This window comes from Rhodococcus sp. NPDC054953 (assembly GCF_053609225.1).
The window spans coordinates 1-57,671 of sequence record NZ_JBSGXD010000019.1 but is presented as its reverse complement, the minus strand read 5'-3'; the positions used below and the strand labels follow the sequence as shown (position 1 = coordinate 57,671).

The window sequence follows — 57,671 nt, the reverse complement described above, 5'->3', positions numbered from 1 at the left end:
TCGCGGCCGAGGGCGCCGCAGCCGGCGCACAGATGCCGGATCGTCGTCTCCTGCGCGGTGTCCTTCTCCTGGGTGAGGGTCGCCTCGTCCTCGTCGATCACGTCGTCACCGGCGGTGTCGGTGACCACCAGCCAGCGTGCCTTCTCCTCGGACTTGACCGGCCGGAAGTACTCCCGCCCCTTGAGGGTTTCGGGGTTCCCGGCGAGGTGGACGGCGCCGCACCGCTGGCAGGTGCCGAACTCGAACACCGCCCGCCCGGTGTCGGGGTCCACCTCGTGGCGGCCGAGCAGCACCTTCGGCCCGGCGTCGGTGTACGCGACGTAGGCACCCTCGGTGGCCCGCACGAACATGTGATAGCGCGCGGAGAGGACCGGGTTGCCCGCGCTGTCGTGCACCTTCGAGCCGAGCGCGACGAGCGCTTCGAGCTTGCCGGCGGCGGCGGGGTCGTCGGGCCACAGCCGCGCTTCCAGGGAACGCACGTCGACGGGCCCGCGGGACAGGACGGACTGCAGCTCGACGATGTGCCGTTCGGCGTGCAGCCCGTCGGCGGGGTCACCGTTCGTTCCGTGTTCGGCGAGCACGCCGAGGTCGGCGGCGGGGTCCGCGAGGGCCAGCAGCCGATCGTCACCGAGGACCCAGGTGGGTTCGGTGCGGCGGGTCTGCCTGGTCGCGGTCACCAGGTCCTGCCGCGCGCCGTCGTCGTCGACGTACTCGAACGGCACGTCGAACAGGTTGTGCGCGAACGTGGTTGCCTCCCCGCCCTGGGACTGCGGGGTGCGGCCGGTGAGCGAGGCGGAGGTGGCGATGCACTGCAGCGGCCGGCTGCCACCGACCCGCTGCCGCAGGCGGCGCAGCAGCAGCGCCACCTCGGCGCCCTGCGCGCCGTCGTAGACGTGCGCCTCGTCGAGTGCGATGAACCGCCAGGTTCCGGTGTGCTCGCCGTCGAACAGGTCGAGGTCGGCGGGGCGCAGCAGCAGGTATTCGAGCATCGCGTAGTTGGTGAGCAGGATGTGCGGCGGATTCGCGCGCATCTCCTCGCGGCTGAGCAGTTCGTTCGGCAGCCGCTGCTGTCCCGGGTGGGCGGCCCGGAACGCGGATTCCGCGTCGCGGGTGAGCTCCTCGGTTTCCCCGGTGTAGCGGCCGAAGGTGAGGTCCGGCATGCCCTTCAACAGGCCGCGCAGGCGTTTGAGCTGATCGTTGGCGAGGGCGTTCATCGGGTACAGCAGCAGCGCCCGCACGCCGGGGCCGAGGGTGCCGTTGGCGCGTTCGTCGATGAGCGCGTTGAGGATCGGCAGCATGAAGCTCTCGGTCTTGCCGGAGCCGGTACCGGTGCTGACCACCAGGTTCCGGCCGGAGACGACCTTGCGGATCGCGGTCTCCTGGTGCCGGTACAGCGGCCGGTTCATCGGCAGGGTGTCGCTGTGCAGGAGCCGGAAGTCGGGGTGCAGGGTGCCGTCGTCGATCAGGTCGGACAGCGACGCGCCGGGCGCGTAGGGCGGAGTGAGTTCGAGCAGCGGCCCCTTGGTGAGCAGGGTCGACTCGTCGACCGCCCGGTCGAACGCCTCGGTCAGCTCCGGGTCACGCGGCGCCAGCAGCGTTTTCAGGTAGCGGCGATAGCTCGCGTCGATGCCGGCCGCGGCGGCGAGGGGGTCGAGGCGCTCGGTCATGCGGTCTCTCCGATCAGGTCTCCGTGCGTGAGGTGCGCGGCGAGCGCCTCCGCGATCAGCAGGTCACCGGCGACCATCGCCGGGAAGTATTCGGCCATCGTCGCCCAGGCGGCGCGCATGTCGGCGGTCATCGGCGCGTACCGGAATTCGCCGCGGGCCTCGAGGCGGGCGACGGCCGCGAGCGTCAGCGACTGCACGGACAGCAGCATCCACGGGTGCTGCTCGACGTCCACCCCGCTCAGCACCTCGCTGCGGGCGGCGACCAGGTCGTACAGCGCCGGGGACACCTTCTTCACCTCCCGCAGCGCCCTGTTGACGTGGCCGGGAAGGGTGCGGCACACCGGTTCGTCCATCCAGTCGGCGCGGCGGTGGAAGGCGTCGGCGGTGGCGGTGGTGCGGGTGTCGATGTCGAGCAGGGCGCCGGGGACGAGCCGGACCTGTTCGAACAGTTCCTCAAGCCGTTCAGGCGCCATGACGTGCAGGTTGAGAACGGTCGGATCGAACACGCCCGTGCGCGGGTCGCCCATCTTGCCGCCGCGCAGCAGGTCGATCAGGACCCCGCCGCCCTGGGTTTCCAGGTAGGCGAGGGTTTCGGCCCGCTCCCCGGCCACCGCGCGGCCGCGGTCCCGCAGCGACGGCAGGTCGGAGATCTCGATCATGCAGCCCACCCAGGCGTTCTGGTGCAGGTCGTTGAGGGTGTCGTTGGCCGAGTACGGGCGGTCGACGAGCTGGGTGCGGATTAGGAGCGACATCATCTCGTCCTGCGGAATGGTGCTGGCGCCCAGCGCGTCCAACGCGGCACGCGGGTGGCGGCCGAGGATCCGGATCAGGCCGCCGCGGAGGCGCTCGGAGTCGGCGTCGGCGCGGTCCCAGGGCAGCAGGGCCAGCGCGGACCAGGAACCTGCGGCCGCGTCCGGCACCATCGGCGGCTGCCCGACACCGGACAGGAACCGTGCCAGGTCGTCGAGGGCCGGTTTGTCGTCGCGGACCCAGCCGGGCTGGGCCACCCGAAGGGCGTCCCGGTCGGGCCGGGCCGGTCGGGTGACGATGGCGAACGGGTCGTCCGCGAACACCTGGGCGATGAGGTCACCGGCGCCGCGCAGCTCGTCGGGTAGCGGCGCGCGGCCTCCGGTGATGGCGAGGCGGACGAGCGGGCGCCACGGCGCGGTCGCCGCCCACACCCACACGGCCGGGTCCTCGATGTCGGCGAGCCGCTCGAACACCAGGTCCGTGCCGTCCACGGACACGGCTTCGCACAGCCGGGCCGGCCGCACGTCCGCGATCGTGATCCGGTGTCCGACACCGGAGTCGTCGTCGACGACGGCGACGAGCTGGCACACGCCGACCCGGCCGGCGGTGTCCGCGAACCGTCTCGTGGACAGCTGGAAGACGTTCTCCGACGGCCGGTCCGGGTGCTCCAGCTGGAGCTGGCGGTCCTGTTCGTCGACGAGCAGGAACCGGGCGGAGGCACATCCGGGGGCCCGAACCCCGATGACCGCGTGCTCGCCGAGGTCGGCGGGGCTCACCGAGAGCGGTGCGGTGCGCCACTGCGCGGGGGTGCCGACGGCATCGACGCGCAGTTCGAGGTGTGGCGGCCGCAGCACCAGCTTGTTGGCTCGGCCCTCGACGGCGACCCGGATCTCGTTCTCCCGGTCCGCGATCCCGAACGGTACGGACGTCCGGTCGACGGTGAGCGCGTACTCGGAGGTGACGGCGCTGGTGCTGGCGGCGAGGCCGCCGGGCACGGGCTGTCGGAATGCGCACCCGTGGTCGACGGCGAGGCCTTCGGCGAGGAACAGGGTGTGCCGCTGGCCGACGCCGCCGACACCGGTGATCTCGATCTCGTACAGGCCGAGTAGCACGTCCTCGACCCCGTCGAACGGGTCGAGGCTCGTCTCGACGGTGTCGGATTCCCACTCGCAGTCGACGAGCCACTTTCGGTCCCCGGATCGGCGGGCCCGCACCGTCCACGCCACCGGCTCGCCGCCGAGGTGCGGCGGCAGGTCCACGCTGGGCAGCTCGCCGTACACCCGCAACCCGTTCGGGGTGTAGAGGCCCGGGATCGGTTCGGCGGGCACGAAGGTGGGCGAGCCGAGCGCACGGACGCCCCGCACCGGCCCGTCCTCCCGACCCGCACGGCGCAACAGGATCGAGTCGTGGCCCTTGAGGTCGATGGTCCCGACGCGCCAGCCCGTCCATCCGGAGGGCACCCGCGGGTCGTCGGACGCCCGCACCGGGGTGTTTGTCGCGGCGTCGATCACCGCGGCGTCCTTCGGGTGCATCGCGAGCACCAGCCCGCGCGGCAGGACGCTGGACCGGCGAATCAGCTTGCCGTCGAGGGTGAACAGCAGCAGCGGGTCGGCGCTGTCGAACACCGACACGGTGTGGTTGGCGCGGGACGCCTCGTGGACGACGGACAGCTCCCGGGCCGGTGCGGTGACCGCGACCGGCGTCGGCGGGTGCTCACCGTCGTCGACGCCCCAGCCCGCCTCCGCGTACACCTCGCGGGTGTTGCCCGCGACGGTCACCTTCCACGGCGCGTCGGCCGCGTTCTCCGGGTACGGCACCGCGACGACCAGCTCGTCGTCCGGCACGGAGTAGCCGATCTCCGGGTTGCGGCGGCGGCGAATGCCCCGGGCGGTGGACGGCCCGGTGTCGGTGGACAGGAACGGCCGCTGGTGCAGTTGCTCGATGAGCCCGTTGAGCAGCACGGTCGGCAGCCCGGTGGTGGAAGTGTCGAGTTCGAGGTTGTTCCAGACCTCGGGCTCGTCGAGGGTGAACGCGAGGAACTCGATGATCCGGTCGAGGATGTCGACGGCGATGTCGCCGCCGTACCGGAGGAAGTTGCGGACCGGCATGTCGAGGGTGTTCATCCGGTTGTGCACGCCGGGGGCGGTGAGCCATTCGAGCAGGGCGGCACCGTTGGGGTCGCGGCCCTGCCGGACGTGGCCCTCGATGACGGCGACGAGGTCGGCGAGGCAGTGCACGGGGATCCCGGCGTGCATGGCCATCGCCATGACGTAGTTGGGGCCGCGGAACTCGGGGAACTCGCGCAGGCCCACCTTGCGGAGCAGGTCGCCGAGGTTGCGCCGCAGGGTGTTCTCGAAGTCCGGGTCACGCTCGAGGGAGAGTTCGTCCCAGAAGCTGTCCCAGTAGCGGCCCTGCTGGTAGGCGAGGCCGGCGTGACCGACAAGGGTGGCGAGGGTCAGCGCCGGGTATCGCGTGATCAGCATCGAGTAGGCGCCGACCCGGCCGTCGTGGCCGGCGATCTGGCCGAACAGTTCCTGCGCGCGGTGCAGCTCGTCCTCGTCGAGGTTGAGCTCGAAGAACAGCCCGACCTTCTCGAGACCCTGCCTGATCCGGAACTCCTCGTCCCCGGCCCGGTCCTTCAGAAACGAACCCACGGCGATCCTTCCCCTGGTCAACGCGATGTACTGTGCCACAGCCCACAGACACACTTCGGACCAACCGGACGCGCCGTCAGTCGTTCGACCGACACGACGGCAGCGGCGGCGCCCACCACGCGCACCCCGCCCGGAGGGCACGCTAACGTCATCGCACATCTGTCACGACACGGAGGGCCGCACCATTTCCGCACCGACCACCACGCTGAACGTCGCCCCCGGCTCGATCGTGGTGGTCCGCGACGAGGAGTGGCTGGTCACCTCCGCCGAGCAGGGCTCGGACGGCTGGCTGGTGAAGGCGCGCGGGCTGACTGAGTTGGTGAAGGACACCACGGCGACGTTCTATTCGAGTCTCGACGAGATCGCGGTGCAGGACCCGCGGAACGCGGAGGTGGTCGCCGACGGCTCGTCGGGCTACCGCGACTCCCGGCTGTGGCTCGAGGCGCTGCTGCGCAAGACCCCGTTCCCGTACGGCGACCAGACGTTGACGGTGTCGACGCAGATGTTGGCGGATTCGCTGGGCTACCAGCGGGCGGCGGTCGCGAAGGCCCTGGACCCGCAGCACATCCGGCCGCGGATCCTGATCGCGGACGCGGTGGGCCTGGGCAAGACCCTCGAAATCGGCATGATCCTCTCGGAGCTGGTGCGGCGCGGGCGCGGTGAGCGGATCCTGATCGTCACCCCGAAGCACGTGCTCGAGCAGATGCAGCACGAGCTGTGGTGCCGGTTCGCGTTGCCGTTCGTCCGGCTGGATTCGGCGGGCATCCAGAAGGTGCGCCAGAAGCTGCCGGCCACCCGGAACCCGTTCACCTACTTCAAGCGGGCGATCATCTCGATCGACACCCTCAAGAGCCCCCGATACAAGGCGCACCTGCAGCGGCAGCACTGGGACGCGGTGGTGATCGACGAGTCGCACAACCTCACCAATGTCGGCACCCAGAACAACGAGCTGGCCCGCGTCCTCGCCCCGAACACCGAGGCGCTGATCCTCGCGTCGGCGACCCCGCACAACGGCAAGGAGGAGTCGTTCGCGGAGCTGCTGCGGCTCCTCGACCCGACGGCCGTCGCCGCCGACGGCACCTTCACCAAGGACGACGTCGCCTCGCTGCTGATCCGCAGGCATCGGCACCACCCGGAGGTGGCCGCGGAGGTGGGCAGCGACTGGGCCGAACGCGCCGAACCGGTCCACAAGTTGGTCAAGCCGTCCCCCGCGGAAGACGCCGTCGCGCAGGAACTCTCGCAGACCTGGCTGCACCCCGACACCGGCCGCTCCCCCTACTCCGGCCAGACGACCGCGCTGTTCCCGTGGACCCTCGCCAAGGCGTTCCTGTCCTCCCCCGCCGCGCTTGCGGAATCCCTCAAGCAGCGGCGCGGCAAGCTCGACCCGACGGTCCCCGAGCAGGCCGCCGAGCTGGCCGCGCTGACCACCCTCGACGAGCTGAACACGCACGCCCTGAACGACTCGGCGGGCAAGCAGGCCGCGTTGGTGCAGCGCCTCAAGGAGATCGGAGTCGGCGCGAAATCCTCCACCCGCGCGGTGGTGTTCGCCGAACGGGTCGCCACCCTGCGCTGGCTCACCGAGCACCTGCCGAAGCAGTTGGGCCTCAAGGCCGAGAACGTCGCGATGCTGCACGGCGGGCTCTCCGACGTCGAGCAGCAGGAGATCGTGGACAGCTTCAAGCTGGAGACCTCCCCGATCCGGGTGCTCGTCACCGGCGACGTCGCCTCGGAGGGCGTGAACCTGCACGCGCAGTGCCACCACCTGATCCACTTCGACATCCCGTGGTCGCTGATCCGGATCGAGCAGCGCAACGGCCGCATCGACCGGTACGGGCAGCAGCACCCGCCGGTGATCTCGTCGCTGATCCTCGAACCGTCGGACCCGGACTTCTCCGGCGACCTGCGGGTGCTCTCCCGGCTGCTGGAGCGGGAGAACCAGGCGCACGGCACCCTCGGCGACGTCGCCTCCCTGATGGGCAGGCACTCGGTGACGGACGAGGAGAACGCGATCCGCGACGTCCTGGTCGGCAAGGCCACCCTCGACGAGCAGATCCGCGACGTCGACGACGTGGCCGCCGGGGACGACCTGGACGCGTTCTTCGCCCAGTTCGACCTCGACGAGACCTCCGACGACGCAGCGGAGAACACGCTGCCGCAGGCGCCGCGGCAGAGCCTCTACCCCGACGACCTCACCTTCCTCGACGAGGCGCTCAAGGCCGCGTTCCACGATGTGCCGCACGCGAAGCTGGACGCCGGCGGTGTCGGCTGGACGGTGCACACCAACCACGCGGTCGCGGAGCTGACGCCGCCGCGGGACCTGCGCCAGCGACTCGGGCAGCTGCCGCAGAACTACCTGCAGCACGGCAAGGTCCTCGAACGCCTCACCCTCGCCACCTCCCCGGAGGTCGGCACCGCGCAGCTCGCCGCCGCCAAGGAGGGCAAGGGCGTCGCGGGCACGACGTGGCCGGAGGCCCACTACCTGGGGCCGCTGCACCCGGTGCTGGACTGGGCCAGCGACCGCGCGTTGAGCGCGTTGGGTCGGGGCCAGATCTTCGTGATCCGCGGCGATGTGGACGCCCCGACGGTGCTGCTGATGGGGACGCTGATGAACCGGCGCGGGCAGCTGATCTCGCGGGTGTTCTCCACCGCCGAATTCCCCAATCCGAACAACCCCTCGTTCTGCGTGGTGGAGACGCTCGCGGACCTGGGCTTCCTCACCACCGACACCGGGCTGCGGCCGGGCTCGGCGAACCCCGGCCCGGTCGCCGACGCCGACCGGTATCGCGCGCTGGTCCCGATCGCGGTGGACGAGGCGACGGCGGCGATGCACCTCGTCCTCGGCGAGCAGGAGCGCACCGCCACCGAGCGGCTCGCCAGCTGGCGACGCCGCGCGGACCGCTGGCACGCGGGCGCCGAGCAGTTGGAGCTGGTTGCCGGGCAGCGCAAGAAGGTGGACACCCTGTCCCGCCGGATCGCGGAGGAGCAGCGCCTCGCCGAATCCCTCGCCCCCACCCAGCAGTTGGTGCGTCCGCTGCTGGTGATCGTCCCCACCGATCATGCCGGCTGAATTCGTGGCGAGCGCTCGACGCTCACCTCACCCGCGATATTGTGTACACATCGTTACGCAACGGGAGGTTGGCGATGAGCGTGACCGTAGGGGTCCGGGAGTTCCGGCAAGACCTCGCCGACTACATCGATCAGACCGAGCCGGTGACGGTGACTCGGCACGGACGCACGGTGGGCGTGTTCATCCCCGTTCACCAGGACCGCAGAGCCGAGCTCACCGCTTACATCGAGGCGGCGAAGAAGGCCGGCGCGTTGCTGGCCGAGTTGGGGGCCACCGAGGATGAGGTCGTCGCCGAGTTCGAGGCACTGCGGAAGGTGGAGCGGAGTACGTGACATGGACAACCGCCCATGTTGAGATCTATCTGCGCGGTGACTGAACACCGCCACGGCACACTTGCGCCCGGACGGGCTGACTAAGCACCAATCTGGGGTCCGAACCCCGCGAGCCGACAGGAGAGCCAAGCAGTCGTGGCGTCTTTCGATTCCATCGTCATCGGCGAGGACTGGATCAGCGAGCACTACTTCACCATCGACTCGGCGAAGGAGTCGTTCCACGGCAAGGTGCTCGAACTCCGCAAGCTGTGGGATGCGGAGAAGAAGGACGGCCGGGCGACGGTCCGCGACCACCTGCTCGCCGCCGCCGGGGAACTGCAGACCGCGCTCGCCGGGCTGGCGGAGAACCCGGATGCCGCCGCGGACGCGCACGCCCTGACCCGGACCACGTTCGGCTACCCGACCGCGCTGTCGACGTTCACCGCCGAGCGCGCCGGCTCCGAGCTGGAGATCCCCGACGCCCAACTCGACGGGGACGCGAGTGTGCTGTTCCTGCAGTCGGTTCCGGTCGCGTCGGTCGAGGACCTGCTCGACCCGGAGACGGGGCTGCTGATCACCCCGGCCGTCGAGGACGGCAAGCCCATCGAGTCGGCGTCGAAGGCGGTGTCGGCAGCGTTCCGCTCGGATGCGCCGCCGGCGTTCGTTGTGGTGCAGGCCGGGCAGTGGCTGCTGCTCACCGAGGCCGAACGGTGGGCGGAGGGCCGCTACCTGGCCGTCGACCTGCTGGTGGTCGCCGAGCGCCGACACGAGGCGAAGGGCGGCGAGATCGACCGCGTCGCCGCCATGTTCGGCAGGCAGGCGTTGCTCCCGGACGCGGACGGCAACATCTGGTGGACGGGGGTCCTGGAGGACTCGGTCAAGCACACCGTCGGTGTGTCGAAGGACCTGCGCGAGGGCATCCGACTGTCCATCGAGATCATCGCCAACGAGGTCGTCAAGCGCCGCAGCGCGACGGGCCTGCCCCTGGACGGGATCGATGGCCAGGACCTGGCGAAGCATTCGCTGCGGTTCCTGTACCGGATCCTGTTCCTGCTGTACGCGGAGGCGTCCCCGGAGATGCGGGTGCTGCCGACCGGCGCCGCCGAGTACGAGGAGGGCTACGGCCTGGACCGGCTGCGGGAGCTGACGCTCACCGAGCTGGTGTCCGAGCAGGCCCGCACCGGCACCCACCTGTACGAGTCCCTCGCGACGCTGTTCCGGCTCGTCGACAGGGGCCACACCCCCGCCGTCCGGGAGGGCGTCGCCGACGATCCGGCGCCGGGCCTGGAGTTCCAGCCGCTGCGCGCGGACCTGTTCTCCCCCGCGTCGACGGCGCTGATCGACGAGGTGGGCCTGGGCAACGAGGCGACGCAGCGGGTGCTCGAACACCTGCTGCTGTCGAAGGAATCCAAGGGCCGCCGCGGCGGGGACCGCGGTTTCATCTCCTATGCGGAGCTGGGCATCAACCAGCTGGGCGCGGTGTACGAGGGCCTGATGTCCTACACCGGTTTCTTTGCCGAGGAGGACCTGTACGAGGTAGCGAAGAACGGTGATCCGGAGAAGGGGTCGTGGGTGGTCCCGGTGGACCGCTCCGACCATCTCGACGAGAAGGACTTCGTCCGGACGGTCGACGAGGCGACCGGCGAGGAGAAGCCGGTGCTGCACCGCAAGGGCACCTTCGTGTTCCGTCTCGCCGGCCGCGAACGCCAGCAGTCGGCCTCCTACTACACCCCGGAGGTGCTGACGAAGTTCGTGGTGTCGCAGGCCCTCGAGGAGCTGCTGGATCAGAACGACGAACGGACGACGCCGGAGCAGATCCTGCAGCTGAGCATCTGCGAGCCCGCGTTGGGGTCGGGCGCGTTCGCGATCGAGGCGGTCCGGCAGCTCGCCGCCGAGTACCTCAAGCGCAAGCAGGAGGATCTGGGCGAGCTGATCGACGCCGACCGGTACCCGGTGGAGCTGCAGAAGGTGAAGGCGCACATCGCGCTGCACCAGGTGTACGGGGTGGACCTCAACGCCACCGCCGTCGAGCTGGCGGAGATCTCGCTGTGGCTCGACACTATGGTCGCCGGGCTGCAGGCCCCGTGGTTCGGCCTGCACCTGCGCCGCGGCAACTCACTCATCGGTGCGCGCCGGTCGGTGTACGCGCCGAGCCTGCTGGCCAAGAAGCAGTGGCTCAAGACCCCGGCGAAGGACGTGCCTCTCGGCGAGGAGATCGGCAGCGGCATCCACCACTTCCTCCTGCCGTCCGAGGGCTGGGGCGCGGTGATCGACACCGCTGAGGCCAAGACGTACGCGCCGGAGAAGCGCGAGGAGTTGCGGCTGTGGCGCAACGAGATCCGCAAGTCGCCGAGCAAGACCATCGTAAAGAGACTCGCCGCGCTGGCGCAGCGGGTGGAGACGCTGTGGGAGTTCACGCTCCGCCGGTTGACGATCGCGGAGTCGGAGATCCGCCGCGGCATTCACCTGTGGGGATCGGACCCGGTTGACCACACCCCGGCGGTGACACGGGAGGAAATCGAGACCGTCCTGAGCGACCCGAATGGCGCCTACCAGCGCCTGCGTCGGGTCATGGACGCGTGGTGCGCGAACTGGTCATGGCCGCTGACGACGGACATCGAGCCGCCGGACTGGGATCAGTGGGTCTGCGGACTCGAAGCTGTACTAGGTGTTCCGGTGAAGGAGACCGCCGCAGAGCGCCGAGGCCAGATGAGCATCGGCCGAGACACCAGCTGGCAGGAGCTCGGTTTCGCCGAGGAGAACGACCTGCTGCTGTCGCGCGCGATGGCGGTCGGGCATGCGTATCACCAGTTCCCGTGGCTGAATGTTTCACAGGAAATCGCCGACCGGCAGGGGTTTTTCCACTGGGAGCTGGACTTCGCGCCGGTCTTCGCGCGCGGCGGGTTCGATCTGCAGGTCGGTAACCCGCCGTGGGTACGACCGGATTGGGACGAGGCAGCGGTTCTCGCCGAGTTCGATCCGTGGTGGCAGTTGGCAGACAAGCCGGCCGAGCCAGCAAAGCAACAGAAGCGCGATCACGCGTTCGCCGCGCCAGAAATACTCCCAGCATTCCTAGACGAACGTGCGGAACAGGCTGGATCGAATGAACATTTCAGCTCGAGCGTCGACCGCCCCATCCTGAGCGGACTGCAACCTGACCTCTACCGCTGCTTCATGGACAGAACCTGGCGCGCGATGGCCCCCTATGGGGCAATCGGGTTGATCCATCCCGAGAGTCACTTCACGGAACTACGTGCCCAGGTGTTTCGGCACGAGACCTACCGTCGGCTTCGACGTCATGCACAGTTCCGGAACGAGCTTCGCCTTTTCGAGATCGGCAACCGGCGCACGTTCGGCACGCACATATATGGCCGACGTTCTGACGTGAACTTCATTCACTTTGGCTCGGTATGCCATCCCGACACCGTGGCCCGCTCTCTGCTGCACGATGGATCCGGCGCGGCCCCCGGAGTTAAGGACGACGACGGAAACTGGGACCAGCGACCACACCTTGAAAGAGTCATCTCTGTCGACGATGGCACGCTGAGGGCGTGGGCTACGCTGATCGACGAACCTGGAACGCCCGCGTCTCAGGCACGCATGCTGTATCCCGTCAACCGGGCAAGTTCTGAGGTTCTTGCCAAGATCGCGTCAGCGCCACGCCTCGGCAACGCAATTGAATGGACCGCTGGCTGGCACGAGTCAGCAGACCGAAAGCTGAGCTTCTTCGAGTCGAGATCTGCAATACCCTCCTTGTGGCGCGACGCAATCTTCCAAGGTCCGCACATCACAGTGGCCACACCGCTATATCAGCAGCCGTTCCCCAACTATCGGAGCTTCAAGGACTACTCGCCGATCGAGCTCAACTCGATCGATGAAGACTTCGTCCCTCGCACCAACTACCAAGTCGCCAAGCCCTACGACGAGTACATCGCTGCATACCCGAAGTGGTACGGCAAACCCAGTTCGTCGTTCTTCCGCCTCGCCTGGCGTGAGATGTGTGACTCCGCGACGGTGCGTACGCTCCACTCTGCGCTCCTGCCACCAGGACCCATGCACGTGGGTGGAATCCTCTCGCTTACCACGGATGATCTGACTGATCTGGCTGTCATGAGCGCCTTTACCAGCTCCCTGACCGCTGACTTTCTCATCAAGGTGATGGGCGTGGGTCACATAAAGACTTCAGCCCTCGGCAAGGTGCCTCACATCCGAAATCATCGCCTTGAATCCCAGCTCATCCTCCGAACCCTTCGTCTGAACTGCCTCGTCCACCCGTTTGCTCCACTCTGGGAGGAGCTGTATGACGAAGCCTGGCAAGATGATTCGTGGGTTCCAAATCTTGGAGTCGAGCACGCAGACCGCAGCGGACTCGGCGATATCGGCCCGAAGTGGGAGTGGGCAACCCCCCTGCGCCGTGCCGCCGACCGCCGCCAGGCCCTCGTCGAGATCGATGCGATTGTCGCAATCATGCTCGGAATCACGGCGGAGGAGCTACTGACGATCTACCGCACCCAGTTCCCGGTCCTGCAGAAGTACGAGCGCGAGGCCTTGTACGACGCCACCGGCCGCCAGCTCCCAACGAAGCTCGCGTCCGAGTACCGCAAGAAGGGCTCCCTCAAGCCGGCCGACCTCACCGTCGAAGGCATCACTTACCAGGAGCCCTTCACCGGCGTCGACCGCGCACGCGATATGAAACGTGCACATCAATATTTCAAGCAACTTGCAGCGAGCACCAGGCCACAAGCAGAGGATTCAGAAGCAGGACGCCAATGAAATTCACAAGTTCTGAGCGCGAACTCGGACTTGAGCCACACGATCGGCAGCCGATAATCGGAACTGCAGGGGAACGGCGATGAGTTCGATGCCCGGAGGTGCTGCCGATAAATTCGGGAACAGATACGAGCACTGGTGGACCGCTTATAGGATCGCCGACATTCTTGAGGGTCGCGCCTCCCGAATTAGGTTTGAACCGCCCGGTTCCACGGGCGTTGGCATAGAGTTTGAGATAGAAGAAAACGGAACGATTTGGGCCGAGCAGGTGAAAGAAGCCTCATCGGGCGGGAATTGGACCGTGAATCGACTAAAGAATGAAAACGTCCTCGGTGCAGCGAAGATTCAAGTAGAGTCCGGACGCAACTTTCGACTTGTCGCGTCAACGGCAGCCCCCGACCTTGCCGATCTCTCTACAAGGGCACGCAGTACCGTAACGCTCGCTGAGTTCATCGAGTCTCTGAGCAAAGAGCTCGTCGTTCAGCTCGATAATGTTTGCGCAGCGTGGTCAACCACACGCGAACCCACGTGGGTGATACTAAAGAAAATCTACATCACTCATCACACTGTCGATTCACTTCAACAGCTCACTCGAAACCCATACAAGCTACTCCTCTCCAACGATCCCGATTCCACTATCGCAGAGTTGCGCAACTTCTGCGATGAAAAGATTCATCAGAGCGCAAATGCGGCAGCGATCTGGTCTTACTTGGAATCGAAGGGGTTCAAGCGGCGGCACCTCGTCGGCGACCAGGGAACTATCAGCTCTCTACGCGCCACCACCGATCGCCAGGAACGGCGTATCAATGGGCATGTAGCGAACGTCGGTCTAGTCCCACGGCACGACTCCCGGCAGGTGCTTGGGCTTTTGCAGGCACCAAACGCCAAGCAAGTACTGCTTCTCGACGGACCTGCTGGCCACGGCAAGTCAACGATCGCTACCGATGTCGCCAGGAATCTTGAGGGCCTTGGATGGTTCGTCGCTGTCGCCCGCATGGACAGTGTCACCGCGACGACGAATACGTCCGACAAACTAGGCGTCGCCATCGGTCTGGCGGAGTCACCGGCGGTAGTCCTCGCTGGAGTGGCCGCCGGATCACCGGCCGCGATCGTGATCGATCAACTCGACGCGGTCAGTACATACAGCGGCCGGATGGCCGACTCCTTCGATGCTATCGACGAGCTTCTGGACGAAGTGGCCAGCACCCCGAATGTGAAGGTGGTGCTGGTTGTTCGAACAGTCGACTTGGAATCGGACCCTCGACTGCGCCGACTTATCGCTAACCCATCATCGGTTGACCGCCACACCGTTAGACGGCTCGATATCTCCGATGTCAAGACGCTGCTCGAGTCTTCCGAGATAACCATCCCCACGTCTGCGTCAACACTTGAACTACTGCGAATCCCCCTCCACCTCGCTGTATTCTGCCGACTATCTGAAACTGCCCGCGAGCAAGAATACCGCACCCTGCAGAGCTTGTATGACCAGTACACGGATGAAGCAAGGCTACGAATCGAGAATCGAATCGGTCAGCTTGACTGGCTTGGAATCACCACCGCACTCGTTGGCTACATGAGCGAACATGAGGTTTTGACCGCGCCGGCCACGATTCTGGACAGTGCAACCCGTACAGAAGTACACGCACTCGAATCCGAAGAGATTGTCGGCCGGTACGGCGCAAAATTCTCCTTCTTCCATGAGTCCTATTTCGACTATCTCTTCGCTAGAACATTCATCGCTTCGGGCAATGACTTACACACATTCTTGGCGACGTCGGGCCAGTTCTTGTTTCGACGTGCCCAGACCCGTCAGGTCCTTGAGCACCTCGCAGCGACCGACAGGAACCGCTTCCGGGTCACCTTCTCCGAACTGCTCCGCTCAACGGATATTCGTGCTCACCTCAAGACCGTTGTCGTCACAGTTCTCACACAGCTCGACCCCGGCACCGAAGACTGGGCAGCAATCGACGATTTGGCCTGGAGCGGAACCCCCATAGGCCTGCGGCTCCTCTCGTTGTTGAGCATTCCCGGATGGTTCGATGCTGCAGATGATCATGGTCGGTGGGCTACTTGGCTCGGCGACTCCGATCGAGTGGATCTCGCGTTCCACCAGCTCGCGTTTGCCGCCCGTGAGCGCCCCGACCGGGCAGAGGCCCTTGTCAGGCCGTACCTGGGGACTTCCGAAGAGTGGCGTCTTCGGCTTCGGTTCATGATCGAGTGGTCGCTCAGCCCCGGCCTCACGGGACTTGCGATAGAACTCATTGATCGAGGTCTACTCGATGATGCACGCGGCCCGATCGCAACCAACAGTGATTTCTGGTCAATCGTTTTCGGACTGGAACGTGTAGACCCTCCATCAGCAGCACGCCTCATCGGCGCGTACCTGTGTCGGGGCCTCACCCGCGCCAAAGCCGATGGATTCTCTGACCCCTTCGCATCGGGGCACCTGCAGGTTCAATCACAAGGCAGTCAAGTCGTCATCGATACTGCCGAGGCAGCACCGTCAGAGTTCGTCGACAACATGCTTCCCTTCATCATTGATATTGCACTCGCTGAGGCGCGACCAAGACAACAATTGCTGCCCGCCGGCGTGCGGTGGTTTGTCCGATACCAGAACGCTCACCACGGCGTGGACTCCGCAGTATTTGCAGGAGTCGAACTCGCCCTTATGAAGGTCGCAGCTGAGCACCCAACCGCACTTGAGAAGCAGCTACGACAAATCCGGGATGCTGAAAGCGATGAGCTGCGATTCCTTGCATGCCGTGCACTAACCGCAGGTCAGTCGGCGGACACATCCATCGAATGGTTGCTTTCAGATCTTCGGAACCTCTCGATCGGATGGTCGGACAGTCCGCGATGGGCAAGTCGCGAGCTCCTCGAAGCCAGTTCGCCGAATTGCTCCAACGAGCTCTTCGAACAGCTGGAAGCGACTTTGCTGAGGCCGGTAGAGTCCACGGACTCCAGTCCGTGGACAGAGTTCGGTCAGTTCGAGTTGCTTTCCGCGATAGATCGAAGTCGAATGTCCGATGAGGCTCGTCGTCGTATATGCGAACTTCAACGACGATTTCCCGAATCGGCCCCACAGGCACCCCGTGGGATCATGGTGAGCCGCGTGGGCTCACCCATTGACGACGAGGCTTCAACAAAGATGAAGGATTCTGACTGGCTTCGCGCGCTATCGAAGCACTCCGGGGACAGGACAGACTGGAGCGGGCATGTTCCAGTTGGCGGCGCTGGAGAGCTTGCCCAAGTCGTAGGTCGCCGGGCAAACGAAGATCCTGACCGATTCGCACGTCTTGCATTGAGGATCGACATCAGCGTCCCTGCGACGGCAATCCAGAGCATCATTTCGAATGTGGCCGGAAAGGTTGATGTCGACCTCCTCACCGAGGTGTGTAGGCACGCAACTGATCTCTATGGGTCCGCGGTCGGGCGAACGGTTTGTAGCGCAATTCGGGATGCCACGAGCTTCAATGCTGACCTCACCGAACTCATCCGGGTCCACTCGCTCAGCCCGGACCCCGACCGCGAATTGGCCCGGACAGAGGCGAGCCCAGAGCAGTTCTACTACGGCGGTGACTTGTACTTCGCAGGCATCAACTCCACACGCGGTCAGGCAGCCCATGCAGCTGCGTCAACGCTCTTCGCTTCGGACGAGCACATGGCGGCCCTGCTGCCGGTCGTTGAGCGACTCGCGACTGACGCTGTCCTGGCGGTCCGCGTTTGCGCCGCTGAAGGTGTCATCGCGGTCATGAATCATGATTCAACCCAAGCGTTCTCGATTATCGAACGCCTGTTTGATGCGCCAATCGAGGTTCTCGACACCCGGCCAACCGAACGGCTACTTACCTACGCGGTGCTATGGGCACCCGAGCGATTTGGAATCGTACTTGCACTGGCGCTTGATGGCCCAGACGAAGTCGCGCAACGAGCCGGACATGTTTGGGCCGTGGCCGCACGCCATGATTCGATCCCCTCAGCTGTTCCAGGGTCGATCCATGACCTACCCATCCCAGCCAGATCTGGTGCCGCGGAGGTATTCGCGGCTGACCCGAGCGGCTCGATCGACGTCCTAATGGAGCTGTTTGAGGACGATGATGCAGGTGTGCGCTCGAGTGCAGCCGGGGTGTTGCGTGAGCTGAAGGCGCTCCCGCCGCACGAGATAGACAAACTCGTAGAGGCATTCGTCTCGAGTGCTGCGTTTGTCGAGCACGTTGACGACTTGGTCGGCGAATTGAGCAGAATGACGACCACCTTGCCATCCGAAACGATCACCGTGTGCGAACGTGCAGTGGCGATCGCGGGCGGCGATCTCGCGAACATCGGCTCTGCACGTGCACTCACCGGCCGACAGCTCGTCACGGTGGTGCTCCGTCTCTATCGCCAGGGGAACGAGGCCACCCGCGGCAGGTGCCTCGACCTTGTCGATCGCCTTTCCGAGCTGAACGCGTATGGCACCGCCGAAGCATTAGAGCAGGAGCGATGAGATTTCACTCTCCTGTCGTCGATCGACATGGCGCTAGAGACAGACGGAATGGCAGGTAGCGACATGGGACCACTCTTACCAACCCTCCAGGCTAACCACCTGCGTGACGGCCTAACTGACTACCTCGCAACGACATTCGCCCTGACTGACCCCGACGCCCAGGCTGCCCTGTCGGACTTCGTCGGCCACCCCGACACCGGCATGTTCAAGGGGCCCTACGTCCGTCTCCGTCTGCCGTTCGCGCCGGCCGGCGGCAACTGGGGGATGCACCTGGACTGGTGGCCAACAGGGTTCGTCCCCTACGGCCACCAGGCCACTGCATTCGAGCGCCTCTCCACCAAGTTCCACGACCGCCCGCAGCCGACTCTGGTGACCACCGGCACCGGCTCCGGTAAGACCGAGGCGTTCCTCTACCCGATCCTCGACCACGTCCTGCGCGCCAAAGCCGCCGGCGTCACCGGGATGAAGGCGCTCATCCTCTATCCGATGAACGCGCTCGCCAACGACCAGGCCGAGCGCCTCGCCCGCCTCATCACGCAGCATCCCGAACTGTCCGGCGTCACCGCCGGCCTCTACACCGGCGAGCAGTCCACCGGCGGACGCACCAAGGTCACCGAGGACGGCCTCGTCACCGACCGCTCCCTCATGCACTCCGCTCCCCCGGACATCCTGCTCACCAACTACAAGATGCTCGACCACCTGCTGCTGCATCCCGACCGCGCCGACATCTGGCGCCTCTCCGCCGACTCGCTGCAGTACGTCGTCCTCGACGAATTCCACACCTACGACGGCGCGCAGGGCACCGACGTCGCGATGCTGCTGCGCCGCCTCGGCCTCACCGTCAAGGCGCACTGGGCCGACTCCTCCCCCGCCACCGACGCGGATCGGGCCCGCCCGCTCGGCCGCATCACACCTGTCGCCACCTCCGCCACCCTCGGCTCCAAGGCCGAACCCACCGCGATGCTCGACTTCGCGCACACCGTCTTCGGCGAAAAAATCGACGCGGGCGCCGTCATCGGCGAGACCCGGCTCACCGCCGCCGACTGGCTCGCCGACCGCGACGCCGCCCTCGACCGGTTGTACCGGCCCGTCGCGCCCGCCGTCACCGACGCCGCGCAGCGCCTCGACGAGGTTGCGGCGCACTTGCCCGGCAACGCGGCGCTGACCGCGGCCGTGCTCGCCGAACTGTTCGAGCGGGCGGAGATGTTCGAACGCACCGAACTGTTCGCGGCCACCGACGACCTCGACACCGACCGCCGCCTCACCCCCACCGACCTGCGCCACCTCGACCCCGTCGAACAGCTGCACCTGCTCAAGGGGCACCCGCTGCTGGCCCGGCTCCTCGGCCGCGCCGTCGACGCGGTCTCCGTCGCCGACCTCGCCGACGCGCTCTTCGACGCCCCCGCCGCCGACCGCGACGCCCGCCGCGTCCACGCCGCGCGAGGGCGCTTCCTCGACCACCTGTTCGCGGCGCTCTCGCACCTACGTGCCGAGATCGGCCGCGCCGCCCTGAACGTCGATGTGCACCTGTGGATCCGGGAGCTGTCCCGCATCGACCGGGCCGTCGCCGCCGGCACCTCCTACCGCTGGTCCGACGACGGCGTCCACGAGGACGGCGACGTCCTGCACCTGCCGGCGCTGTACTGCCGGCACTGCGGCCGCTCCGGGTGGGGCGCCCGCCTCGCCCCCACCGGCGCCACCCTCGACGTCACCGACGAGTCCATCCGCGCCGACCACGCCTCCGGCGCCTCCCGGTTCCGGGCGCTGATCTCCGCGCCCGCCGAGGCCCTGCTGGCCGCCACCCGCCCCGACGCGGTGGAGGGGCTTCGCTGGTTCCGCATCGACGACCGCGAGATCGCCGACACCGCGCCCGATCCCGACGGCACCGACCAGTTGGAGGGCAAGGTGCTGCCCGTGCTGGTCCTCACCGGCGAGAACGTGGAGGAGGAGTCCAAGAACGACATGTGCCCGGCGTGCGGGGCCGCCGACGGCATCCGGTTCCTCGGCAGCGCCGTCGCCACCCAACTCTCGGTGACGCTGTCGAACCTGTTCGGCGACGCCCGACTCGACGCCGACGAGAAGAAGGCGTTGATGTTCACCGACAGCGTGCAGGACGCCGCGCACCGCGCCGGCTTCGTGCAGGCCCGCTCCCACACCCTCAGCCTGCGCTCCACCCTGCGCAGCGCCATCGGCAGTTCCGCGCTCACGCTGCCGGAGCTGTGTGAGGCCGTCGTCGCCCGCGCCGGCGACGACCCGGCCCGCCGCTACCACCTGCTCGCCCCCGACATCGTCGACCACGACGAGTTCACCCCGTTTTGGACGGCGGACGCATCCACGGCCGCCCGCAAGAAGGCGACCGCGAAGGTCCTGCGGCGCCTCCAGTTCGACATCGACCTGGAGTTCGGGTTGCAGTCCCGGCTCGGCCGCACCCTCGAACTCACCGGCAGCGCCGTCGCCGAGGTCGACCTCGGCGGACCGGAGCGTCCCGTCCGGCTCGGCCGCGCCGCCCTCAACGCCGCCGAACACCAGCTGTCCCTCACCCCACCGGACGCCGCGGCGATCACCCGCTGGGTCCGCGGCACCGTCGAACGGGTCCGCACCCGCGGCGCCATCGGCCACCCGTGGCTGCGCACCTACATCGAGAAGGACGCCAACCGGCGCTGGGTGTGGGGCGCCCGCCCCAAGGGCGAGGGCATGCCCGCCTTTCCGAAGGGCCGTCCCGCGCCCGCGTTCCCCGCCGTCGGATCACGTTCCGTCCCCGAGGGATTCGACGCGATCACCGCCCAGTCGTCGTGGTATGCCCGGTGGGCGTCGCAGTGCCTGAACGTCTCCCCCTTCGACGGCAGCTTCCTGGCCCGTTCCCTGTTCTCCGTCCTCGCCGAGCAGCGGGTACTCACCGCCGTCCTCACCGAGGCCGGGCTCACCGCCTACTCGCTGCCCGCCGCCGCGGTCACCGTCACCGCCCCCACCGACGAGGACCTCGCCGCGGGCAGGCACCTGCTGGTCTGCAGCATCTGCCAGACCCCCACCCCCGGCAGCGGCACCGTCGTCGACGAACTCGACGGCGCCCCCTGCCTTCTCGTCCGCTGCCCCGGCACCCTCGCCCGCGCCGCCAAGCCGCAGAACTTCTACCGTCGCCTCTATGACGGCGCCGAGATGAAGCGCGTCGTCGCCCGCGAACACACCTCCCTGCTGCCGACGGCGACCCGGCTCGGCTACGAGACCGCGTTCAAACGCGGCGGCGCCGACCCGCAAGCCCCCAACGTCCTTGTCGCCACCCCCACCCTGGAGATGGGCATCGACATCGGCGACCTGTCCACCGTGATACTCGGCTCGCTGCCGCGCACCGTCTCCTCCTACCTGCAGCGCGTCGGCCGCGCCGGGCGCCTCACCGGCAACTCGCTAGTGCTCGCGTTCGTCCGCGGCCGCGGCGAGCACCTGCCCAAGCTGTACGACCCGACGTCGGTGATCCAGGGCGACGTCCGCCCGCCCGCCACCTTCCTCACCGCCGAGGAGATCCTGCAGCGCCAGTACGTCGCGCACGTCATCGACCGGCTCGCCCGCGACCCGAACACCGTCGCGCCCCGCGGCGCCCGCGCGGTGCTCGGCAGCTTCGACGAGGGCTCCTGGATGGCCCGCGTCCTCACCGCGGTGGACGCCGACGCGGCCGCTCTCGTCGACGGCTTCCTCGCCCAGTTCGACGGCGTCCTCGACGAGCACTCCCGGGACTCGTTGCGCGCCTGGGCAACCCCCGGCGGCGACGAGCCGAGCGGCCTGGTAGCAGACCTGCGGGAGGCCGTGCACCGCTGGAACCGGGACCTCACCGAGCTCACCGCCCGCCGCGCCGCCGTCGACGCCGAGATGCCGGAGTTCGAACGCCGCGCGTCGTCGCCGGCCGCCACCGACGACGACCTGCGAGACCTGCGCGCCGCCAAGGGCTCGCTGCGGCTCCTCGGCGGGCAGATCCACGACCTCACCGACGACTACTGGATCAGCGTCCTCGAACGCTACGGCGTGCTGCCCAACTACACCCTCCTCGACGACTCGGTGACCCTCGACGTCGGCGTCACCTGGATCGACCCCGACACCCACCAGTACATGGGCGAGGCCACCAGCTACCAGCGCGGCTCCCGGGTCGCGCTCACCGAACTCGCGCCCGGCGCCACCTTCTACGCGCAGGGCCTCGCCGCCCGCATCGACGCCGTCGACCTCGGCGCCGGCGAGTCCAACATCCACACCTGGCGGCTGTGCCCGCAGTGCGGGTGGGCCGGCATCACCCTCAACGGGGAGGAGCCGCCGACGGTCACCGCGTGCCCACGCTGCGGGACCGGCGCCATCGCCGACGTCAGCCAGCAACTGCAGGTCGTCGAGATGGCGCGGGTGTCCGCGGAGGTCCGCCGCGACGAGGCGTCCATCACCGACTCCCGCGACGAACGGCACAAGGAGTCGTTCACCGTCGTCACCGCCGCCGACATCGACCCCGTCAACGTGGACCGGGCCTGGTTCGTCGGTGACCTCGAGTTCGGTGCGGAGTACCTGCGCCGCATGGACGTTCGCTGGCTGAACATGGGCCGACGCACCTCGCAGGGCGGTACCCGCACCATCGCCGGGCAGGAGACCACCACCGGCCTGTTCCGGGTGTGCTCCTCCTGCGGGCAGCTCGACAAGGCGGCCGGCCGCAACAGCCGGTACGAGCACCGCAGCTGGTGCCGACACCGCAACTCGACCACCGAGCACGTCCGGGAGATCGCCCTGGCCCGCACCCTGCGCACCCAGGGGGTGCTGCTGCACCTGCCGCGCGCGTTGGAGTACGACCTGTTCGCGCACCCCAGCCTGTCCGCGGCAATCCTGCTGGGCCTGCGGCAGGTGATCGGCGGCTCCCCCGAACACCTCGACGTCGCGACCATCACCGACGCCCTGCACGCCCCCAGCCAGCGGGCGCTGCTGATCCACGACACCGTCCCCGGCGGCACCGGCTACCTCGCCGAGTTCGCCGACCCGGGCAAGGTGTGGGCGGTGCTCGACGCCGCCCGCACCGTGGTGCGCGGCTGCGACTGCGCCGACCACGACCGGCTCGCCTGCCACAAGTGCCTGCTGCCGTTCGCGCCGCCGCACGAGCTCGACAGGGTGTCCCGCACGGTCGCCGCCCGGGTGCTCGACCAGCTGCTCGGGGTGGACGGCGACGCCGAACCGGACCGGGGCGTGTGGCTCGGCGCCGTCACCGAGGAGGCGCCCGCCGCACCCGTCGGCAGCGAGGAGTCGCCGCTGGAGAAGGAGTTCTACGTCGCCGTCGTGGAGCGGCTGCGCAGCATGGGCGCGACGGTGAAGCAGACCCCCGGTACCTACGGCCCGTCCGCGACGATCACGCTGCCCGGCAAGAAGATTCGCACCTGGAAGCTCACCCCGCAGGTGCACATGGCGAACTCGAAACCCGACTTCGAGCTGGCCACCAACGATTCGACGATCCCCCGGATCGCGATCTTCGCGGACGGCCGCCGGTTCCACGCGACTCCCGCCTGCAACCGGGTCGCCGACGACGCCGCCAAGCGGGCGGTCCTGCGCGAGAGCGGTCACCTGGTGTGGTCGTTCGGGCACGAGGACCTGCAACGGTTCATGGCGAACGAGACGGTGACGCCGCCCTGGCACACCGAACGGGCCGCGTCGCAGACGATGGGGGCCGGGAACCTGCGTCCGGCACTGGTCAAGCTGCTCACCGCGGACCCGATCACCCAGCTGCTGTCGTTCCTGGTGGACCCGGACCTCGAGGCGTGGGAGGCGGCCGCGCGGTGGCTGCCGATGATGTTCGTCCGCGGCGACAACCGGGCCAAGGGCAGCAGCGACGCGCTCGCCGCCGGCGCCCGCGCCCTGCTGGACGACCAGCCTGCGGCGTTCGGGGACGGCGCCGACATGTGCTGGTCGTACGCGGACGGCCCACTCGTCCTCACCGCCGCGATGCTCCCCGGCAGCCGCATCATCCACGCCGTCCTCGCCCTGGACGACCGGGACGAGGCACTCGAGATCCATGACGGACGGGCGTGGAAGGAGTGGCTGCGGCTGTCGAACTGGCTCGGGCTCAGCGACCGCCACCGCGTCACGACCCGCAGACAGCTTGAATCCGGTGGCGGCGCACCGACGGTCACCCCGACCGCCGAGCTCGCCCCGCACTGGCAGGCCGTGTACGACTCCACCGTCTCCGACGCCGAGAAGCAGATGGTGCTCGCGCTCGCCGCCGCCGACCTGCCCGTCCCCACCGTCGGCTACGAGACCGACGACGGCGAGGTGGTGGACTTCGCGTGGGGCGAGGTGCGGGTCGGCGTGCTGCTCGACGCGGACGACGACGCGGCCCATACGATGACCGAGGCCGGGTGGACGCTGTGCCCACCGGACGCCGAGATGATCGCGGCAGCGTTGACGAACGGAGTGGCGTAAGTGGCGAACCTGGTGATCGCGTCCAACACCAAGGCGATGCGCAAGCTCGACAAGGGCACCAAGGACAAGGTGTGGGCGTTCATCGAGAAGCTGTCCGCCGACCACACCGCACCCGGCCTGCACATCGAGCCGCTGCACGCCGCCGCCGACCCCCGCGTCCGCACCGGCCGGGTGGACCTGCATTTCCGGGCGATCCTGTTCAAGGTCGACGACAAGCTCGGCGACGACCCGACGTTCATCTACATGGGAACCTGGCCGCACGACGAGGCCAACAAGCTGGCGGAACGCTCACGGCTGCGGGTGAACCCGATCAACGGTGTCCTCGAAGGCATCATCGGGGACCTCGACGGCGAGGACGACCGCAAGAAGCGCACCGTCGTCCCCGACCCGCGCGGCGAGCTGGACCGCGCCCTCAAGGCACAGTCCACGTCGTACCTCGCGGAACGGTTCAGCCTCACCGACCTCACCGACCGGTTGGGCCTCGAGCCGGACGTCGCCGAACGCGCGTACGCCGCCACCGACGAGGACACCCTCCTGGACATCGCCGCGAACGCGGTCGGCTGGCAGGGCAGCGCCCTGCTCGACCTCGCGACGGGCCTGCACATCGACACGATCCGGGAGAAGCACGGCTTCACCGACAGCCCGGTCGACGACACCCTCGACGAGGACGAGCAGATCCTCGCCGCGCTGGAGCGGCCGGCGTCGAAGATGCAGTTCGCGTTCGTCGAGGACGACGAGGAGCTGCGCCGCGTCATCGAGGGCGGCGACTTCGCGGCGTGGCGGACGTTCCTGCACCCCGAGCAGCGGGCGTACGCGGAGAAGGACTTCAACGGCGCGTTCCGGCTCTCCGGCGGTGCAGGCACCGGCAAGACCGTTGTCGCGATCCACCGGGCCCGGCACCTCGCGAAGGCGAACCCCGACGCGCGGATCGTGCTGACCACCTACAACAAGACCCTCGCGATGGGCCTCGAGGCGGACCTGCGGGCGCTCGACCCGGACGTGCGGATCGCGGGCAAGCCCGGCGAGCCCGGCGTGTACGTCGCGGGCATCGACAAGCTCGGCAACGCCGTGCTGAACCTGGCCGCCGACGTCGCCGATGCGGCGGAGACGGTGCTCGGGTCCCGCAGCATCGAGGTCACGAACAATCGCACTGTGAGCGATCGGGTGTGGCGCGATGCGGCGCAGTCGGTGGACAGCGGCCTCGACGCCTGGCTCGCGACGCCAGGCTTCCTCGACAACGAGTACGTCGCGGTGATCCTCGCGAACAAGGTGACGACGCTCGAGCAGTACGCGAAGGTCGCCCGGCCCGGCCGCGGGGTGCGGCTGAGCCGCCCGCAGCGGATCGCGGTGTGGAAGCTGGTCGAGGCGTACCGGCGGCAGAGCCGGATGGACGGCAGCCTCAGCTTCGCGGAGGTCCTGGCGTTGGCGGCCGAGCACATGCGGCTGCGCGGCGAGTCCGGCGGCGGGCACGTCGCGGACCACGTCATCGTCGACGAGGCGCAGGACCTGCACGCCACCCACTGGGCGCTGCTGCGGGCCCTGGTTGCCGAGGGCCTGAACGATCTGTTCATCGCGGAGGATTCGCACCAGCGGATCTACGGGCAGCCGGTGGTGCTGTCCCGCTTCGGGATCAAGATCGTCGGCCGGTCGCGGCGGCTGACGCTGAACTACCGGACCACCGCGCAGAACCTGCACTTCGCGGTGAGCATCCTGTCCGGTGCCGAGTACAAGGACCTCGAGCAGGGCGAGGAGTCCACCGGCGGGTACCGGTCGGCCCGGCTCGGACCCGACCCCCGACTGCTCGAATGCGGTGACGCCGCAGACGAACTCGACAAGGTCGCACAGGAAGTCCGCGCCTGGCTCGACGCCGACGTCGACCCGTCCACCATCGCCGTGCTCACCCGCGGCCAGGCCGACCGCACCCAGTTCGTCCGGGCCCTCGGCGAACGCGGCATCGACGCGCGCGCACTCGACAGCAATCCCGCGACCGCCGGCCACGTCCAGGTGCTCACCATGCACCGGTCCAAGGGCATGGAGTTCTCCCGCGTCGTCCTCGCCGGCATCGACGACACCCATGTCCCGTCCGCCGCGACCCTGCGGACCGTGCCCGAGGAGGAACACGGCGAGGCGCTGCTGCGGGAGCGGTCGCTGCTGTACGTCGCGGCCAGCCGGGCGCGGGACGCGCTCGTGGTGACGTGGAGCGGGAAAAAGTCGGAACTGTTGGGTGGCACTGTATTGGAGAGCCGGTGAATCGCCGGAACCGCGGTCGGTCGATACACATCTACCTGACCGATGGGCATCCTGATGGGGTCCGAGTTGTCACACGCCCTGGATGGACCGGCTCATTAGTCGCGTTCTCCCGCGCAGACTACGCCGACGCTCGGAGTCGACCTGAACTCAACCTGACGGGCGTGTATGTCCTCATCGGCCCGTCCAGCGGCGGACCCCACAACGAAACGGCGTACATCGGCGAGGGTGATGTGGTCCTGACCAGGATCGATAGCCACCACAAGTCGAAGGATTTCTGGACACGGGGCTACGTCCTGACCAGTCAAAACGACTATCTCAACAAAGCACATGTGCGCTATCTGGAGTCACGCCTGATCGAGATCGCACACCGCACCGGAACGGTCGGCCTGGACAACGGAACCGCGCCCGAACCGGTTGGCCTCGGCGAGGCCGAGGAGTCCGACATGGAGGTGTTCCTCGACGAAGCACTTCCGCTCTTTCCGCTGCTCGGCGTCGTTGCATTCGACACTGGGCGGAGACTTACACCGATTGCAGCCCAGCCGATCTCCAAGGCGGAGCCTGATTCCTCACCGGCCGAGGCATCGGCGATACACGAGCACGACGTCGCCAGCCGACGATTCTTCCTCACTTCACGCGATGTTCAAGCTGAAGGGCAAGACGATTCACGCGGATTCATCGTTGCCGCGAACTCCCTCGCTCGACGCGCGACCGGCGAGATGACCAGTTACAGAAAGCTCCGCGAGCAGTTGACCGCCGACGGGATTCTCCGCGAGTGGTCCCCGACGCAGCTGATCCTGATGCAGGACTACGTGTTCGACAGCCCATCTGCTGCGGCCACAGTGTTGTGCGGATCCAGCCGGAACGGTCGCCTCGATTGGAGGACAGCGAGCGGCATCACGCTCAAGGCCCTGCAAGATCGGGAAGCGACATCCGAGGCCGGAGCGCGGAGACGTCCGGAGCACAGGACGCCCTCGTCAAGGTCCGCACCCCCGTCCCCAGCACCCGATCGCGTACAACCCAATGCCAGCGGACCGTCGCCTACTCGACTCGAGCGGCAACGAAGTCGAGTTGGGGCACAAGGCCGATCACGCTCAGTCAACTACGACGAGGACCTCGCACTCCTGCTCGATCTGGGGTACCTCAATCCCGGTGACACACTCAACTTCGAAGAGAGAAAGAAGGGGCTTCGTCATGTCGCAACGATCGAGCCCGACGGCGCGATACGCGTCGGGGCCGTACGATACGGGGCGCCCTCGACGGCACTCAGTGCCTGTGTGGGGTACTCGGTCAATGGCTGGACGACCTGGCGTCTCAGAGACGGCCGAAAGCTCGATGCGCTCCGCGATGAGGCTCGACGCGCTTCGAGAGCATGACGATCACTGCTCGACCATCCATCAGCGACATCCAAACCCAACCGAATAAATGATACTTCGTTGATACTTTTTGAATACTTTCAAGATAGTTGCTACATTAGTTCCATGACCGAAGTCGAAGACACCGTTGTCGTGTTCACAGCCAAGAGCCCTGAGAGGATCCTCCGCGAAGGAGGGTCCCAGGCATGGAAGCTCGACCCCGCCCGCGCTGCAAAATGCGAATGGTTGGTCTGCGCGCAGAACACCCACAATTTCGAGGACTATGCCGACGGAAGCGAGCCCCATGGCAGCGCCTTTCTCATCGGCCGAATCTCCCGCATCAGCCCGTCCACGGACACCGCTGGGCGCTGGCTGATCGAAATCGGCGATTACGCACGCATCAGTCAGCCTGATGTATGGGCTGGCGACCGCAACCCCGTCCGCTACACCAAGTTCAACGATCTCGGCATCAGCCTTGCAGATGTCGAGTTCCAGACAATCGAGCGACGTGCCACCAACACAGCGCTGCAGCCTCCGGCGGAAGCAGCCGCTCTGACGATCGCACAGGCCAAGGCCGGACTCGCAAAAACCTATGACGTCGATCCCGATTCCATCGAGATCGTCATTCGCGGGTAGCCAGCCCTGTTCGCACACCAGATGCGTCTTGGTGGTAAGCCGCCACCCAGGGGGAACCCGGTGCGGATCGGCGTTAGTTTCGTATCACGGCCTAGCTAGATTCGGGTGGACCTGCTTCAGGGACTGCCACCCGCGGGCAGCGACCGCAAGAGATGCACCGACGATCGAGCCGCCTTCAACGGCCGGGGCGGCGTACACCGCCCCTGCCGTCATCACGACACTCGAGCCATACATCGTGTCCTGTCAGGTTGGTCTCGGCCCGGTCGAAACGTACTGATCCGACGGAACCGTGACCGGCCACAGCGACTACCGAGGAATACTGCAGACTCAACACGAACTGAACCCCGGCCGGGAGCTCCGCACCTCCGCGTTACCTGAGCACGTCCCCCTTCGTCGACCGCGCCTGCACCCGCTCGACGATCCGGTCCACCAGCCGCGACGCCGTCTTCCACCGCATCGCCGCGCCGTCGTGGTTCATGCCCTGCTCCGCGACGATGTCCTTGAGCTGGTCGACGGTGAGGGTGCTCAGCCGCGCCCGCAGTCCCGGCTCCCCTGAGGTCTCGAACACTGCGAACGGGTCAAGTAGCCCTCGCGCCCGCTTCGATCGCGCGGCGGGCTTCGCCGCGGCGCGCGGCTGCACCGGGGTGGGCGCGCCGCCCAGCGCGTCGGCAAGCGCCTTCGCGAACCGGGGCGTCCGGGCCGCCTCCGCCGCGATCACGTGCACCAGCCGGGACAATGCCTCTCCCGCAGCGGGGTTCGCAGTCACCAGCGCACCGAGCGAAGTCTCTGCGTCGGTCCCCGCGCGCCGCCGACGCAGCGCCTCCGTATCCGTTCCGTTCACGCCCATGCCAGCCGTACCTTCGTCGTCGCGATAAAGTCCTGAGCCAGCGCGCGCAGCGCTGCAAACTGCTCGTCGTTGCCATACTTCTTCCGCAGGGTGCCGAAGTCCGTGAACTCAGCAGCCGCGGCGATCTGGTTCGACTCCGGGATCACCGACGGGAACACCATCGAAACCTTCCGACTCCTCACCAGATCGTCGACGGTGTTGCGGTGCACCGCAGACGATTTGCGGTACTTGGTCACCACCACCCCGAGTTCGACGATGTTGGTGCCCCATTCATCGGCGAACTGCTGGACCCGCTCCTGAACCGGACCGATGCCGTAGGTGGACATCACGTCCGGGATCGTCGGAATGATGTACCCGTCCGCCAATCGCAGTCCGTTGAGGGTCATCGCTCCGAGGTTCGGCGGGCAGTCGATGAGGACGTAGTCGTAGTAGGAGAGCACCGGCTTGAGTGCCCGCGTCAGCACCTCGGTGGGTCCGTCCCAGATGTCGGTCACCCGATCCTGCAACGCGATCAACCGCAGCGACGACGGCAGCAGATCCACTGTGGTGACCGACGAGAGCGGCGATACCCGTCGCTCGATCAGCGTCGACACGTCCACCGGTCCGGGGCGGTCGCCGAGCGCCGCCTCGAACAGGGCCGCAATGGTCCGCCCTGCGGAGTCGAGTTCACCCCACCGCCGTTCACCGATCATCATGATCGTCAGGTTGGTCTGCGGATCCAGGTCGATCAGCAGCACCCGCTTCCCGAACTCCACCGAGAGCGTCTCGGCGAGCGCCGCGGTGGTTGTTGTCTTCCCGACACCACCTTTGAGGTTGATGGTCGCCACCACGTGGGTCACACGATTCTCCCTGCTCTACCGCTACCGACTACCACTGTCACCCTGCCAGACCCGTCGAGCTGCGAAGCCGCTGGCCTCAGTCCCAGACGCCCTGCCCGGTGAGGATCCAGCGCACCGGGTCCAGCACCCGGAACGGGGAGATCCCGGACTCGTGCAGCCTGTCGCCGACCGGGGACTCCCCCAGCGCGGACACGGCGAAGAAGCGGCTGTGCAGCTCGGCGCCGGTGTGCGGCTGCTCGACGGACAGCACCATTGTCTGAGCCTCAAGCTTCGCCAGCAGGCTGCGCACCTCCTCGTGTAGGAGCTGCCCATCCCGCTCGTTGTACGGCGCCCGGACCAGGCTGGAGTCCCGGGAGAACGCCGCCCCCCGGTTGGACATGACGGCGCTCCAGTCCCCGCCCTCCACATGCTGCAGGGCGTGCAGCGCATCAAACTTCGACAGGACAACGGCCAGTGCCGGATCCCCGTCGCCGACGATCGACAGCACCGTCCGCAGCACCGCGCGGGGGTCACCGCCGACCCGGTCCTGCGTTGGCACCAGGTCCTGGAGCTGCCACCGCACCGAGTCGACCTTCAGCGGGTCGAACAGGAACACCACCCCGTCGGCGTGCGCGAAGAACCGCATCGACGGTGCGGTGACGTTCTTCGGGTCCTCCAGGTCCTCGCCCGCAACGTCACGGATGACCAGGTACCGCCGCACCCCCTTCCACGTCCCGAGGCTGAACACCAGCGGTTCCCGCTGGTACGGGTTTCCGGTGTGCGCGGCGGGCGTGGACTCGAGGATGCCGCGTTCCCGATACAGCGGCTTCTCGTAGTGCTCGGAGTAGTTGACCTCGGTTTCGGGCGTCGCCGGTTCCACCACGAATCCGAGGCGTTCCCCGAGCAGCTGCAGCGACTTCACCAGCACCGCAATGTAAACGGTCTTGCCGGTGGCCCGGGCCCCCGCCATCGCGATGCACGTCGCCTGCGCCTCGCGCCATCCCGCGGGCAGCCGGTATCGGCAGACCGGGCACACCTCGACGGCCGGCCCGCCGACCTTCCCGTCCGCGTATCCGGCGGGCGGCGCCCAGTCGTCGTCCGCGTCGGCCGGGCGCTCGAGTTCGACGATCTTGCCGGACCGGACGGTACCGCCGTGGTACGCGGAGGCAACCTCGTCCGTCTCGGTTTCCGTCGGCTCGGCGGCTACCCACGCATACCGTGCGTCGGTGATGTCCACGAAGCAGTGTGGGCACTTGGTCATCGCGTGACACCTTCCGCATCCTGCTGCGCCACAATGTCGGATAGCAGGGATTTGACGATCCGGGACAGTTCGGTCGGCGTTGCCAACAGCATCGACGACGGGTCCCCGACTCCGAGCATCTCCGCCACCACCGTCACTCCCGGTGCCGCCTCCTCGCACGCCGGGGAGAGAACCACGACGCGAGCCTCGGTGCGGTCCGCGGGCGGCAGGTCCGTTACGCAGAACACCTGGTGCGACCCTCCCGCATCCGTGCGGTCGACGGACGCTGGCCGGAAGCCGACCCCGAGCGAGGCGACATCCAACGCCGCCTGCACCCGGTCCGCGACATCACGGAGCTCGCACGACGGGAGCGTCGTGACGGTCCGCCCGATCAGGTTCACCCGCAAGGACTCCCCGGCTCCGATGACGGTAGTGATCCCCGCGACGATCTCGACCATTGCCCGGATGCTGCCGTCGTCGATGCGGGGCAGCATCGAATAGGTGGTGTCGATGTCGAGTTCGACGGATACCTGCAGCCGGGGAGGGAGCCGATCCAGGCGCAGCGCTCCCCGCGCGGCGGACCTCGCCCGCATCGCCAACTCACCGAGCGGCACATCCGCGGCGGTCTTCCGTGCGGTGACCTCCAGTCGGTCCCCCGCAGGCCGAATCGTCGCGAGCTCGACGTGGTGCAGGCCCGACACGTCGATCGGGGTGAGTTCGGCCCGCTCGGGATCCGCCCGCAGCGCGCTGTCCTCCCCGATGACGACATGCAGGATCGTCCCCTCGGGGAAGGGCTCCCCGGTGTCACCGGGTCGTGCCGCGACCATCGTGGTGGCCTCGATCCGGGGCAGCACCATGAATCCCTCACGCGGATACACCGCCGCTGCGAGGGCGGTCCCGTCGTCGGCGAGCGCCCGCACCTGCACGGGGGATCCGACGGCATCCACCGTCACGGCGAGCGTTCGCCGCGGGAGGTCGACGCGCCCGGCACCATCCAGAACATAGCCCGGCATCAGTGCTTCCCCTTCCTACCGCGGCTCACACCGTCACCTGATTCCACCGTCGATTCACATCCGTTCACCTCACGACACCGCCGCACACCGTCACCTGCCACCGTCAATCCAGCTCCGCACCAAGGGGCGGGCGCTCGCACTCACGTAATCCGCCTCCGCGACACCCCACGCGACCAGCTCGGCGCGCACCGCCTCCATCAGCTGCCCCTCGTCGATGGGGGTGCGGCGCATGTCCTGGGACCACACCGTCCGTACCGCGGCCTCGAGAAGGGAGCTACGCGCCTCCGGTTGTCCGATTTCCATCCGGCGCAACAGGTTCGATGCGGGCGCGACGCGGGGAGTCGTCGGGGAACTCAGCACCGCATGGACCGCCGCCCAGGTGGGATCGATCGCTCCGGCCCGCACCAGGGTGGCCACCGCGACCACTGCCGCGCGCTCGTCTCCCCGCACCGCACGCACCAGGGCGTCCTCGTGCGCGGCTGGGAGCGATGACAGCCCCGGCAGCCGGTAGGCGTGACCGGCAACCATCAGCACCGCCAGCCGCACCAGAAGGTCCTGCGGCAGCCCGGATGTCCGCTCCGCAGCCCAGCTGTCGAGGACCGGCATGGCGTGGTCGCGCAGCAGCACCCACAGATCCTGCGTCCCGACGGCATCCCAGGACCAGCCGCGCACGATCGCCCAGGACACCGCCAGTAGATCGCGATCGGTCACGGCCCGGCGTCCCGCCGCAACGTGGATGCGCGCAGTGAGTTCCTCGACATCGGCGGACCAGGCCGCACCGACGATGGCCTCCTCGACATGACGCGGCGCCAGCGCATCGGGGAACTCGTCCAGCAGTTCCAGGAAATCCCGCGCGGACCATCGGTATCCGAAGACGACGGGATCGATGTCGGTGGGCGCCCACCCGCTCCCTGCCGCTTCGAACAGTGCGCGCCGCAGCGCGAGTGGCGCCACGTACGCCGCTTCGGCCAGCGCGCCGGCGGTTACGGTCTGGAATGCGCCCTCGGCGAGGAGCATTGCCGACGGGTCGGCAACGCGGCACTGGTCGGCGACCAGCTCGGCCAGCGTGTCGTCACCAATGGCTGCGAACGCCGCGGCCAGCACCGGACGAGGCAGGCGGTTCCCGAGCGGTCTGCCGGTGATAAGGGGGTGGACGGTCAGCGCGGGGAGCACATGATCGCGCCAGGCCCGCTCACCGATCGGGCCGGCGGCCGCGACGAGTTCCGCTCCCGCTGCGGGGTCGCACAGCACCGGAACCACAACGTCGGCGAGCAGGGCGGAGAGAAGCGCCGCCGCACCGGCATCCACCAGGTCGGCACGGGCCATGAAGTCGAGGGTGATGAGCGTCTCGGCCGCTCCGTCAACGATCGCACCGCGGGGCATCCAGCGTTCGCACAGCTCGGCGATCACCCGCGCCGCCCGCGACAGGACATCCTGCGACACCCAGTCCGAATCCACCCGCATCGAGCGCCCGGGACCGCTTAACCGCCAGTCCTCGTCGTCGAGGGCACGGAACAACAACACCCGGCCGGCGAGCCGCCGCGCTCCAGCCGACCATTCGTCGGCCCCATGCGCCAGCACGTCCGCCGCGGATTCGGCACTGTCACCGAGGTGGTCGTCGACGACCGCGGCGACGATGTGCGCGATCTCGGATTCGTCGTCGATCGTGTCAGGGGTCTGTTCGAGGACCACGCGAGCGGCCTCGCCCGCCGCGTCGTGCAATGTCTGGTCCTCGAGGATCGCCGTTGCCAGCGGCCACATCGGCGACAGTACGACGTCACCGAGTTCGCGCGCCACCGAATCCTGCCGTGACAGTGCATGATCCGCGGCCCTCTCGTCGACGAGCGCCGTCTGAGCGAGGACCGACCACGCGGTGACGGGGACCGCGTCGCCGCGTTCCGTCCGGTGTGGGTCACCACCGAACTCCCCGAGCTGCGGTGTCTCGCTGCTGGCCACCACCGTGTGGCGGCTGGGCACACCGTCGAGGTCGGAGATCGGGAGCGCAGTGAGATGCACTCCGCGGGCGACGGTCTCGTCGAGGTCGTGACGGCGGTCGAACGTGCACCAGCCGAAGCGTCGGGCCGCGCCGGGGGACATGAAGTGGCTGACCGCCGCGATCCACCGCGCGGCATCGTCGGGGGTGTGCGTGCCGAGCACCACGGCGGGGCCGCCCGTCATAGCCCGTGCGACCGCATCGAGCAGCACGCACAGCACACCGACCCGCCAGGTGCCCTCGTCCAGCAGGAAATCCAGGGTCGACGATCGGTCCATCGTTCCCGCCGGCTCGGGCACTCCAGCGAGGCTGGCGCTGTCGACCTCGACGGACCCGTACGGGACGAGCCACCCGGGTGATCGCCACAACTCGACGGGTCGCGACGCCGCCTCCCCCGACCGGGCCCCGCGATCCAACACGACGTGCGCGAACACGTTGCCGGGACGGCCGGCAGCATCCGGGCCCGCAGGCGCCGTGTGCCAGTAGCAGCCGCGCCCGTCCACATCGGGCACGTACATCAGCCGCCGCGGCCGTCCGTCCAGGTCGGCCCGGGTCGGGAATTCCGGTGCCGCCCCGACCGTCTCGAATCGGGTCGAGATGCCGGAGCGCATCAGATCTGCCTCGGCCGCGTCGACGGCCCCGGCGACGTCCTTGACCTGCCATCCGCCGACCCCCGGCTGCGCACCCGAGGCAGGATCGAATGAGGTGTACGTGAGCTGACCGAATCGCGGCAGATCCGCGCGATCGGGATTCATCATTGCGGCTGCTCGGTGGGCGGATCGAGGCGAATCCGTTCCATCGGCGGATCGACGACGGCGACCCGCCGCGCCACCTCGGGTTCGACGTCGACGAACACCCGCAGGTAGCCGGTCCGATTCGTCACATCGGCGATCCAGGATTCGTCAACCTGTCGGCCCAACCGTGCGGGCTGGAATCGCCGAGTCACGGTGTCCGGTGCGCCCGCGGATCCGCGAACCGCCAGCGGATCGCCGTCGCGGACGCTCAGCGGCAGCCGTTCCGGGTTGTGCACCAACACGAATGGCGGTGCGTGCTGGGTGTCGATCTCCGAGGACAGCCGCACCGCAACGGAACCGGGGGCGGCCGCAACGATGTCGTACCAGATCCGCAGCAGACCCGGGTACTGGACGGTGACCGGCGTCCCGACGATCCGCTCCCCCGCCGTGTAGGTGACCGGGACGACATGGACGGCGCATCCGGCCGGCGGCAGCGGCTGCGGGAAGTACAGTCCGCCGTCCCGCTCGTACTCGGACCGGGAGATGTCGAGATCGGGTCGCCGGGACAGGACGTCACCCGCGTCGATCAGTGGTGCGCTGAGATGAACCGAGACCGACACGGCGCCGGAAGGCCAGGGGAACGTGAGCACCTGCTCGAAGCCGCGCTCGTGGATCCGCACGTCGCTCAGCGCGGGCAGCGGCCGGGTCGCGGTCACCGTCGAGCCGACCTGGACCCGCCCGTCGAGCACGGTCACCGGGGTGAAGTAGGCCCGCACCCAGTCCCGGGGCCAGGACACGTCGGCCATCCGGTTGGCCCCGTTGTCCCCCGCGACGATGGGATGGACCAGCCGAGCCGACGCGGGCAGCCCGCCGGACACCTCCAGCGCGCTGTCCTCCAGGGCGGTGCGGGACAGGCCCGGCCGCGGCGGCGTCGCCGTCCGGTACATCACCACCCGCCCCACCGGCGGCGGGGTCCAGGTCAGGCCGAAACGGGTGTCGCCGGACGGCCCGTCCGCGACGGCGACGGTCAGGTCGGTCACCGGCGCCAGCACCGCGGAGACCGCGACCTCCACCTCGGCCGGCGGCGACAGTTGGGTCCGGCCGTCCACCTCGATCTCGCAGATCGCGCGGTACAGGTACCGCATGCCGCGGCGGGCGTCGGGATCCACGAAGCCACCGAGATTCGGGGTGTCGACGAGGATCCGGTGGCGCGGGTCGTTGTCGATCTGAACGGAACCGTCGAGCGGGATGCGCAGGACGCGCACCCTGTCGACGCCCGGCCACGCCGACCACTGTCCGATCACGGTGCCCTCGTCCTCGACGACGAGGAAGTCGGCGACCGAGGTGAGGATCTGCCCCTCCGCGACCAGGATCGGCTGCCTGCGGGCCGCGTCCCGATTGTGGCTGCCGACGTGGCACCACACCTGCACGTAGCGGACCGCCGATGCCGGGGGTGCCGTGTCCACCACGTGCGTCCCCTGGGTCACCCCGACGAGCTGCCCGGCCTCGGGCTTGTACGCCCGCATCCCCTCACCGGTGACGACGCGGTACAGGGCGATCTCGCCAGGCTGGACGTCGACGCGATCCCAGCTGAGGCGGTGCCCGCCACCCGGCTCGCGGGCGACGACCACCCGGGTGACCGGGTGATCCGACTGCTCGTGCGCATACTCGCAGAAGTCGGCGGTGCCCAGATCGATCAGCGCGTCATCGCGGCGGGCGGCCGGTGCGTCGCCCCGCGACGACGGTCCCGGCCAGCGTCCGCCTGCGGCGGCGGCTGGCTCGGCTGCCGCCGTCAGCGCCTCCGCGAGGGCGGGGGCGGCGTCCTTCGCGCTCCGCGGCAGCATCTGCTCGACCTCGGCGACCGTCTGCCGCTTCGACCGCACGATCTGCTGCAGTTGAGCGTCCTTGAGTACCCCGCCGGGCAGGGTGCCGGCCTCGACCAGGCGCTGACGCACCCCGACCAGAATCTCAAACGCAGTATCGGACATGGGTCCCCTCACTCTTTAGAACTCGATGCCGTCCACCACCGGCGCGCGGTGGACGACGGGGGCGGTGAGCACGTCGCCGGTCCGCTGCGCGGGACGAATGTCGAACGCCGGGGCAACGGGAACAACGGGTTCGGGTCCGCGGTCCGCCTCTCCCGAGATGAGGTCCTCATCCGAGATGCCCTCGCCGAACTGGGTGGTCACCGCGACCATGCCGAGACCGACACGCGCGACGGTCGATCGGTCACCGACGACGGCGGTGAGCCCCTTCGTGGTCGCCACATCGGTGAAGACCCCTCGATCGAAGAACCCCTTGTCCACCGAGGTGCCGACCCCGGCGAGGAACTCGTCGAGGCTGATCCGCACCCCGCGCGTGTGATCGTCCGCGTCGACCGCATCGAGCACCTGACGCACCCGCTGGTCGTTCACCAGGTCCAGTCCGTCCTGCGCGCGACGCCACAGGACGTCCGCATCGGTCGCCGTGATCTCACCGCGACCGAGCCGGACCGACCACTCGTCCAACGCCGATCCCGAACCCGCACCGGCCTTCGACGCGAGCAGTTCCGGATTCCGGCGGACGTCCTGCGCCGCCGCGCCGAGCCGGTCTCCCGCCGCCCCGCACAGGTCGTCCCACGGCTCGGTGAGCCAGCCCACCGTCAGGAGGTCGTGCCGGAGTTGCTCGGCGAGCCGGGTCACCTGCCCGGCGTCGGGGCGGGCGGCGCCGAGCACCGTGCCACGCGGCAGGCCCCACTCGATCCACCGCCGGGTCGGTGCCGCCTCGTCGCTGTCCCCGAGCGGCTTCCCGAGGAACGCTCCCAGCGCCCGGCTCCACGACAGGTACTGGCGGTACGCCATCGACAGACGCTGCACATCCCGCAGTGCGACACGCAGATTCGCGCGATCCGCGTCGAGTGCCCGCGTCGCTGCCTCACGTTCCGCCACCAACCGCGCCACGCCATGCCGCTCGATCATGAACTCGCGGGCGAGGAACCCGGACCACGCCAGCACGCCCGCGGCGATGACCGACCCGCCGATCCACCACGAGGTCACGTCCAGCCACGACAGCACTCCGGCGGTGACCGCTACCGCGAGGAGCACCAGGAACGACAGCTGCGCCAGGCGCACCAGCCGGCGATGCCGCGCGGCGGTGATCTCGTCGACGTCGGTGCGGGTCACCGCCGCCTCGATCCGCTCGGCGAGAACCCGTACCTCGGCACGGGTGTCGGTCAACCCGCGCACGAGGATCCCACCGAACCCGGCCGCGTAGCTGCCCCGCATCCGGTCCCACCAGCCGGCGAGCGCGGTGCCGGCGCGCCGGGCCTCCACGCCGAGCGCCGGGTCCTGCTCGAGGTCCCGCAACTGCAGCCGCACGTCGTCGAGCGCGAGCAGGTCCACCGGGTCGATCGCCTGGACGTTCAGCGTCGCCGAGACGATCCCGGCCAGGTCCGTGAAGGTGTCGCCCGGCCCGGGCGCGACATCCGAGGCCGACCGCACGATCGCCCGGTGCGCACCCACCTGAGCGGGCGGCAGATCCGCGGACCGCTCACTCGCATCCGCGAGCGTCAATCCACCTCGCACGTAGTCCCGCCACACCGCCGACAGGTCGGCGGCACCCGCCTGGCTGTCCGGTCGCTGCCCGGATGCTGCCGTGTCGAGGGTGTCCGCGATCGTGCGGGTCGCGGCCTCGTAGTCGCCCCAGCCCACCCGGCTGCCGTCCGCGCCGACACCGTTGACGACGATCTTGTACGCCCCCGGCACCGCGCCGAGCAGCGCCCGGTCGGCGACGGTCGCCGTGGAGGCCGCGACCGAGTGCGCCGCCCGCGCGAACAGCTCCGTCGGGGCGTTCCGCAGCACGGCCCACAGGAAGGAGAAGAACATCGTCAGGGCGGCCCCGAACCCGAGCGGCTGCTGCTCCGGTGCGGCCGGGGCAGCCACCCTCGGTCCCCGGAACAGGTGCCGGTGTCGACCCCACACCGCCTGCGCCATCGTGTGCGCGGCGGAGGCCGCGTCCTCCACGTAGACCACGGACGTTCCCGCGTCGCGGGGCAGCGGCAGCTGCCCACCGAAATCGAGCACCTCGCGTCGCAGCCGATGCTCGACGTCGGCGGTGTCGAGCCGACGGTAGAAGGTGCGCACCACCCGCAGGGCGTTGCCCGGCAGCACCGGGTCACCGTCGAACGGCGCGTGCGCGACATCCGCCCACAGCCCGGCCACCCCGGCGACCACCGGGGCCGCGTGCCGCCCGACCGCGGTCGAGTCGTCGGTCGCCCGGAGCGACAGGTGTCCCATGCCCGGACCCCGCGACTCTTCGGGTGCGATCAGCAGATTGTGCCATCCGGCCCGCGTCATGACGGCGGACCCCGAACGGCGGTCACCGGGACGCAGGAGCAGCAGCCGAAGCCGAACGACGTCCGCGCCACCGGAATTCGAGGAGACGAGTTCGGCGACGGCACGCTCGGTCTCGGCCGTGACCGGCGTTGTGCCCTCCGCGCACGGCACCAGCACGCAGACCCGGACCCGGTCGACGCGGCGCGCGGCGAGCAGGTCCTGCAGCTGCACCGCCCGGGTGACACCACCGTCGATCTCGTAGGCACTCACGCGCGCCGCGTGGGCGGACACACCGCTGTCGTCCACCCAGACGAACGCCGACACCAGACCGGCCGCCGATAAGTCGGTCAGGACCTCCCGCACACCCCGCACCGGGCCGCCCGGGCCGAGCACCACCGTGAGCACGGTGCCATCCGTGACGCCCATGTCAGAACGCACCGCCGTCCGGGACCACGTACACCGGCGCCTGCGGTGCCGGGCCGGTGGCGCCGGTCACGGTCGCCTGCTGCGGGTTCTCGGCGAGCGGCGTGCACTGCTCGATCAACCGGATCAGCTCGCCCGTCGCCCAGTACACGTCCGGGGCGACGTCGCGGAACATGGGCGTCCGCGACGCCTGCTCGCGCACCGTCACCGACGAGAAGACACCGCCGCCGGGCGCGCCGTCGTGGCCCGGGGCCATGTAGTGCTCCCCGGTGATGTCTCGGGGCTTGCTCAGCCACTCGATCGCGCCCTTGGCGCGGGCGTCGATCGAGGCGTCCGGGCCGGTCCCGGACACCTGCGAGTTCCATCCCGTGCCGGTGTCACCGGTGCGCAGCCACTCGGTCACCAGCGCCTTCGCCGACAGCGGCTGGATTCCGCTGGCCGGCTTCTCCGCCGTGTCGTCGTAGATTCCCCGCAGCACGCGGTAGGGCAGCATCGAACTCATCACCGGCGGCTCGTGCGACCGGGACATCGCCAGCAGCACCGACTCCAGCACCGCGGGCAGCCAGTCGTTCGGCCCGACGAACGCGGCCGGCGGCGTCAGCATCGGATGCGGGAAGTCCACCCAGCCGGCCGTCCGGGAATCCCACACCCGCACCGGCTCGTCGTACGGTTCGGCGGGCAGACGCAGGCGACCCACGACCAGGCCGAGGAACCAGCCCGCGGTCAGCGCCCGGCGTTCGTCGTCGTGCATCGGCAGCGACGCGGCAAGCGGCCGGGACCGGCGCCACTGCCAGAACGAGTTCTGCTGTGTCGGAGTCGAATCCGACCACTGCTTGGCGGCCGGGGTCAGCACCGAGTCGTACGCCAGCGGCGAGTAGTTCGGGTACGAGCCGAAGATGTCGACGCGGGTGAGCTTGTCCTCGTCCGACAGCAACCGCACGAACTCCGCCTCGGTGTCCCGGTCGATCATCGGGTTCTTCTGCAGCACCATCGCCAGGTCCTCGGAGACCGGCAGGTTCAGGAACGGCACAGCGCTGAACTTGTACCGGTACTCGACCTGCTGCCCCGGATGCAGCGCCTCGAGCGCGGGTCGGCTGACGCTCGCGAGCGGACGCGCGAGGGAGAGCGCCTCGGTGAACCTGGCGCGCAGGCGTTCCCGCCGCTCCTCCCGCGCGTACTCGGGAACCGTCTCGTCCTCGATGTACTCCCGCAACGACACCCGGCAGAACCGGTCGAAGGATTCCCCGGTGCGCGCGACATACTTGCGTGCCCGGCCCAGCAGGTCACTCGGCGCCACGTGCACGTCGTACCGTGCGGCCGACGGGATCAGCGCCTCCCCGGTGCCGGGGTCGGCCGGGAACGCCCGTGACCGCCACGCCGCCGTTCGCTCCACGACCGGCCGCGAGGCACCCGGCGCCGTGCTGCCGTCGATGGTGCTCCACAATCCGGTGACGACCGCGGCGACCGCCTGCTTCACCGCGTCACCGAACGGCACGGTGCCGAGGCCACCGCCGCTGACCGCGACGGGAAGGTCGCTGCGGTACTGGGCGATGAAGTCGCCGGAGGGGGTCAGCATCACCTCGTTGTTGGCCTCGGCGAACCGGTTCGGCACCCGGTCGGCCGCATCGGCGGGCCACGCCCCGTACTGGTCGGTCGCCAGCCGGGCCAGCCCGACGTCGCTGGCCGGCTTACTGCGGGCGCGCCGCAGCCCGGTCTGCTGGTCGTCGAGCGCGTCGCGCAGCGGGTGCAGCAGTTCGGGCACCAGGGCGACCGCCACCTCGGCGGCCTTGCCGGACAGCGAGGCGAACAGTTGACGGTGGACACCGCCACGCGCGTCCGTGAGCACCTGATCGATGAACACCGCGTCGCTGGTGATGAACCCCTGGCCGGGGAGCGCCTGCTGTGTCTCGTCGGACAGCGCGACGATGTCCGACGGCGCCTGCTGCACGGCAAGGTCCTCGGCGGTGGGGCGCACCACGTCGTTCAGGTACGCCGCGAGCCGCTTCACCAGTGCGGTCGCGTAGGGCAACCCGAGTTGGGCGAGCGCCTTCGCGACGGTGGCCTCGATCCGCTCCCCGACACCACGGTGCCATTGATAGGCGTGCGCGACGGCGTGCTGCTCCGCCGACGTCCGCAATACCTGCCGCCGCTGATCGAGAGCCCGCCGGACCTCCGGCACCCACTGGTTCGCGTTGACACCGGACCCGGACGGGAGGTAGCCGCGCAGCTCGTTCTCGACGATCTGACCGGCCATCCGGGTGGCGTCACCCTGCGGCAGCACCTGCTGGGTCAGCCACTGACCGACACCGGCCTGCGCGGACCGCGGATCCGCGTGCACCACAGGCAGTCCCATCTCGCCGAGCAGGGTGTTCCACTGGCTGTCGAGGATGCCCGCGATCTGGTCGTCGTCGGACACCGGGCTACCCGGGTCGCGGTGGCCGTCGAGCAGCCGGTCGACGGCGCTGCGCGCGAGCCGCTGGGCCGCGTACTCGGCGTACCGGTCCCGTCCCATGCTCAGGCTCGAGAAGCCGAAGGTGCCCCAGGGCAGGTTGTCCCACTGCCCACCCCAGCCGATGTTCTCCCGCTGACCGGGCAGGCCGGCCCCGTTGGTGAGGTCGTACTGGACGAACTGCCGGGTGGCGGTGCCACTCATCATCAGACCCGCGAGCCCGCGGGCGAGTCCCCGGTAGACGGCCGTCGTCGAGCCGTCCCCGAACGGGGCGCCCTCGACGCCGACCCGCCGGCCGACGGGGAACACCCGGGCGAAGGGCACGTTCTCCCCTGCCCCGTGCTGCTGCCCGAGCGCGCGCAGGATCTCGACGTCGTGCTCGCGCGCCGAGCCGAGCTGGCTGGCGACGATCTCGCCGAGCATCGCCAGCGCGTTGGCCCGCACACCGGTCGTCGCGCTCCGGCCCAGCCCATCGAAAATGTCCGGGGCGACCATGAACACGCCCATCAGCCGCGGATCGAGGCCCGGGATCAGGGTCAGCAGCCGGCATACGTCGAGCGCCATGGACGCGCCGGCGCCGCCGGCCATCGACGAAACGACAAGGACGATGGGCGACTCACCCGGCTCGAATGATCCGCCGCCCGGGATGTTCAGGGCGGACATCTCGGTGGCCGTCTCGACCGTCGACAGCTGCTCCCAGGCACGCTGCAGGATCTCCCGGATCCCACCCGCCTTGCTCAGGGTGATCATCCGGCCCAGCGCCCGATACTGGCCCGCCCCCGAGCCGATGGGGACGGTCACGTCGGACGGGGTCCGAGGAGCCCAGGTGGCGATGGCGTCGAGCCGGTTCCGCGCAATGAGCTGGTTGGTCAGCGCATTGTCGAGCACGGCGTACGAATCCCCTTGCGGCCCACTGCCGAAGTAGTACCCGCCCTGGTCACGCACATTGTCGAGCCCGTCCGGTCCCGACTCCGGGGCCGTCGGCACGTCGATGCTGACGAACTGCCAGCCGCTCGGGATCCGGTCAACGCCGACCGCGGCCAGGTCCGAGCGCAGCTGGTCCATCATGTACGAGAGCGTGACCGCGCCCGATCCACCGCATCCAACTACGAGAAACCGCCTCATTACGGTCCTTCCACATCGAGAGAGCTTGAAAGCTGAGAGCCGAGTCGCGATTACGGGGTCGGCGGCCGGAACGGGTCGAACGGCAGGGCCTCCGGCGCGGCCGGGGCGACACCAGCCGGCGCGGCCGGCGCCGCGGGGCCGCTCGGCGCCGGGCTGCTCGGCGCCGGACCGAACGGGTCGTACGCGGTCGCGGGCGCCGTGGGTGCCGCGGGCGTCGTCGAACCCGATGCGGGCCCGCGGTCCGCACGGTCTCGGATGCCCCGGACCACCCCGGGCAGCCGGTCCCGCAGGCCCGTGACGAGACGGTCGCGGGCCTCCGGCCCGGTGTCGCCACCGGCCAGGACCACCACCGTGGCCAGGTCGGCGGGCCCCATCGGGTCGTGTGCCACGATCCAGGTGTTGCGCACCGCCAGCGGCAAAGTCGCGCGGCCGTTCCGATCGGGCACCCCGGACGTGCTCGATGCGCAGACGCGTCCGGCCACGGTCGCGGTCACCGCACCGGAGCCGAAGGGCGACAGTCCGGTTCGGGTCTGCAGGTCCACACCCGCAAGGCTGATGCCCCGGGTGGGCTTGCCCAGCCCGGGGGCGATGGTCCAGCCGTGCTCGCTGACGAACACCGACTCGCCATCGCGCAGCACCTCGCCGTCCCGGATGGTCACGTCGAACCGCTGGGCCTTGAGGGTTTCCTGCGAGATGCGCGCGTTGCGCCATTTGAGCAGCCACAGCAGTCCCAGCGGGATCAGGACACTAGCCACCAGGGCCAGCACGAAGATCAGACCGAACCGTCCCGCATCGATCGGCTTCCTCAGTTCGGCGGTGAACGGCACGTCGACCGGCATCGCGCGGTCGGGTTCCCCCTCCGGGGCGACCATCACCTGGACCGACCCGTTGACCGGTCCGTTGCCCGCGGCATCGACGGCGAGTTCGACGGGCAGGGCGGCACGTTCGCCATCCGCCACCTGCCGGCAGTCCGCCGCGGATGCGGCCGACCCGGTCAGCCGAGGCGCGCCGGTCCCGTCGGGTGCGGAGTCGATGCGCGCGGGGGTACCCGGCTCGAGCCAGACACACCCCTTGCCCTCGACGAGCAGCTCCCCCGCGAAGGGGCCCGCACCCTCGACGGTGCCGAAGTCGATCCGTGGCGCGACGGTCGGGTACCCGTTCGGCGGCGCGACCGTCAGCGGGATGTCCACCGACTGCGGCGCCAGCGTCGTCCCCGGCGCGATGACGGTGCCCTCGGGGGACCGCGCGGCGGCGGTGGTCACGTCGAGTGTCAGGCGCAGCGTCGCCGGTCCGGGCGGGACGTCGGTGAGATCCAGCTTCCGGGATTCACCGATGCGATCCTTGGGGACGCCGTCGGCGAGCTGACGGGTGACGCCGGCGCTGTCGGTCAACGAGGCCGACAGCGACGCGGTGCCCTGCAGCGTGGTCGGGTCGATCTCGCTCCGGTCGGCGTCCACGACGCCGAAGTGCAGGTCGGATTCCGTGTCCCCGCTGCGCACGACAGCACCGCTCGAGCCGAGCCACGCCGGGAACAGGCCACCGGTGATGTGGACGTTTGACTTCGACCGCGCGTCCGGCCTCGACCCGTCCGGGTCAACAAAGGCAACTGCCCACATGCCCTGCCACCGAACCGAATCCGCGGAACGCATAGAGACCGACACCGACCGCGGGGACAACCACTCGTAGGTCACGTCGGCTCCCCCGACGCGGGCCTGGACCGGTCCGGCCGCCCCATCCCGAGGGAGGGCGAGGGCGTCGCCGTTCGGTGACACCAAGGTCGGGACGAGCCCTTCCCGATCGGCGAAGCCGAGGACGGTCACCGATGCGATCGAGTTGTCCAGCACGAAGCGGTGCTGCGCGTCGTCGCAGATCTCCCGCGCACACACGCCCCGGTCCTGCACGAGGGGCGCCTGACCAGGGGTGCTGAGCGCGTCGAAGGCGAAGAGCAGGTCGTCGATGTTCTGCGCGACGTAGAAGTCGCCGGGTCGCGGCGTCGTCACGGCGCCACACGCACCTGCCTCCGGGTCGTCGCCGGTCGCGATGGCCCGCATCAGGCCGAAGTCCGAGGGGTGCGCGGTGCCCGCGGCCAGCCCAACCCCGAAGGTCGTGACCCCCGAGGATCGCAGCTGGTCGGCGACACCGCCGGGGCGGCAGAGGGATTCGGCCGCCTTCTCGATGACCTGCCCGACTCCCGCATCGGTTGCGAGGGACACACCGGGCGCATAGGGCTTCTCGGCGTCGCGCGGCGTGTAGTCGAGTTTGCCGTCGGAGAACCAGGCCACCGCCTGACAGCGGCTGCCGCCGTCCGCCGCGCGGCCCCGTTCGGCCAGGGTGCTGCGGGCACCGTCGAGGGCATTGCGGTAGTCGGTGTCGATCCCGGTGGCTCGATCGGTGAAGGCGTCGACCGACCCCTGCACGGTGGCGAGGGTCGCGTCCGTGAGGTCCGTCCATCCCGCGTGGAGTGTGAAGTCTTCGGAGAAGCCGGCGACCGCAACGTTGAGGCTCACACCCGCGGAATCGACGAACGACGCCAATCGGTCCACCAGGTAGCCGGCGGCCGAAACACGTGCCGCGTCCGGATCGGACGCCTGGAGGCTCGCGGATTCGTCGATGACGAGCAGGACGTCGCCCTCCTGCCGCGCGGCGAGGCAGGCACCGAAGTCGCCGACCGCCGACGGTGCGGGCTGGGCGGCGGCGAACGGGGTGATCAGCGCGAACGACCCGAGCAGCGCGGCGAGTACGCCGACCGCGGCCCCCGACCGCGCCCTCACAGCCGACCCGCCCAGTCCGCGATCGACCAGGCGCCCAGGACGATGCCGACGAGTGCGACGGCCGCGACGATCCCGTAGCACCATTTCGCGGCAGCCTTCTCGGTGTACGACGGGAGCGCCCGCTGCGCGGTGTCGCGGGTCGTGAATCCGCCGAGCAGAAGCACAGCGGCGGGCCCGGCAAGCAGCCAGCCGAGGAACGCGACAATCGTCGGCCCACCGGCGATGACCGCCCCGACGCCGGTCCCGGCACCGACGACCGCGGCCACGCCGGCGGCGACCAGCCACTTCACCGGCGGCTCGCCTGACAGCGCGGACGCGGTCAGCCGCGCCGCCTGTGCACCGAACACGTCCAGTGTCCCCCCGGACGCGAATCCGCCGAAGGCGCTTCCCGCGTCACCGGGGGCCGTCGACGACTCCCCCGAGAACGGGTCGAAGGCCGCTGCCGTGTTGGACGTGCCAGCCGACCACGACGTGTCGGAGTCGGGCCGGGACCCCGCATAGTCACTGAAGTCGAACGGATCGCGCACTGTTGACAACTACTGCTTCTCGCTTCTTTCTGGATTGGACCGCACCGACGTGGCAAACGTCGACACCGGACCGGAACGTGATGCTCCGGGCGTTCCGGCGGGAATCGACCGCGTATCAGGTCGAGACGTTATACGTGCCATTCCCACCCTCGACGGCGCGGGCGGACAAATCGGCCGCCGCTCGCCGTGTTGGGAGAATTGCCACCTCTCGTCAATCACCTCGCGGATACACCTCACCGGAATCGCAAGGTACACGCGCACTCTGACGGTCCGGCAACCGCACCATGCGCCCTGTCATTCATTCACACGACATCCAGCGCCGCACGGCAGAACCGGCCGCACAGCATCGGTCACCCGCGCTGTCGCCCTACCCTGCTCCGCGGAACCTCGCGTAGCTGACGGCGAGCAGGTCACGGTCGGGCCTCTCGGAACGGGTGGCCGGCACGACCATCAACTTCTGCCCGTGCCGCTCCTTGAGGCCATGCTCGAGCATCGGCCCGTCGATTTCCTCAAGCAGGTCCTGGCGGATCTCGACGACCAGGTCGGGCGTGACGCCGAGGATGTGAACGTCGTAGGCGGCGTGGTGGATCTTGCACATCGCGAGCCCGTTCGTCACCGAGGCGATGCCGGCGGCGTCGGCGTCCGGCACGATGTGCGCGGCGTCAAGCAGTTCCCCGTGCGCGAGTGCGCAGACCGAGCACCGGGTGTCGTAGGCACGCATTACCGTGGCCCGGAACACCGGTTGGTGCAGACGACGCTTCGTCTCCGCGATCACGTAGCGCCGCAGCTGGGACTCGGCCGGGGTGTCCGGTCGATGCAGGTCGCGGGCGACCTCCGTCGCGACAACGAACTGATGCTGCTCGGGTTCTTCGGCCACGATGTACACCGGGTAGATCGGCTGGAAGGTGCCGACCCCCACCCCGTAGAACCAGATCAGCGGGACACCCTGGTTCATCGCGTTGCGCAGGCCACGATTGTCCATGTGGTCCGGATCGGTACCCGACCACTTGTAGCGAAGGAAGCCGTCGGCACCGACCTCGTCCTCGTACGGTCGCTCGGCGCCGACGGGACGGTAGGTGGTGCTGATCGACAGCGCCGCCGCGATCTCCTTCGGCTTGCGGATGCCGCGCGTTCGGTCGACGAGCTTGAACGGCTGCCCGTCGATCGCGAAGTCCTCGAGGTCCGTTCGGGTGATCGACTCGAGTCCGTCGTTGGTTCTGACGGTCAGCCAGGCCATCGCTTCGCGTCGCAGACGGGTATCGAACGTCTCACCACCGCCGCCGATCGAGGCCACCGCCACCCGACCCCCCCTCGTCTCGCCCGGATTTCCGTCGCAGACTAGCGAACGACCAAACCGTGTGTCGCGGGCGCCGGGTCCGCCGACCAACGCCTGGTGAACCTGGTGTGCGCGGATGGATGGCGCGATCTGGGTTGGCAACTCCGCGAAAGGTCGTGAACAAGATCAATTTAGCTGGTGGATAAGAAGATTCACCTGTCACCGCACGTTCCCCACCCAACAAAGTCCTACTGGGCCGCGCCGTCACCGATGCCTGTCTTCGGACTGGTCAGGATGGTCGGCGCGCCCGCCAACCAGACCCAACCCCAATCGTTCCCGCTCGGCCCGAACAAAATCCTGTTCCGTCGGCACGACGCCGCCGTCCCACCCCGCACTGGTCGACGCGGAATCGGACTCCTTGGCGTGACTACGCCGCGCGTACTCGTCGAACAGGTCCGACTTCTTCGCCAGCACGGACCGCATCAGTTCGTCGACGCTGTCCTTTGCGAGGAGGCGGTGCACCTGGACCGTCCGAATCTGTCCCATCCGATGGGCGCGCGCGACGGCCTGCGCTTCGGTACTCGGCTTCCATTGTGGCTCGGTGAGAATGACGACCGATGCCGCTTGGATGTTGAGACCGACCCCGCCGGCCTCGATCTGTGCCAGCAGCACCGCGCTACCCGTGTGGGCGGTGAAGTCGTCGACGATCCTCTGCCGGGCGGCAGTCGCGGTCGATCCGGATATCGGACCGAACACCGCCCCTGGCAGCGCGTCGCGGACCGTGTCGAGGACGCCGCGGAAGTACGAGAACACGAGCACCTTGGCTCCGCCAGCTTCGGCTTCCTCGACAATCTCGAGAAGCCTGTTCAGCTTCGCCGAGCCGGCGCGGGTCGCCGGCTCGTAGGCCGCCTGCCGCATCGCCATGAAACCTCCGTCCGCGACCGCCTGACGGTAGGCCGTGGCATCGGGGCCGCCGAACAAGACCCAGTCCTCGACCTCGATCAGGTCCGGCAGCTCGCCGAGAACATCGACCTGGTTACGTCGCAGATAGGCGGGGGCTACCGCCTTGCGAAACGCCGTAGCACCGGCGAGGCCGTCCCGCACATGCAGTCGCCGCGCCACGGCCGTCTGTACGTACCCGACGAGGTTCTTGAACTCGTCGACCCTGTTTTCCATCGGTGTGCCGGTGAGCAGCACGGCTCGGTCGCTGGAGTCGAGGACGGCACAGACCGCCGCGGCCCGTTGTGTCGCAGGGTTTTTGATGTAGTGGGCCTCGTCGACGATCAGCAGGTCCGGTTCGGTCGACACCACAACCGATTTGAGGGTGTCGAAGGTCGTGACGGCGACGCCGCCCTCCGCTGCCCACGCGTCGAGTCGCGTCGTCCGTTCGGGTCCGTGAACCTGCCACGACCGCAGGTCGGTGTGCTTGGCCGTCTCGTTGATCCAGTTGCTCACCACACTGGCCGGGCACACCACCAGCGTGTGCTGTTTGCCTTCGGCTGCGAGGTGCGCCGCGACGGCGAGCGCCTGCACAGTTTTGCCCAGTCCCATCTCATCGCCGAGAATCGCCTTCCCCCGCGCGAGAAGGTACTGAGCCCCGAATGCCTGGTAGCCACGCAGGAACGACCGCAGATGAGTCCGATCCAGGGCAACTCGATCGGCCTCGTCGACGAACTCCCGTGTCAGGTAGCCGTGCGCGGAGTGCTCGTCGTCGGCCGACCCCTCGGAAAGGAACTGGCTCAGCAACGCGTTGACCGCCGCCGCGTCCCGTTCGTAGTCGCCCCACGGATCCGCGTATATGGGCGGGGAGTCCGCGAGAGTCATCAGATCCGCCTTCAACCTCACCACCGCCGGATCGGCCGCGATCTGCTCGATGCCCATCACCGCTGCCAGCGCCGCCGCTCTCTTCGCCTTGCCGGAGAAGAACATCGACAAGCGGCTACCGGCACGCTCGCACCCTGCTCGATGCACGTCGACCCTGCCACCCAGCGCCGTCACCGGTGCCCGCAACCGCTCGACCGCCGGCTCGACCTGACGCAACGCCAGCAGTGACGTGAGGATTGCGGTGTCGTCGGCGGCCCGGGCATCCGCGTCGAGGCGAAATCGCACCTCGGACCGGACCCGCTGCTGCTGCGCAACTGCCTCGGAGTGGATCGCGGAGGCCGACCGTGGGCCGACGCCCGGAACCGACGCGAGGGTTTGCGGCGTCGCGCACACGATATCGGCAACCGTCCCGAGCGACGACCCCGTGAGTCCGCCCAGCCGGGTGCCCTTCGGGAGTGCGCCCCGCAGGGAATCGACCGGCATGTCGCGGAGGCGGCCGACGACCTGTGCATCGATCGAGGCAGCGATACCCGAGGCGATCGATGACCGGAGTCCCGCCGGTATCCCGAGGACGTGTGTCCCGAGGGTGAGCACGAAGTCGAGCGACTCCAGCGCATCATTCTTCTTGGCCACTGTTCGTCACCGCATCCTTGTCGTCACCAGTCGTGCTGTTCACAGATGTCGCGGCCGATGTAGCCCTGCTCAGGCAGTCCGTACGAAGCAAGCACCGTGCACGGCAACGACACGCATCCTCATTTGCTCTCCGATTGTCGAGCGACAGCATCGGCAACACGCAATCGGGCCGTCGACGCGATGTCCAGGCACGATGTCCACAGTGGTCATGTCCTGTTGTCGATATCGCTCGATCGCCCGGCTTTGCTACACCGTTTGGCCGTCCCCGGGGCTGATCTGCCTGGAACTCGACGGGCATTTCGTTTCAAGCACGGCTCCCCGACGACCACCGGGGCGAATCCAACTCTGTTGGGCGTCGGTAGACCGGAACCGTGGGAGCGCCGCGTCGTCAATGGCGACTGTCACCCCGGCCTTTTCCACGACCGCGCTCGGAGCAGCCGCTCGGCGCCCCTGCTGCTCGAGCACACGAGCACGGTGTTGAAGGCGACGGCGCCCCCGCCCCACTCCGGACCGAGACCCAACATCCGCGACCAGGACCGTCCCGCCTCGTCGAGCAGGCGCAGGAATACAGGGAGATCGTCGGGATCGTCGGCAAGCAGGTCGTCAGCACCGGAGATCACCGTCAGCTGAATAGGGGACGGACACCCGGCCAGCGTGGTGATGGACTCGTCGAAGGCCGCCCAGTTCCGTCCGAAGTAGTCCGGGAAGCCGAAGGCCACCGCATAGCCGTCGAATACCGCGGCGACGCTCGTGAGAGTCTCGCCGTCGAGATGAACAACTCGCCCGCCCCGTGTCGCGGCGAGTTCGGTCATCGCGCGCACGTCGGCGTCGACCGCCACGTGAAGCCAGGGCCCCACTGGCGACACCACCGACTCGCCCGTCACCGACTGCGGCCCATCGCTCATTCCAACCCCCGGACGGGAAGGGTCATCTCGGCCATCCCTCCCCGAAAATCGCTCAACGCAGCAGTAAACGAACCCAACGGCGTGTGCAGCGACCAGGGTTCGTAATCGGAGTCAGTCTCGATTCCGAGGACTTCACCATCCTCGAAAGCGATTTGGGCCACTTCCGGGCGATCCGCCGCATACGCGAACCGGTCGACGGTCCTCCCCAGCATCGAGTCCACCACCGTCGCCGCCGATTTCGCGTCCAGCGAATCCCCGTCGACAATAAAACCATCGGGGAACGCCAACCACCAACGGCAGAAGACGACGACGTGCCAGTCAGGACCGAACAACGTGAAGAATCCCGGAGCAGACTCCGCCCGCACTATCTGACTCGGCAGCACCGCATTCAGTGCTCGGGCGGCATCGTCATAAGTTGACAGCATCAGTACAACTCCACGTGGGTTCGAGATCGGACATACTCTGGCGCCATCGCGCCACCGAGTCCCCGCTCTGGTTGCACCGGCTTTGCGGTGAACGGGCTGATCGGCTGACCGTTCGAGTTCATGAATGACGCGCGTTCGGAGGCGAAAGGCGTCATGTCCTACTGCCCCGTCTCACCGATTCACCGGATACCGTCCACCGCCAAGTTCGGAAACAACGTCCGCGAATTCCTCTACCGCGTCGGGATGGCCGTCGAAGTAGTCCTCCCAGAAGCCCGCCCTAGCGAATCTTCTGTGGGTGATCATCAGCCCCCCACCTCGACCCGGGATCAAGATCCATCCATCAGGCACCGCGTTGTCCACGACGTCGAACATCCCAGCCGGCCAGATCGACGCCAGCCCGGACTGGTCGATTACCCGGTACGTGGTGTCGGACCGATGCGAGATTGCAATCTCCAGCACATCTGATCTGCCCTCCAGCAGGGTCGGATATGGCGCCCCAACAGTATTGGGAACCCGCTCACCTGCTGGTTTCAGCTCTACGATCACCTTGACCACATCACTTTCGACTTGTAGTCCAATTCGTACATCACTTCCAGAGTCATCCGGTTCATGTAGAAGTGAGCCTCCACGCGGCCATGCTGCCAAGGCATCGACCCACTCGTGAACTTCGCCCAGTCACGAACATCACCACCTCGCTCCGCGACCTGCCGGGCGAACTCCGGATTGCCAATATTCTCCCCTCGAATGACGTCATACGCCCCCGCGAGCACATCGTCATGCAATCGTCCGTCATCCGTGAATAGACTCGACAGCTGTCGATCGAGAAGTTCAGACCGCAAGTACTCAGCCGAGATTGGGCTCTCCGGGTAGCCGGACTGCGTGGACACACGATTTCCCCCACACGCCTCCGGCGCCAACCCCAACGGATCGATCCACCCCGTCGGATTGTGCGGGTACGCACTCGGATTCGCCGCGGGCGCCAACCCGAGCGGGTCCTGCGTGACGTACCGGCCGAGCGCGGGGTCGTACTAGCGGTGCAGGTTGTAGTGCAGCCCGGTCTCGTCGTCGCAAGAGTCCTACCAGAACCCGCCTGTGACATCAGTGCGTACGGCCAAGTGGTCGAACCTGGACCGTCTCGAGGCGGTGCGACACGGGTTGCCGAGTGAGACGCAGCCAAACAGGGCACTCCCGATCGGTAAGATCCGATAATTGTGTGCTATTGCGCCTGGCCAGGTAGCTTGTCCTCGATCGCATCGATCCTTCGCGCCTGCGCGTAAATGTCGACGCCTACACGTCGGTCGTCGAAGACGCCAAATCCACGAACGATTAGTGCCCCCAGCTGAAGTGCTGGAATGAGTCGACGAAGGAGTTCGCCCCCGTCGGGATCCGGATCACCGAGACCCTGTAGTGCGCGGTCAATGACCGAGTGCAAATCCCCCGACACCGACTCCGGATGCAGAACGCAGAGCGCTGGATGCGTTCGCGTCACTTCGATGGCAACTCCGAACTCCTCGATATCGCAGTCAAGCCATCCCGCGAACCGCAGCCTGTCATCCGACCGGGTGAGCGGAAAATCGTGCCGGGCACCCACCGGAAGCATGACGGATTCTCTCTCCCATTGCCCCCAGACCCTGTGCTTCATCGCGAGGCTTGCGGCAAGTCGATTGGGGGGCTGGGTAGGCCAGGACGCTGCGACCAGCATGAGCCCCCATAACTCGTCCGACAGCAAGGACAACGCTTGCGATGCAGCGTGCGCCGCCTCCGCTACGCCGGCAGCTGGGGTTAGTCCTGCAACTGATGAACGATTCACCTCGATACCAAGGACGTCGATGTCCGAAAGCTCCGCCGAAACCGACCGAAGGAGCGGTACGTCCGCACACGATGCCCGGTCCAGCGACAGATCACCGCTCTCAGTAGTCATAGTGATCACCGTTCGGGGCGTTGAAGTGCGGTCCCCGATTCTGGGATGGGTCGTCGACGAAAATGTGTCCCCCGGCGTCGTCTCGGATTGTCACTCTTCTCGTCCCCCCACCTTCGACGGGTACCTCGAATACATAGCTGCTACCCGGCTGCAATCGTCCTCGCCGATCATAGTTCGGGTCGACAGCCAGCGGCTGCTGCCCGACCGGGATACCCAGATCGCGTTTCACCTGGTTGAACGCGCCATGGCGGCCCGCGCCATCGGGCGACATATTGGGAGGTCGGTGACCCCCGCACGCCTCCGGCGCCAACCCCAACGGATCGATCCACCCCGTCGGATTGTGCGGGTACGCACTCGGATTCGCCGCGGGCGCCAACCCCAGCGGGTCCTGCGTGACGTACCGGCCGAGGTCGGGGTCGTAGTAGCGGTGCAGGTTGTAGTGCAGCCCGGTCTCGTCGTCGAGGTACTGGCCGGGGAACCGCAGCGGCGTCGACTCCCCCTGCCAGCTGGCCCGCCCCCACAAGTCCGCGGACGCCGACCCGACCTCCACCCCGGTAGCGGGGTCGACCAACCCGACCGGTGAACCGACGAGGTCGGTGACGATCGCGAAGAATTCGCCGTCGACCCGGGACTGGGTCAGCGGCGTGAACCCGCCCGGCTGGTACGTCCACCTGCTGATCTGCCCGGCCGTCTCCTGTTCGACGAGTCGGGCACCGTCCCACGTGAAGCGGTTCCGCTCGACGACGGTCCCGTCGTCGGCGATCCGGTTCTTGGTGGTGCGGCGACCGTACGCGTCGTAGCTGTACCGCCACCGCTGCCCGTCCGGCGTCACGACCTCGACGAGCTGGTCGAATGCGTCGTACCGGTACCGCCACACGTCCGGCTTCCGCGACGGCCGGGTGACGGTCTTGCGGACCAGTCGTCCCGCCGCGTCGTGCCGGTAGCGGGTGCGGCCGTCCCGGATGATCAGGTTGCCGCGGTATTCGCGTCGGTCGTCGCCGCGGCGGGTGACGTTGCCGAGCCCGTCGTATCCGTACCGCTCCCCCGGCCCGTCGCCGCGGTCGACGGAGGTGACCCGGCCGACCGGGTCGAGCCGGTAGTCGGTGCGCATCCCCGTCTCCCCCGCGCGGCGCGTGTGCCGGGTGAGGTGGCCGTCGGCCCGGTAGTCGTACCCGTCCTCGCGCAGGACGGTGCTCGACGGTCCGCCGAGCCCGAGGTCGAGAGCCGGCGCGGGATGCGCGGTCACGGTCCGCGCGGCGATGCGCCCGGACTGCGTGTGGGTGTGCGTCACCGCGACCTCGCCGAGCCGCCACCCCGACACTGCGCCGCGCGGGTCGTGGGTAAACCCGACCGTGCGCCCCTCTGCGGTGAGCGCCGCCAACCGTCCCGCCGGATCCCACCGCCACCCGGTGTCCGCGCCCGACGCGCCCGACCGGCGGGTGCGGCGGCCCGCGGCGTCGTACTCGTATCCCGCCCGGCGGCCGTCCACGGTCTCGCTCGACACGAGACCTGCTGCGGTGTAACCCCGTTCGATCAGGTGCGTGACGTCGTCACCGCGTCCCGACGCGGCGGCGGTGACCCGGCCGGCGGCGTCGTGGCCGAAGCGGCGGTACTCCCCGGTGTCGGCGCGCACCTCGGTCAGCCGGCCGAGGATGTCGTGGCGGTGGGTGCGGGTGACCCCGGTCGCGCCGGTCACCGCCGCAGCCCTGCCCATCGCGTCGCGGGTGTAGGTGGTGGTCGCGCCGGCGTAGTCGGTCTCGGCGATCAGGCGTCCGGCCGGGTCGTACCGGTAGGTCCAGGTGTCGCCGAGCGGGTTGGTGACGGCAGTGAGGCGCCGTTCGGTGTCCCAGGTGTACCGGGTACTCACGCCGTCGGGGTCGATGCGCTCGGTGAGCAGGTCGAACGGGCCGTACCGGTACGCGGTGACCCCGCCGACCGCATTTCTGTGGGTGAGGAAGTTGCCCTCCCCGTCGTAACACCAGGTTTCGGTGCCGCCGTCGGCATCCGTGGCCTCGATCAGCCGGCCGCCGGGCGACCACCGCCGGGTGGTCACGGCGCCGGTCGGGTCCGTCACCCGGACCGGCCGCCCGAACCCGTCCCGCTCAATCCGGGTGACACCGCCGGACGGACACGTGATCGCGACCGGCAGCCCCGCCCCGTCGCAGTCGACGAGGGTGGTCGCACCCGTCGGGTCGGTGATCCGGGCGACCGCGCCGGTGTCGTGGTGCCGGTACGTGGTCCGCGCGCCGGACGAGTCGGTCACCGCGGCGAGCCTGCCGCGGCCGTCCCACGCCTGCCTGGTGACCTCCCCACCCGAATGGTGCACGGCGACAGCCTGTTTCGGCGCGCCGTAGTCGACGGTCAGCGTCTCGCCGTCGGGGCGGACGATGCGGGCGACGTCCCCGTCCGGGGTGTAGGTGTAGCCGGTGACGGCGCCGTCCGGGGTGCGGACCCGCAGCGGCTCGCGCCGGTCGTTGTAGTCGGTGTGGGTGTGCCCGCCCGCCGGGTCGATCAGGTCCCGCAGCCGCAGGTCCGTGTCGAAGCCGTGGGTGGTGGCGGCGCCGAGGGAATCGGTGACGACGGTGACCCGGCCGGCGGGCAGCTCGCGGTAGTCGAAGCGGCAGTTCATGATTCCCGCGGTGCCGCGCTGGGTGACGACCCGTCCGGACGCGTCGTAGCCGTTGTCCATCCGGGTGCCGTTGGAGTCGACCCACGCCAGCATCCGGCCGTCGGCGTCGTACTCGTAGCGGGTGGTACCGCCGTCCCCGGTCGTCACCGAGGTGAGGTCGCCGTCGGTGTACCCGAATTCGCGCACCGTCACGGCCGCGTCGCCGTCCACCACCGCCAACGCCGTCACCCGGCCCGCCGCCGTGGTGACCCGCACCCGGTAGCCGCCGGAGTGCACGACGTCCGTCGGCGCGCCGTCCGCGTCGTAGCGCAGCAGGATGCGGTTGCCGTGCCGGTCGGTGATCGCGCTGATCGCCACGTTGCCGAGCGCCGAATCCAGCCCCGCCAGCTCGGGTTTCGGTGCGAAGTGCCAGCTGATCCGGCGGTCCGGGTCGTCGATCCGGTAGCCGCCCGCCTCGGTGCGGGTCAGCGGCCATCGCTGCCCGGACGCGGGCAGCACCGCCGCGCCGACCTCCGGGTGCGGGTAGCGGAGCATGACGCCGTCCTCGGCGAGGAACGTGACGCCCGCGTCCTCGACGACCACCCGCAGGTCGAGGGTCGCCGACCAGCTCCGCCCGAACCAGCGCCCGAACCGGTGGTTCGACCGGTGCCGCCGCCGCAGCACCAGCGGCAACACCCCCGGCAGGGTGAGATCGGTTTCCGGGAGCAGGAATTCGCCGGTCGCCACGTCGACGGGGTCGCCGCCCTCGGTGTTCTGGTGGCCGGTCCGGTCGGCCTCGACACCGCTGTCGGTCGCGGCATGGTGGGCGCCACTGTCCGCATCGGCGAGCTGCTGCGGGGTCGGCGTCGGATCGGCCCGCGGCTCCGGTCCCGGTCCCGGCGCGGCGGGGTCGACGGAGGCGGGCGCGGTGTCCGGCGGCGGGTCCGCGGCATGATGCCCGTCCGGCGCGCGGTCGACGAGCCGGGCGGTGTCGACCAGCGTGTCGGCGGCGTCCACGATGTGCTCGGTCCCGCGCACCGCGGCGGCCCCCACCCCGCCGACGCCGCCGGTCGCGGCGGTGAGCAGCGCGTCCCCGGCGAGGCCACCCGACACCTCGAACGGGTGCTCCCGCAGATCGGTGAGCATCGCGGAGACGACGGCGCCCGGGTCGGAGGCGGCGACGAACAGTCCCGCGGTCAGTTCCGACATCGCGGCCGCATACTCGGCCGGGTGCGTCAGGTTGTAGCGGTCGGCCGGGTTGACCTGCCGCACGAACCCGGCGATGCCGCTGAGCGAGGTGACCAGGCCCGCCGTGAAGTTCACCTTCGCCGCCTCGCCGACCGCGAGCAGGTCGGTGACGTCGGCGGCGAGGCGTTCGGTGAACGGCGGTGCGGTCGGCGCCGCCGCGGTGACCTCCGCCAGCCGGGCCGCGATCCGCGCGGTGACCCCGTCCC

General features: G+C 68.7%; 28 protein-coding genes and 1 pseudogene (1 of these 29 running past the window's edge). 8 read left to right on the top strand and 21 right to left on the bottom strand.

Annotation, left to right across the window (positions count from 1 at the left end):
* Window positions 1-1,667, bottom strand: partial view of a DEAD/DEAH box helicase gene (locus tag ACWF62_RS14305; protein WP_452630416.1) — the beginning only. Its footprint begins 3,274 nt before the window's first position; 1,667 of the gene's 4,941 nt are visible here — the first part of the coding sequence; the start codon lies at window positions 1,665-1,667; the stop codon falls past the left edge of the window.
* A complete protein-coding gene (locus ACWF62_RS14300) occupies window positions 1,664-5,071 on the bottom strand; it encodes a hypothetical protein (protein WP_452630414.1) in 3,408 nt (1,135 codons plus the stop codon). Before ACWF62_RS14300 ends, ACWF62_RS14305 begins: the two co-directional genes overlap by 4 nt.
* Window positions 5,072-5,303: 232 nt before the next feature.
* Here ACWF62_RS14300 and ACWF62_RS14295 point away from each other — a divergent pair, with 232 nt between their 5' ends.
* From ACWF62_RS14295 to ACWF62_RS14260, 8 genes are all read left to right on the top strand, one after another.
* Window positions 5,304-8,138, top strand: coding sequence for a helicase-related protein (locus ACWF62_RS14295; RefSeq protein ID WP_452630451.1), 2,835 nt, complete (start codon window positions 5,304-5,306; stop codon window positions 8,136-8,138).
* 74 nt (window positions 8,139-8,212) lie between these two features.
* Window positions 8,213-8,470 (top strand): type II toxin-antitoxin system Phd/YefM family antitoxin, encoded by a 258-nt coding sequence (locus tag ACWF62_RS14290; RefSeq protein ID WP_452630412.1) that lies wholly within the window; start codon window positions 8,213-8,215, stop codon window positions 8,468-8,470.
* Between the two features lie 135 nt (window positions 8,471-8,605).
* Window positions 8,606-13,222 carry a DNA methyltransferase gene (locus tag ACWF62_RS14285; RefSeq protein WP_452630410.1) on the top strand — a complete coding sequence of 1,539 codons (4,617 nt, stop codon included), beginning with the start codon at window positions 8,606-8,608 and terminating at the stop codon, window positions 13,220-13,222.
* Between the two features lie 79 nt (window positions 13,223-13,301).
* Window positions 13,302-17,705 carry an AAA family ATPase gene (locus ACWF62_RS14280; RefSeq protein ID WP_452630408.1) on the top strand — a complete coding sequence of 1,468 codons (4,404 nt, stop codon included), beginning with the start codon at window positions 13,302-13,304 and terminating at the stop codon, window positions 17,703-17,705.
* Window positions 17,706-17,768: 63 nt separating this feature from the next.
* Window positions 17,769-24,134 carry a DEAD/DEAH box helicase gene (locus ACWF62_RS14275; RefSeq protein WP_452630450.1) on the top strand — a complete coding sequence of 2,122 codons (6,366 nt, stop codon included), beginning with the start codon at window positions 17,769-17,771 and terminating at the stop codon, window positions 24,132-24,134.
* Entirely contained in the window at window positions 24,135-26,384 is a 2,250-nt protein-coding gene (locus ACWF62_RS14270; RefSeq protein ID WP_452630407.1) for a 3'-5' exonuclease, read from the top strand. It abuts the gene before it with no gap.
* 161 nt (window positions 26,385-26,545) lie between these two features.
* A complete protein-coding gene (locus ACWF62_RS14265) occupies window positions 26,546-27,757 on the top strand; it encodes a DUF4357 domain-containing protein (RefSeq protein WP_452630405.1) in 1,212 nt (403 codons plus the stop codon).
* Window positions 27,758-27,862: 105 nt separating this feature from the next.
* Complete coding sequence (locus ACWF62_RS14260) at window positions 27,863-28,372, top strand: hypothetical protein (protein WP_452630403.1); 510 nt, start codon at window positions 27,863-27,865, stop codon at window positions 28,370-28,372.
* Between the two features lie 370 nt (window positions 28,373-28,742).
* Here the strand turns inward: ACWF62_RS14260 and ACWF62_RS14255 are convergent, their stop codons facing one another.
* The 19 genes and pseudogenes from ACWF62_RS14255 to ACWF62_RS14165 form a co-directional block, all read right to left on the bottom strand.
* Entirely contained in the window at window positions 28,743-29,138 is a 396-nt protein-coding gene (locus ACWF62_RS14255; RefSeq protein ID WP_452630401.1) for a hypothetical protein, read from the bottom strand.
* Window positions 29,139-29,209: 71 nt separating this feature from the next.
* Entirely contained in the window at window positions 29,210-30,058 is an 849-nt protein-coding gene (locus ACWF62_RS14250; RefSeq protein ID WP_452630400.1) for a ParA family protein, read from the bottom strand.
* A gap of 76 nt (window positions 30,059-30,134) precedes the next feature.
* A complete protein-coding gene (locus ACWF62_RS14245) occupies window positions 30,135-31,298 on the bottom strand; it encodes a hypothetical protein (RefSeq protein ID WP_452630399.1) in 1,164 nt (387 codons plus the stop codon).
* Window positions 31,295-32,290: a hypothetical protein gene (locus ACWF62_RS14240; RefSeq protein WP_452630398.1), complete on the bottom strand. Its 996-nt coding sequence runs from the start codon at window positions 32,288-32,290 to the stop codon at window positions 31,295-31,297. The genes ACWF62_RS14245 and ACWF62_RS14240 overlap by 4 nt, the downstream gene beginning before the upstream one ends.
* A gap of 90 nt (window positions 32,291-32,380) precedes the next feature.
* Window positions 32,381-35,041, bottom strand: coding sequence for a GAP1-N2 domain-containing protein (locus ACWF62_RS14235; RefSeq protein WP_452630397.1), 2,661 nt, complete (start codon window positions 35,039-35,041; stop codon window positions 32,381-32,383).
* On the bottom strand, window positions 35,038-37,005 hold the full coding sequence (locus tag ACWF62_RS14230; RefSeq protein WP_452630396.1) for a hypothetical protein: 1,968 nt from the start codon (window positions 37,003-37,005) through the stop codon (window positions 35,038-35,040). The genes ACWF62_RS14235 and ACWF62_RS14230 overlap by 4 nt, the downstream gene beginning before the upstream one ends.
* Before the next feature lie 15 nt (window positions 37,006-37,020).
* The gene (locus ACWF62_RS14225) at window positions 37,021-39,756 is read right to left on the bottom strand and encodes a magnesium transporter (protein ID WP_452630395.1); all 2,736 of its coding nucleotides are present in this window, start codon (window positions 39,754-39,756) and stop codon (window positions 37,021-37,023) included.
* 1 nt (window position 39,757) lies between these two features.
* On the bottom strand, window positions 39,758-43,327 hold the full coding sequence (locus ACWF62_RS14220) for a tubulin-like doman-containing protein (RefSeq protein WP_452630394.1): 3,570 nt from the start codon (window positions 43,325-43,327) through the stop codon (window positions 39,758-39,760).
* A gap of 50 nt (window positions 43,328-43,377) precedes the next feature.
* Window positions 43,378-46,098 (bottom strand): vWA domain-containing protein, encoded by a 2,721-nt coding sequence (locus tag ACWF62_RS14215; protein WP_452630393.1) that lies wholly within the window; start codon window positions 46,096-46,098, stop codon window positions 43,378-43,380.
* Entirely contained in the window at window positions 46,095-46,634 is a 540-nt protein-coding gene (locus tag ACWF62_RS14210) for a hypothetical protein (RefSeq protein WP_452630392.1), read from the bottom strand. Before ACWF62_RS14210 ends, ACWF62_RS14215 begins: the two co-directional genes overlap by 4 nt.
* Before the next feature lie 358 nt (window positions 46,635-46,992).
* Window positions 46,993-47,925 (bottom strand): HNH endonuclease, encoded by a 933-nt coding sequence (locus ACWF62_RS14205; RefSeq protein ID WP_452630391.1) that lies wholly within the window; start codon window positions 47,923-47,925, stop codon window positions 46,993-46,995.
* A 240-nt stretch (window positions 47,926-48,165) separates the two neighbouring features.
* Window positions 48,166-50,319 carry a DEAD/DEAH box helicase gene (locus ACWF62_RS14200; protein WP_452630389.1) on the bottom strand — a complete coding sequence of 718 codons (2,154 nt, stop codon included), beginning with the start codon at window positions 50,317-50,319 and terminating at the stop codon, window positions 48,166-48,168.
* A gap of 440 nt (window positions 50,320-50,759) precedes the next feature.
* Window positions 50,760-51,215 (bottom strand): barstar family protein, encoded by a 456-nt coding sequence (locus ACWF62_RS14195; protein ID WP_452630387.1) that lies wholly within the window; start codon window positions 51,213-51,215, stop codon window positions 50,760-50,762.
* A gap of 44 nt (window positions 51,216-51,259) precedes the next feature.
* Window positions 51,260-51,688: a hypothetical protein gene (locus tag ACWF62_RS14190; protein WP_452630386.1), complete on the bottom strand. Its 429-nt coding sequence runs from the start codon at window positions 51,686-51,688 to the stop codon at window positions 51,260-51,262.
* Between the two features lie 171 nt (window positions 51,689-51,859).
* A complete protein-coding gene (locus ACWF62_RS14185) occupies window positions 51,860-52,234 on the bottom strand; it encodes a hypothetical protein (RefSeq protein WP_452630385.1) in 375 nt (124 codons plus the stop codon).
* Window positions 52,231-52,575 (bottom strand): hypothetical protein, encoded by a 345-nt coding sequence (locus ACWF62_RS14180; RefSeq protein ID WP_378506781.1) that lies wholly within the window; start codon window positions 52,573-52,575, stop codon window positions 52,231-52,233. The genes ACWF62_RS14185 and ACWF62_RS14180 overlap by 4 nt, the downstream gene beginning before the upstream one ends.
* A gap of 39 nt (window positions 52,576-52,614) precedes the next feature.
* Window positions 52,615-52,704 (bottom strand): annotated as a pseudogene (locus tag ACWF62_RS14175) (hypothetical protein); the annotation flags it as partial.
* A gap of 200 nt (window positions 52,705-52,904) precedes the next feature.
* Entirely contained in the window at window positions 52,905-53,609 is a 705-nt protein-coding gene (locus tag ACWF62_RS14170) for a hypothetical protein (RefSeq protein ID WP_378570000.1), read from the bottom strand.
* Window positions 53,599-57,671: DUF6531 domain-containing protein (locus ACWF62_RS14165; RefSeq protein ID WP_452630383.1), on the bottom strand; the 4,073-nt coding region annotated here is incomplete at its 5' end. The genes ACWF62_RS14165 and ACWF62_RS14170, both read right to left, overlap by 11 nt.

Bases quoted from the DNA above. Each gene is read 5' to 3' on its own strand.
- ACWF62_RS14260 (WP_452630403.1), top strand. From the start codon at position 27,863: ATGACCGAAGTCGAAGACACCGTTGTCGTGTTCACAGCCAAGAGCCCT.
- ACWF62_RS14290 (WP_452630412.1), top strand. From the start codon at position 8,213: ATGAGCGTGACCGTAGGGGTCCGGGAGTTCCGGCAAGACCTCGCCGAC.
- ACWF62_RS14280 (WP_452630408.1), top strand. From the start codon at position 13,302: ATGAGTTCGATGCCCGGAGGTGCTGCCGATAAATTCGGGAACAGATAC.
- ACWF62_RS14225 (WP_452630395.1), bottom strand. From the start codon at position 39,756: ATGGGCGTCACGGATGGCACCGTGCTCACGGTGGTGCTCGGCCCGGGC.
- ACWF62_RS14230 (WP_452630396.1), bottom strand. From the start codon at position 37,005: ATGTCCGATACTGCGTTTGAGATTCTGGTCGGGGTGCGTCAGCGCCTG.
- ACWF62_RS14170 (WP_378570000.1), bottom strand. From the start codon at position 53,609: ATGACTACTGAGAGCGGTGATCTGTCGCTGGACCGGGCATCGTGTGCG.
- ACWF62_RS14245 (WP_452630399.1), bottom strand. From the start codon at position 31,298: ATGACCAAGTGCCCACACTGCTTCGTGGACATCACCGACGCACGGTAT.
- ACWF62_RS14190 (WP_452630386.1), bottom strand. From the start codon at position 51,688: ATGCTGTCAACTTATGACGATGCCGCCCGAGCACTGAATGCGGTGCTG.
- ACWF62_RS14240 (WP_452630398.1), bottom strand. From the start codon at position 32,290: ATGCCGGGCTATGTTCTGGATGGTGCCGGGCGCGTCGACCTCCCGCGG.
- ACWF62_RS14235 (WP_452630397.1), bottom strand. From the start codon at position 35,041: ATGATGAATCCCGATCGCGCGGATCTGCCGCGATTCGGTCAGCTCACG.
- ACWF62_RS14220 (WP_452630394.1), bottom strand. From the start codon at position 43,327: ATGAGGCGGTTTCTCGTAGTTGGATGCGGTGGATCGGGCGCGGTCACG.
- ACWF62_RS14275 (WP_452630450.1), top strand. From the start codon at position 17,769: ATGGGACCACTCTTACCAACCCTCCAGGCTAACCACCTGCGTGACGGC.